Genomic DNA, 41,382 nt, shown 5'->3' with positions numbered 1-41,382 from the left:
TATCGACATCAAGAAGGTCGGAAGGATCCCCGACGGCGGTGGGTGGCGTGTCCATGGCAGAGGATCGGCCCAGGACAAAGCCGCACGCGCGGCGAACAAACGTTCCCGGCCTGGTTATGTATTCCTTCACACCGCCCTCGATGGCTACTCGAGGCTGGCCTACACCGAAGCCTTGCCTGACGAGAAGGCAGTCACGGCAATCGGTTTCGTGTTCCGGGCCCGGGCGTTCTCCGCTGCTCACGGCATCGCCGGCATCGCCGGCATCGAACGGATCGTCACTGACAACGGTGCCTGCTACAGGGCCCGCGACTTCGCGAAGGTGCTTCTCGGCGCCCGCCATCAGCGGATCACGCCCTACACGCCGCGCCACAACGGCAAGGTCGAGCGCTACAACCGGATACTCGCCGAGGAATTCCTCTATGCCCGTGAATGGACTTCAGATCTGCAGCGCCTGCAGGCGCTGCAGATCTGGAACATCCACTACAACTATCATCGACCACACTCGGCTGCCGGAAACCGGCCACCAGCCAGCCGACTCCACGCCGGCGTCACCAACGTCCAGGCCTCATAAATCTAGCCAGGCAACCACTCCGTATTCGGCCTGGATTCGCTAGTCTTCCTCGTACCTATCGACCAGAACTTTGCCCGGGCCATAGATTAGCGTTGCGCTCAACTCGCTATCCTCCCCGTACTCGTACTCCCGCCTTTCAATCAATTCCCCATCGTCAGAATGCCAATCTTCCGCAACAACCTCACCGCGCGGATCGAGATATTGGATTCTATTCTGCACCCAGGCGGGCTCGATACTGATATCGATACCGCGTCGGCAACAACCATCCCCACGCTTGTCGAACATGCGCCACACTACCGACCGCACATTCGGATAGTTGAGTTCATGCCATGCGACTACATGCTCAATGCAGTCAACCTCGAAATAACGAACGACAGCGAGACGATTGTCGACGATGTCGACGCGCTGGACGACTATTCCGGCTATACTCGCTGCAAGCGAGCGACGAGGATTCGCCTTAGGTTCATCGCGCCCCGCGCTCACGAAATCCAGCGTGGTGCGATCCCATACAAGCCATTCCAGATCATCGATACGGCTGGGCTCATAGATAGGGGCCAAAGTCAAAGGGTCCACCTTCTTCCACCATTGAGAGTTGAATCTTCTTATCCGCCCCAGGCAACGTATCGTGGAGAATCACACCGACTGGACGAGCGAGCGGCTCTCGTGGGGCCCAACGGTAATATGCAAACTTCCCTTTTGCAGCATCTTTCTTGATCGCCTTCTGGATACGCAATATATCCGAGTTGTCCAGAAACTGCGTCGCATACCTCTCGAAAGTTTCAGAGTCTACAACCAAGGCAATATCGACATCACCCGTATCCGGATTATGGACAGAGCCGCCCTGCACCCTGAATATCACATCGTTCGGATCAACGCCATATCGACGAGCCAACTCCAATACATCCACCTTCAGCGCTTCATACTGTTCCCTGGACTCGAACAGATAGGGATAACCACGGTATCGCACTTCGTCTAGGTTGTTCAAGCTCTCATATAGTCGATCAGCAACATTTTCTGTCCCAATGTATCCCTCAGTCTTCTTAACACCCTTCAGCCCGTACTGAGCGAGGAGCAATTGTGCGTCCTCGCCCCACTGTCCGATCAACGTCTGCACAGCCAACAGCTCTTCATCCGTTGCCAATGCTAGGGCCGCACGCATGTACGGCGTCAGATCAACCCTGGGCGCCGGTGGTGTCGAATCACCGCTAAACTTCACCAGTGTTTCAACTAGGATTTCACGCTCAGCCGCCTCGGAACCCTCGAAGGGTTCCGCGTCTGATCTTGTTACTGGCTCTTCCCCGCTCGATCCACCCGTATCGCTGACGCTGTTTCCGGCATCGGCGGCCGTCGGATTATTCGCTTCGGCGCTTGCGCCCGTTTGATCCGCCGCATATGGGGGGGTTTGCGTAACGGGTCCAACCGGCTCACGCTGTGGCGGTACGGGACTGATCTGTGTCGGGTCGGGGAGTGCCGTTGGATCGTCCACGCCGTCCGACCCAACATCGAAGGGATCGAGTGCAGGTGGGGCATGCGGTTCCCATGGAGTGGTGCTCGCTGTGGGATCAGCCACTCGACCAGGGATGGCTGGTAGCTCAGTAGATGGGAAGACCGGCTCCGGAATGGGTTCATCCGGTAACGCAGGGAGGGTGGGCGTCTCGGGGATGACCGGAGGAAAATACAGTTCCGGGACCGGCTTGGGAGGAGTTGGCGCCGGTGGTGGCTTAGGGACTGAGCCCGGCTGCGCTCCTTTTGAGCGTTCTTCCCCTTCGGGTGGATCCTGCGAGAAGAGCCAAACCGTCCCAGCCACGACGCCAACGCCCGCGATGCTGGCCAGTACCAACGGCCACGAAACTACTGTGGCCAAAGTTCCGCCAGTGATCAACAGCCCAGTCTCGGTGATTGTCAGAGTGCTGAACGCGGCGCCAGCGCCAACTAATGTGCCGCCTGTTACCAGCGCACCGGTCGAGTTCAACGGCGGGCCTTGCCACGCAAGGTTTTCTTCGTATGGACCGCTAGCAAGGATTCCTGAGCCTGCGGGCATCCCGTCAAATCCGGCCGTAGTCAGCCCTGGGCCTGTCGACTTTCCTGGCAACGTCGTGGTAAGGGTTGCCGAGCCGATCAACGGTTCGGTGACCACGGTCTCCGCCAGACCAGGCGTTTGGACGCTGGTCTGTATCGCCGGGACGCCGTCTACAACCGTCGGTTCCTGCTCAATTGTGCTGCTCGGAAACCAGACCATCGCCATCGTTGGATTGAATGGCCCCGCGGAACCGCCGCTTTGGTTGTCCAGCACCGCCCCGGGCACCTCTTGGCCCGTGGCCAGTTGTGCGACAAGCGGCAGTTTCGCTTTGAGTTCGGGGTCAGAGAGCCCATCCGGACGGCTGGGTTCCGATGACTTGGACTGGTCAGTTGGCGGGGGCCGGTCGACTGATCCGGTGATAGTGTCGCTTGTGATGGATTCGTTGCCGACGACTGTGATTGAGCGGGCGCCGGTTGTGATGTCTCGGGCGAGGTCGATCGAGGCGACGACGGACCCGGTTGTTCGGCGGGATCCGGTGTATCGGTGACCAGCTCTTGTGATGGGGTGCCCAGTTCGGCGTACGGTCCGAGGACTCCCGGAATGTTCGGTAGTTTGGTGTCCTTGACTCGGTCGTCTATTGGCTGCGCGGTGGAAATGTTCTGGTCTGCACGGGTTTCCATGCTTTTTGCGCGCAGCATTCGCTCGTACGCACGCGCTGATGCTGCTGCTGTCATTCCATTGAAGTCGACTACACGCGGTGCACGTCGATCCTGCTTTTCCGAACCCGCCGGCGTTAAAGTGCCGACCCACTGCTGAAATGATCGGGGGTCGTATGCTGGTATCGACACTGCGGTGCCTCCTGGAGAATGCGTATAGCCGCACCGCTAGAATGCGTTTGGCTGACTAGTGAATGGCCGTACTCAAATCAGGGACCCGCCCGAGGCATCGTCGATCCGGCGGCGCAGCTCCGCGACCATTGCCGCGTACGCCTCCGACTTCGTCTTCCCCTCACAAGCGATCCCGCGGGGATGCGTCGCGTACCACGCACTCCCCTCCACCTGTTTCACCGAGATCTCGTCGAAGTCGTAGAACTCCTCGGCATCAGGTGTGGGCCAATTGCCTTCGGCGTCGGGGGTGATGTGGGCGCCGGTGTCGAAGGCGCCGGGGGCGCCCGAGGGGGTCGGGACCCACCGGATCTCTTCGAGTTCCGGGTGCACGCGCACGCCACGCTTGATCAGGTACTCGGCGACGCGAGTTGCCTGTTTGATCGAGGTGACGGTCGGTTCGGCCAGCTTGCGGCCGACGGGGCTGGTCCACTCGGGGAGATGGATGACCGAAAGTTCCTCTGCCAGGCCGCGGACCTGCGGGTCGAGTTCGTCGTCGTGGTCGGGCTCGGCGAGCTGGCCGGACATGGCCTGCTTGAGGAATGCCAGAAAGTCGGGAGTGACCAGCTGTCCGGATTCGGTCTGGACATATTCCGGTGCCGGTGCTTCGTTGGTGCCGAAGTCGACCGAGCCGATGATTTCCTTGCCGGACATGTGGTGCAGCCTCCCGAGCTTTGGGCATGAAAAAAGCCCGTGCCTAGCCGGCCGGGCTTGTGTGGATTGCGGTTATGGAGTCAGGACAGGCCGAGCAGCGGCAGGATCACCGGGGCGAGCAGCATGGCCAGTTCGAGCAGTTCGAGGACGACGGGAAGCATGGAAGTCACCTCCCCTCGGGTTCGGGCGTTTCGAGGGCCTTCAGGCGGTCCAGTACGTCGGCCAGGGCGTCTACGACGGTCATGCCGTCGAGTTGTTCCCAGCCGCCGAACATGCCCGCATCGCGCTGCTGGCTGCCGCACAGCTGCTCACGAATGTCTTTGACATCGGTGCTGATGGGCCCACAGAAGGCGGCGATGAAATCTTGGATCTGGTTGACTTCGGCTGCGCTCATCGGCGCGTCCTTTCCGTCGATGAAGGCCTGTACGTCACGGCGGAATTCGTCCATGTCGATACCGGCGGGGTCGATTTTTCCTTCGTGCGAGTACTCACGGTGGGCCACGCAGTCCTCGGCGTCTCGGCCGATGCGGGCCAGGATGGCTGCGCAGCCGCGCTTGTAGGCGTCGAGTTGTGCTGTGGTCCAGTCGGTTCCGTCGCCGCGTGAGACGGCTTCGATGCCGATCACGTGGTAGTTGGCGTTGTTGGTAGGCCAGCCGGGCCAGGAGCCGCGGCCGGCGTGCCAGCAGACGCCCGCCGCGACCACCCGGAAGGTGCCGTCGCGTTCGAGGACCAGCTGGGCCAGGGGGCCGGGGAGGTCGGCGCGGCCGTTCTGGACGATGCGCCAGTCGTTCTTGCCGCCGCCCGCGGTGTGGTGGCACAGGACGCCGCGCAGGTCACGGAAGTCGCCGTGGCCTCGGTCGCGCCAGCCTTCGTGTTCGATGACGTTGAGCCCGGCGTCGCGCAGCACATCGGCCAGCCATACCGGGTCGCCTGTCCAACTCATGGCGAACTCCTTGGGTGAGTGAGGGTTTGGTGGTCCCGCCCTCGCGACGAGGGGAAGCGCCGAGGGCGGGACCTGCGCTCCTGACGCGGCGACGGCGTCTCGACCGCGTTCCACCTGCGGGAGACGGGCGCATCAGGGGCGCGGCATGCGGCGGGCTCGAAACCCGCACCGTATCGAGTGTTCTCCGGGGGCCGACCGCATGCGGTTCAGGAACGGCACCGCGTGGTGCCGTCAGATTTCTTCTTGGAGGGTGGGTGGGATCGCGTATCGCGCCACCGGGGGGTCCTGGCCGGGAACATGCAGGCGCAGGAAGCCGAGCAGTTCGTCGATGTGGCGCTGTAGTGCGCGGATCAGGCGGATCGCGTCACGGAATCGCTGCTGGTCGTTGACCGCCTGCTCTTCCAGCGCGACCACCCGCTCGCGCAGCTTGGCGACTTCGCGGGCCTGCCAGGCCGTCACCGCTCCGATCACGGTGGCTACGGCCACCCCGATGGCTTGGACGAATTCAGGACTCAGCCACGAGGCCATGCGATTCACCCACCGATCCCGATACCGGCGTCACCGCGGGTCTGATCACCGCCCCGGCGATCACGGGCGTGGCCAATCCGTACAGGGTGAGCAATGTTTCGACCCACGCGGCGTCGACGTCGCGGCCGATGAGGTACGCGATCACACCGGTGACGGCGACGAGAACGGACCGGATCAGCGCGGGCTCGGGCACCTTACTGATTCGCATGTAGGGACTCCTTTTCACAGGTCTCGCGGTGTCAGATGCGGCCTTCGGCGACATCGCGGTTCAGTGCCTGCGCCAGGGCGCGGGCGTAGCCGTAGCGGACGTAGTCTTCGGTGTGGCGGCCGTCGAAGAGGTAGCCGCGGGCATAGGCGATCGCGCCTGCCCAGTGCCGCCAGTTCGCGGGTGACCACCAACGCTGCAACTGCTTTCGCGTCGCGGTGTTGAGCATTTGCTGTGCCCAGGTGATCGCGGCGTTCGCGCCGGCGAAGCTGAAGAACGCGCTCAGGTCGGCGATTGTTCGCAGTGGGTTACCGGCTGGCAACGCGGTGATCGGGTCGCCGGGAGCTGCCGACCAGTAGGCCGGGATGCCGGGGATCGGCCGCTCGCCGACCACGCCGTAGCCGCCGGGATCGATGTCACCGAGGTACTTGCCCGCAGGTCGACGTGGGTCGGCGATGAGGGCGCAAGCGATCACTTCGCGCCCCGGGTGTTCACCGCGTCCGATCTCCGCGGCCAAGTCACCGGCGACCGCGGCGCCCTGCGAGTAGCCCGCCAGGACAACCGGGTTCGGCGACCGGTCGATCGCCGCGAGCAGGGCGCGCTTACCTTCGGCGACACTTTCGACGTAACTCACCGACGACCCGTAGTCGGCGGGGTACGGAACCATTCTGGTCGCGAACATCGACTTGTTCAGTGCCTCGGTGAACGCGCCGGTGACACCGTCACCACCGGGATTCCAGGTGCCGCCGACCACCAGTACGTCGATGGTGCGGGGGTCCCGGGCAGGCCGGGGCTGTCCTTTCGGAGACCACAACGACATGTGTCTACCTCTCTGCGATGTCGGTGGGTCCCGCTCCGGGCGAGTGCCGTCCGGAGCGGGACCGATTCGCCCCTGCGCTGCGTCGACGTCTGCGACCGCGGGTGTCCACGGGCGACGGGCGCGTCAGGGGCGGGCGGGCATGCGGCGGGCTCTGAACCCGCTGGATGTGGTGTTTTCGTCCGGGGGCCGGCCGCATGGTTCGGGGGGTCGGCGCTGGGTGCGCCAACGACGAAGCCCTCGTTCCGAGTCACGGAGCGAGGGCTTGCGGGGGTCTGTCGGTTATCGGTGTCGGCCGGGCGCCATTTGACGCAGCATTTCGCCGGAACTGCCCGTCGGCCACAAACACCGGTAGGGGTACTCGGTGGCCATCCCGGGTAGCCAACCCAGGCGGTTCAGCAGGTGTACGGGAATCACTGCGAACTCCTCGTTCTTCAGGTGCTGCAATCGCCATCCGAGCAGGAATTCGGTGACGCCGAGGATCGCCGCGACATCGGGCAGGTTGCTGCCGATCTCCAGTGCGTCGCGCAGGTTCTGCACCGGAATCAGCCGATGTGCGACAACGTCGTGAACCTGCATCTCGATCCGACCGCGCCACCGCTCACCGTCGAGTGCTGCTGCCAGCTCAGGTGATTCGGCCATCTCGATGTGGGCCACCGAGTGAGCGACGACCTCATTGCGTACGTGCCCGGACAGATCCGCCTGAATCAGGACGGCGCGATCGGCGACCGACCAGTAGGACACGAAGTCGTACACCACCGCCGCATCGACCTTGATTCCCAGCCTGAATGCCGCCTCTTGGGCGTTGAACCCATTACGCTGCACTGCGATATCATGCCGGTCGGGCATCGCCGCTTCCGACTCACCTTCAACACCCATGGGGAAACACAACTCTCAAAAATTGGTACTGACCACGATCCTTCGCACCATCACCACCAACGACGGTGTCAGATGCCAGATGTCAGATCACCGAGAGGTGTGACGTGCCACGACGAACGGCTGCCTCAGTGAACGCCAACGGTCCACGGCTCCGGCGACTGTCTGGAGATCTTCTACACAGATTTCGGAGAGGTCGACGTGGCCGGCGCGAGCACTTCCGGTCGGCACCAAGTTGTCGGTGCCGTGGAATGATCTGTCACCGTGATGGATTGGAAGCTCTTCCGTCGGCTTGCCCGAGTCGTCGGGAGTAAACGAGTCGTATGCACCTGACACAAGAAAACCTCACCCAGCAGCCGAAATGTACAGACTCTCGGTCGAGAGCACACGGTCCCATTCTAGCGCTGACGTGAACCTGAGCCTCGGTCAGGATCTACCGGGAGACACCGCGCCATCAGCGAAACCTGCTGCATCTAGCTGGTTTTGGGCATGCGAATTCCCGCTGCCACTAGTTTGCAGCAACGGTTGACGCATGTCAACCCCGCATCCAATAGTCGTCGAAATGGCTGGTCGGAGCGCGCATTTCGATTTTCGACCGCCGCTAGATGGCATCAACGAGCCGCTGGCGTAACCCATTTGGTGCGCTCGTCGACACCTTCGGTTGCGCTCGCCACAAAACACCGCGGGGCGCCGGCAACAATCTGCCGACGCCCCGCTGGGTCACTGCGATTCGCTATGCATCCTTCACCCGTTGCCGCGTTGGCAACGCCCGGTGCGCGTCCAGCACCTCACCCACAACGAAGAGCTCCGGCCAGTCCGGCGACCACGGCCCCGGCACCGGCCGGATCAGGCCGGTCGCGCGCAACGTACGCACACGCCGCACGGTCAGGTTCCGGTAGCCCTCACCCAACTGTTCCGCCAGCTTGCCGATGCCGGCCGCATTGAGACGCACGGCCCTGGCCCGCACGACCAGTTCGGCGTCAGCGGCGGCGATGTCGACCGGCGGGCAGACGATCACCTCCGCCGCTTCGATCGCGGCACCGATCTGCGCGGGCGCCTCCTCTACCCCCTCGGTCATCGCCAGCGCGATGATGTTGCGCTGCAACCACTCAGCCATTCCACCGATGCTCACCGCGCCGTCATACGCGACGCCACGCTGTTCACACACCAGCCGAACCCACGACACCAGGACCGCTTGCAGGTGGTCCTCCACCTGTGCTGCGGCGGGGTTGAAGGGAAGTCGTTGCTCTCGCGCACCATTGCGTGTCCGGTAGTCCACCGCGCCGAATCGCGTCTGGCGCGTCCGTGCGTCCGACAGGTCCTCGGCGAGATCGGGGATCTCGCCGAGCATCCGAGCCAAGTCCCGTGCGGCACTTCGCTCGAGGTACATGTGGGTGTCGTCAGCCCACCTGTCCAATGGGGTCACACCGCATGAATCCTCCCGCATGCGGTTCGACGCCGAAACGGCATCGCCTGTACCCATGTACTTGCTCCTTCAATCGATAACGGGCCGGAGCCCCGGTCGCCCCTGCCGCCGCGCAACCGGAAAGGCGCGCGCTTGGGAGCGGTGTCGAAGCGCGCCTCCTACTGGGATCCACAATTCGAACACTCATTGTATGCAACGTTGTTGAGTGCTCGCTGTCAAACCGAGCGCGGCCCACCGCTACCCGCTACCCGCCACCACAAACTCCCAAGGCCCAAACTGTTGAACCTCATAAGGCAGACCGGTCGAGCCGATGTGCGACCTTGCAAACCGCAGCTACATACACTTGGTGATTCAGTGCAAACAATCTGCTACCCTCGATGCATGGTGAGACAACGGAGCGCGGTGGTCCCGCCCGAGGTCAGCGCCACCCTGCGGCTTGCTCGCAAGGAGCGCGAGATGTCGATGGACCGCGCCGCGAAGGCAGCACAGATCAGCACCAGCCTGTGGACGCAGGTGGAGAACGGAACCCAGTACAAGCGCGGGCAGAAGGTCCCGGCCAGCACCACGGCCGAGACGCTGCAGGCGATGGCCGAGGCCGTCGGGCTCGAGGCCGAACCGCTGCTGACACAGGCGGGCCTCGAGCCGGTCGAGCTGAAGCCGGCCCGGGCCCAGCACGCCGACGGGATCGTTGATCTGTCCGGGCTGTCCGAGGGGGATCTGCGGATCGTCGCCGCGTATGTCAATGGGTTGCGGGCGGCCAGGCACAGCTGAGTCGTCCCGGCTACCGTCGTCAGCCGTAAGGACCCGCGCCCTCGAGTATTTGTAACTCAAGGAAGCGGATGCGACAGGCGAACATTCCACAAATTCCACGACGACCCGGATCGCCTGAGGGCTATGAGTGGATATGCCAGTTTCACGAGAAGTCCGGGATCGACTGGCTTGCGGAAGCACCGTTCTGCTATTTCTATCGCCGACGTCAGAGACGAGAGTCAAGCCCCTGTCGTTGACCTCCACGCCGCCCACGTTCTACCATTACGCATGCGTACCGTAGTCCAAGCGTATCGAACACCCAAAAATACGTATCGGCTATACCTGGTGGTAGTGGCTATATGCTTTCTAATGTATCCATTGATAGTCATCGCCGACCCAAGTTTCCTACACTTAACATTAGGAATATTAGTATGTTCCGTATGCTGCATCCCAGCCACCTTCTGCATTAGAGGTCTGCAGACCACCACTCCCGAGTTGGTAATCTACAAAGAGGGAATACAAACAGCAGATACCGGCTATATACCGTGGTCCAACATCAGGTACGCCGAGCGCAGGAGGATTAGCGCTTACGAGTTCGTTGAACTACACCTGTTCGACAATCACCATTATTTGAGTCAACTGTCGAGGGCGAGAAGATTTGCAGCGCACGCATACAAGCTCATGGGCCACGAGTACGCCCCTATATCCCTTCAATTCATTCATCGGATATCAGCGGAAGATCTCCTCAGAATCATCGAAAATATACAGCCGAACATACCGACCTCGCTGACCGAGAGAGATCGCTGAGCCTTACATCCTCGAGGTGTGGCTTGAAGCTCTCGTGCGTGGAGTAAGTGGATCGTTGAAATGCGCTCGCAGGGGATGGATTAATTGGGTGGATGCCACCCCGGCCAGTTCGCGACGTAGTCTTCGAGGCCAGCCTCACCGATGCAATCGCAACCGACTTCCTTGTATCCTGCTACTTCTTCGTCGTACCAGTAGTCGTAATCGCTGTAGACCTGGACACCGTGGTAGCCGTGCTCGGCAACAAATTCCACAGTACCGCCGAAATCAATTGATTGCCGGGGTTTTTGGTATTGCCGGGCCCGCCGACGTGAAAGTACAGGACGTGTCCGGACGGGTCTTTTATCGGCTTACCCAGATCGAGCTGGACATGGCATCTATCGCAGGCGATGCTCGCACTTTCGGACATTGCCGTTTCCTCGATCCTGAGTCACTGAATGAATTGTCATATGATGCCGGGTCCAGGGTTCCCATTGCGGCGGGGTCCGAGTAGGCGACTTCGGCAGCAGCAAGTGCTCCCGGCTGCGCTCAGAGCCGTAGGACGAAAAGTCTTACTATACAACGCTCTCGGGACCTCCATGCGCATACCTGGCCTCCATCAACCATCGACCATCCGCCTGCTTGATGTAGTCATACTCCGCTGAACTCAGCTGCCGCCCCTGACTCGAACGCATTGAAACAAGTTCGCCAACAACGGTCAATAGATCATCAGACGGCATGATCGGTCCTTGAGCCGAAGACGTAAGAGAAACACCAAACCTCCCCCTCTTTGACCCAATCGCCAATTTTGCCCATATATCGTCTTCGAACATCACTTTCAGTATCATTTCTCCGATGGCGGCGTTGATTCCTCCGAGAACGTCCAGCGGCTGGTTCGACAAGTTTCGCCTCTCTGATACGATGATCTTCTTGCGATTAACGGTAGCGCCGACATCACTCGTGGGGGGCCGATTTCCCTCGTTGGCAACCAATCACGACAGGGTTGCGCACGGCGAGCCAAAGTCTCGATGGCATCTGCGTAGCGTTGCACAGTGTTTCGGTTCAGTTTCCCAGTTGCTCGGGATCGTTGCGCAATTCGTCCAAGCCATTGCCACCTGCGACGTGCGCCGACAGGAATAGACGGACCGTGGCGCGGATCAGGGCAGATACCGAGGTGGCGATGCAGGGGGCGCAGTAGATGCGTTGCGCTGCGGCTACTGTGCTGTCACAGCGGCGCCGAACGCCACCAGTCCAGCACTTCCTCCGGGGTGCCGTACCCATCGGTGAACATCAAGAACCTAGATCGTTGGGGGTCGCCGAGGAAGACGGTCAGGATCTTGTTGCCGTTGTCGGTGTATTTGTAGTTCGTGTAGGTGCGGCCGTGGTTCAGGTCGGTGGAGACGGTGACCGGTGGCAGGCTTGCGATTACCGATTCGACGCCGGCGGCCGACTGGTAGGCGTAGATGCGGTAGAAGGGGTCGGCCTGGTTGGCGCCACCGCTGTAGCAACGCCACTGCCACACCCAGTTGCCGAATTCCGGGTCGCCGTCGTTGGGGCTGGGAATGTAGCCGCGGTCGGTCTCCCAGCAGGTGGCGTTGCGGTAGCCGACTTCGCCTTCCCTGTTTGCTGGGAGCAGGTGGGGGAATGCGGCGCTGATCGTTTCTGCGGTGGGAGCGCTTGATTGGGCGGATCCGGTGGGTGGGAGTTCGAGGGGGACGGCCGAGGCGGTGGCACCCAGTACGGACAGACTGATTGCCACTGCGACGGTTGCGCCGCCGGTGAGGAGCTTGTGCATAGTGGGACCCTTGAGGGAAGTCGGTCGGGAATGACGAATGCCCCGCCGGTCGGCGGGGCATTCGGGTCACTTCGGCAGTATCGGCTGTCTCAGTGTCTCGACAGCGATGCAACGGTGCCAGAGGCCTCCAGTAACGCAGCCGACCATCGGCCGAGCCTGGCTCAGGAGGGTATTACGAGGTGGTGCCGCCACCGGGCGCCGGAGTGGGAGCCGGCGTTTCGGTCTCAGCCGAACCGCTCGACAGCGCCTCGAGCACCGCAGCCAGGCTCTCCGAGGAGCCGGTCTCCGGATCAGCGATCGGCAGCACACCCGCAGTCGTGCCGGTGCCACCACCGGGCGCCGGAGTCGGAGCCGGGGTCTCGGTCTCAGCCGAACCGCTCGACAGCGCCTCGAGCACCGTAACCAGGCTCTCCGAGGAGCCGGTCTCCGGATCAGCGGCGTTGGCAGCACCGGTACCGAACATGGCCAGACCCGCTGCGAGGGCAATGCCGAAACCGAGTGTGCGAATCTTCTTCATGAAGTAAAACCCCTTGATATTTCGCGAGATTGCGATGTCTTCCCGACCTGCACATTTCTAACATGTTCCGTAACGGGAACCCAGCCAAAGGTTTTCGGGGCATTCACTCGGAGAACGCTGGGAAGTTGCGGAGCCCATGGCGAAACGGTGCGTTTCTGCGCGAGTATTTCACTTCGATCCCCCGGGAAGCATGCCCCCAACCAGTGACGCGATGTCGTCAATCTCGCGTTCTCGCTGAACAGTCGAGGTGAACATGGGCATCCGGCCGACATAACCCGCACTCCATCCGGACGGGCAGGTAGGGATACGTGCAACGTCTGATGACTACCCAGTCAACCGGTCAGCTACACCGATGACTGATGTCACATCGAATACCTGTAACGATCGTTCGGCGAAAACGATTAATGCGCAACATCATTCATTGACGCCGTAAACCTGCTGTGAAAACGGATGAGGCCGCACACCCATGGATGTGCGGCCTCATCGCCCCGAACTCAACGCAAAGTAGCAGTGAGGTGAGGGTAGCCCTTCTTGGGGTGCAGCATGGACAGATCCCAGCCGCTGGCGACCCGATCGGCATAGATGTTCACCGAGGACGGCAGGAAGATCGGCTTGCCGAATTTCACCATGTAGGTGATTTTTTCGGGAACACGACCCTCAATGGTGCTGAGAATCGCGGCGGCCGACCACATGCCGTGGGCGATGGTTTTGGGGAAACCCATTGCCTTGGCGCCGATTCCGGAGACGTGAATCGGGTTGCGGTCACCCGAGGCGGCGGCGTAGCGGTTGATCATTTTCTGATCGACGCGCTGCACGCGCAGCGGGGGCGGAGGCACCTCGTCCGGCGGCGGTGCCGACTTCGGGCCGCCCGACAGTGAGGTGCGCTGCTGGTGCAGCAGGGTGGAAATCTGGCGCCACACCAGTTCACGGCCCACCCGGACTTCGGTCACCGCGTCCACGAGCAGGCCCTTCGGGTGTTCCCGGAGGTTCTCGATATGGCCGGAGAAGTCGAGCGGTTCGGCGACCGAGATCTCGCGGGTGCGTTCGATGACGTTCTCGAAGTGCACCGCACCGACCGCGGTGAACGGGAAATCCCTGGCCACAACGAGTTCCATCATCAGCGGGAAGGCGAGGATGAACGGGTAGGTCAGTGGCAGGGTGTCGCTGAACCGCAGGCCGGTGGCGTGACAGTAGGCGGCGAGGTGGCCGGGGTCGACCTGGACGCCGTCGATGGTGACCCGGCGGTCCGGCAGCACCGGCTTGCGAGCCGACAGCGCACCGGGCAGCGGGACGGCGCCCAGCGCCGCCTTCGCGTACAGGCCGCCGTTGCCCGGGATCTCGGTGAGGGTGATCGTCTCGGTCATCAGGCGCCGATCAGGCTCTGCCCGCAGACGCGAACCACATTGCCGCTCACCGCGTTCGACGCCGGGCTGGCGAAGTAGGCGATGGTCTCGGCGACGTCGACGGTCTGGCCGCCCTGCAGCAGCGAGCTCATCAGGCGGCCCGCCTCGCGCGTGCCGACGGGAATGGCGGCGGTCATCGCGGTCTCGATGAAGCCGGGCGCCACGGCGTTGATGGTGATGCCGCGCTCGGCCAGCACCGGAGCTTCGGCGTCGACCATGCCGATCACGCCGGCCTTGGAGGCGCCGTAGTTGGTCTGGCCGCGGTTGCCCGCGATGCCGGCGATAGAGGACACGTCGATCACGCGGCCGCCTTCCTTGAGCACCCCCTTGGCGACGAGGCCGGAGGTGATGCGGTGCGGGGCAGCGAGGTTGACGCCGATCACCGAGTTCCAGCGACCCTCGTCCATGTTGGCGAGCAGCTTGTCGCGGGTGATGCCGGCGTTGTGCACGACGATGTCGATGCCGCCGAAACGCTCGGTGGCGAACTCGGCGAGCCGCTCGGCGGCGTCGGGGGCGGTGACGTCGAGGGCCAGCGCGGTGGCGCCGATCTTGTTGGCGGTCTCCGACAGTGCCTCGCCGGCGGCGGGGATGTCGGCCACGATCACGGTGGCGCCGTCGCGGGCGAACACCTCGGCGATGGTGGCGCCGATGCCGCGGGCGGCGCCGGTGACCACGGCTACCTTGCCGTCGAGGGGCTTGTCCCAGCTGGCGGGGGCCGTGGAGTCGTCCTTGCCGACGCGGATCACCTGGCCGTCGACGAAGGCGGACTTGGCCGAGAGCAGGAACCGCAGGGTGGACTCGACACCCGTTGCGGCGGTGCCCGATTCGGGGTGCACGTAGACGAGCTGGGCGGTGGCGCCGCGCAGCAGTTCCTTGGCGACCGAACGGCTGAAGCCCTCGAGCGCGCGCTGGGCGATCTGCTCGTCGACCGAACCGGCCAGTTCCGGGGTGGTGCCGAGGACCACGACGCGACCCGAGGGCGCGAGGCTGCGCATGGCGGGCTGGAAGAACTCGAACAGCTGCGCGAGCTTGTCGATGGAGTCGATGCCGGTGGCGTCGAACACCAGCGCGCCGTACTTGGTGCCCGATTCGAGCGAGTCGGCCACGGTGTAGTCCGAGAGCAGCGCGCGGACCGGCTCGGCGAGGCGGCCCTTGCCACCAAGCAGGACCGGGCCGGGCAGCGCGGGCTCGCCCGGGATGTAGCGGCGCAGCTCCGCCGGCTGGGGCAGGCCCAGCTTGCTCGCGAGGAACGCGCCGGGAGCGGAGTGGATGAAGGATCCGTAGAGGTTTGGTGCGCCCTTGCTCTTGGCTGCCACTGTTCCTACCTTCACATTTGCGGGTACGGTGTCGACAACGAACTTACTCCAGAGTAAGTTGGATGACAACCAGATCACCCGACGAGACCATGGAGAACTCGAGTGACAAGTAAAGCCCGCTCGGCGACGGCCAAGGCCAACTCTGCCAAGACCGCGAAGACCCAGCGTCCGGTCGCCATCGTTGGCGGCAACCGTATCCCGTTCGCTCGCTCCGACAAGGCCTACGCGCACGCGTCCAACCAGGACATGTTCACCGCCACCCTCGACGGGCTCATCAGCCGCTTCGGATTGCAGGGTGAGCGCCTCGGCATGGTCGTCGGCGGCACCGTGCTCAAGCGCGTGGGCGAGCACAGCCTGATCCGCGAGAGCGTGCTCGGTTCCAAACTCTCGCCCTACACCCCGGCACACGACCTGCAGCTCGCCTGCGGCACCGGCCTGCAGGCGATCGCCACCGTGGGTGACGCGATCGCCATGGGTCGCATCGAGTCCGGCATCGGCGGCGGCACCGACACCACCTCCGACGCGCCGATCGGCGTCAGCGAGGACATGCGCGAATGGATGCTCAACGCCAACCGCGCCAAGACCAACAAGGACCGGCTCAAGCTGGTCGGTCAGCTGCGCCCCTCGATGCTGGGCATCGAGATCCCGCGCAACGCCGAACCGCGCACCGGGCTGTCGATGGGTGAGCACGCCGCCATCACCGCCAAGGAGTTCGGCATCGCCCGCGAAGCGCAGGACGAACTGGCCTACCTCTCGCACAAGAACATGGCCGCCGCCTACGACCGCGGGTTCTTCGACGACCTGATCACCCCGTTCCTCGGCCTGACCCGCGACGACAACCTGCGTCCCGGCTCCACCGTGGAAAAGCTGGCCACCCTGAAGCCGGTGTTCGGCACCAAGCTGGGCGACGCCACGATGACCGCGGGCAACTCCACCCCGCTCACCGACGGTGCCTCGGCGGTGCTGCTGTCGAGCGAGGAGTGGGCCACCGAGCACAAGCTGCCGGTGCTCGCCCGCCTGGTCGACTCCGAGGTCGCCGCGGTGGACTACATCCACGGCCCCGACGGCCTGCTGATGGCGCCCACCTACGCGGTGCCGCGCATGCTGGCCCGCAACGGCCTGACCCTGCAGGACTTCGACTACTACGAGATTCACGAAGCCTTCGCCTCGGTGGTGCTGGCGACGCTGGCCGCCTGGGAATCCGACGCCTACTGCAAGGAGCGCCTCGGCCTCGACGGCGCACTGGGCTCGATCGACCGCAGCAAGCTCAACGTGAACGGCTCCTCGCTCGCCGCGGGCCACCCGTTCGCCGCCACCGGTGGCCGCATCGTGGCCTCGACCGCGAAGATGCTGGCGGAGAAGGGATCCGGGCGCGCCCTGATCTCCATCTGCGCCGCCGGCGGCCAGGGCGTGGTCGCGATCGTCGAGCGCTAGTCGACACCGCACACGCGAACGGCGGTGGTTCCCGGTTGCGCCGGAGAGACCACCGCCGTTTTGTCGTTCTCGGCGATCACAACGAATCCTCCAGCTCCGCCCGCCGCAACCGCAGCTCGCGCAGAGTCCGGTTCCGCGGCGACCCAGTGAACGGCAGGCCGTCGAAATCCACCGTTGCACAGGCACGTAACGCCAATCGCTGGGCCGAAATCGCAGCCTTGGCCGGTAGCCCGATTTCTGCGGCGAACTGAGCCCAGTGCTTCGCACGCAGCCCCTTGGTTCGTCCGGCGATCGGCAACGCCATCGAATCGTCACCGTAGATCAGCGTGCAGGGGATGTCATATATCGGCGCGACCACCCAACGACCCGTTCCATCCCGCAGGACCCCGGCATTCTTACCGTGCAGATCACCGTTGCCGCTCAACCATGCGAACAAGAACTGCAAGTACAGGTTTCGTGCGGCCAGCAGTGGCGTATCGACCCTTCCAGCGAGCGCTTCGACAACATCGATCGCATCGATGTTGTACTTCGCCGACGGTGGCAGCCCGAGAACCTGAGTGGCGTCCTCGAACGCGAGACGATGCCACGACCCGCCCTCGTGGACACGATCGAATCGACGAACGAGCAAACCCAGTTGGCCTGACCTATCGTGCACAAGGTCCGCGGTGGCAACAGGTAGCTTCAACGCCCGGGCCGCGGTCAAATGTGCGGCTTCGTTCTCGATCAGGTACGGATAACTCAGCTGTGAAAGTTTCAGGATGAAGCGGCCGGACACGCCCGACGCACGAGCGGTGGCTATCGATGCGCTCACCTTGTCCTGCGCCCCGGGAATTGCGTGGCGATCTATACTGTGAACGGTGTGATCGAATTCGAGCTCATCAACGACACTGCAATTCGCTAGCGCGCGGGCCTCGACAGGAGTGGTTCCTGCTGGGAAGACCTGGACGTCACCGGGTGTGTCACCGCCTACCGCGAGTAGGAGGCTGAGTTCGTCTTCGACACCTACACTCGCCGCACGGGCCAGCATCGTCAACCGGTTCCCCTCCGGGAGGAGCCCCGCGAAGAACGGCGGTACCGCGCCCTTATCACAGCGAACCCGCTCGCAGCTGAGCGGAAGTGTCGAGGCCAGCGGAGGACCGTCATACGATGGCGAATACCGGAATTCGGTACAGTTGCCCGGGCGGCGGGCGATCGAACCAGCGAGCCGACCAGCCTTGTAGATGTCAGCGCTATGCAGACTCGAGAGACTATCGAGATTCGGCCCTGGACAGTCGAGCACCGACTGATCTACAACCTGAACCTTGGTATCGTGGGGTACGGCGATGTCAGGCACCGACACGAAATCTGCAGCGGTAGCATTCTTTACGCTGATCTCTCCGTGCGGTTCGTAGATAAAAAGTGCAATCCGGTGGCGATCTGCGTACTCGACTGCATACGCCGAGTAGCCGGAGGCGGTGAAGAAGAGCAGGTGCTTACCTACATCGTCACCGCGTGCGCCGACGAGCTTCTGCACGTCTGATCTTGAAACGACTGCGCCACGCCACTTCACCTGTGCCAGAGCGGACGCAGTGCGGACGTCGACTCCACCATCCGCACCATTGGGGGTCACCTCCGCATCGCGAAAGCCCATGGCGCGCATGCGAGCGGCCGCATTCTGCTCAGCCTCCTGGGACGTCCGGATATACCGCATCGTGGCCTCCTTCCAGTCAAGGATATCGACCACTTGGCCCGATCGGGTATGGCCCTCGGCGTATCCACGGTAGAGGCCAGCTGGCACCGACCGACTGTGTGGGCCCTCGAGCGATACTCCACACCGTGCACGAGGCCGGCGTGTGGTTTCGACTTGCACCGAACCCACCCGCCGATTCTCGAAGCTCAGCGACACATCGGGATGTAGTGGGGTTCCGGGGAGGCCCAGGGGCCGCAGATGATCACCTTGAGGAAGCCCAGGGGGAAGTCGATGAGGGCGGAGCCGGTGCCCGAGGAGCCGGATTCGGCGATGACAGCCGGTTGGGCGGGCTCGGCGACGGCGGGCGAAGTCGCGCCCGCCGCGATGCCCGCGACGGCTGCGGTGGTGACCAGGATTCGGATCATTCGACGGTGCATGAAGGGCCTTTCGGAAAGAGCTGAGCAACGCTTACTGGCAAATCGAGGATTCGGATGGGATTGTTATCCACAGCTTTTCGGGGCTTGCGCAACCGAATTCGGTGATATATCTGGTCATTCGGCACCGATGGCGGCTGCGAACAGGGGCCAGGAGTTGTGCAGGTCCTGCTGCCAGTAGTGCCAGGTGTGGCTGCCCGCGGGACGGAATTCGGTGTGAGCGGGGATCTCCAGTTCGGCCAAGCGCGTGGCCAGACGATGGGTGCACAGGTTGGCCGCGGCTTCGATTGCGCCACCGAGCAGAATCTGGTTGGCCACACTGACCACCTTGCCGGGGGTGGCTGTGGGAGTGAGAGTTTCGGCGGGCCCGGGTAGTCCGGTGGCGCTGGACAGGTAGATCGTCTTGCCGCGCAGGCGGTCCGCGTTCAGATGGGCGTCGTGGGCCCGCCAGGCGGGGTCGCCCGGAGGGCCCCACATGTTGGCGGAGTCGGCGCCGGCGCGGGCCAGGACCAGGTTGATGTAGGTGCGGCTGATCGGGTCCTCGACCGAAGCGCAACCGCTGTAGGCGCCGACAGCGCGGTAACGGTCGGGTGCGGCGATGGCCAGGTTCAGGGCCGCGGTGGCCGACATCGACAGGCCCGCAATCGCATTCACGCCGGTGGTGTTCAGGGTGCGGTCGATGATCGGTGGGAGTTCTTCGGTGAGGAAGGTCTGCCACTTGTTGCGGCCCAGCCGTGGGTCGTCGCGTTGCCAGTCGGTGTAATAGGAGAACGCGCCCGCGGCGGGGGTGACGACATTGACGTTCTTGTCGGCGAAGAACCCGACGATATCGGTCTGGTTGTACCAGTTCGCCAGGTCCTCGCCGCCGCCCGCGCCGTTGAGCAGGTACAGCGTGGGGCGGGGTGCGCTGGTGTCGTACGGGGTGATGACCTGCAACGGGATCACCCGGTCCATCGCCGCGGAGTAGACGTGCAGCATCTGCTGGCGCTGCCCCGGCCGGTCGACGCGGTCGAGCCGGGACACCTCGGCCCCGGCGGTGCCGATCGAGAGCATGACCAGCGTCGAGACCGCTACCGCGATGGCACGCAGGCGGGTGAACACGAAGTGACTCCTTACAAGCCGGAAGAATCAACCCCGGTGCGCCGGGACGTCAGCGCGTACCGTCCCGGCGTCGGGGCGCCGCGCGATCAGCTACCGATCAGATTGCGCAGCACGTCGGAGAGGATGTCGGTGACCGAGCCGGTGGAGCTGAGCTGACCGTCCGAGGAGCCGAGCCCGTTGTCGCCGAGGCTGCCGATCACGGTTTCGCCCGCATTGGCGCCGCGCGCGGTGAAACATGCGGTGAGGTTGGGCATTTCGTTGCTCACGCCCACGGTGCCCGCCACGCCGACACCACCGCTGGTGACCTGCTGACCCGCCTGGACCCCCGCGGGCAACGGGTAGGTGATGGTCAGGGTGACGGGGTTGCCCGAGTTGACGAACCAGCCGGTGCTGGTGACCTTCCAGCCGCCCGCGTTGGGGGTGGGGGTCACGTCTTCGGTGACCTGCCCGCCGACCGCGTGATAGGCCGTGACGGTGGCCTTGGTCGGAGCGCCGAAGCCGGTGGGCGGGAAGTCGGTGATGGTGTTGACGTACGGGTTGCCGATGCCGGTGGTGCCCACGATCACCTTGTAGGTGACCGAGGTCCCCACTCCGATCTCCTCGGCGCCGGCCACCTTGTCGTAGACGTGGGTGACGCCGACGGTACTGGCGTCCCTCTTGGTGGCGTGGCTGCTGACCGAGCAGGTGGAGTCGGCGGCGGCGACGCCGGAACCGAGGCCGGCACCGGCACCGGCGACGACGAGCGCGGCGGTGGCGATGCCGGCGGCGAGACGCGAAGTCCGAAACATGAATGTCCTCCAGAATCCCGGCGGTGCTGGCCGGGATGAATCCTCATCGAGTGGTCTATCCCCCTCTGACCACAACGTATAGCCGGGACTGGACAGTTGTCCTGGAAAACGAGAACACGTTCTGATATTTGTGGAACATCACCGTTTTACTATTTGGGCGGCGTTTGCCGAGGTAACATTCGAGCTTTTCGGGCAGCCGGAACTCAGCCCGAAAATGCGGCGACCGGTCCCCCGCCCAGCGGCAGGAGACCGGTCGCGAACGGGCCGGACTACTTCGGCAGCTCGTTGTGCCCGCCGAACGCCTTGCGCATCGCCGAGAGCATCTTGTCGGCGTAGAGCGCCTCACCGCGCGAGGAGAACCGCTGGAACAGCGCCGCCGAGAGCACCGGCACCGGCACCGCGGTGTCGATCGCGGCATCGATGGTCCAGCGACCCTCACCGGAATCGGAGACGCGACCGCTGAACGAATCGAGATTCGGGTCGGCCAGCAGCGCGCCCGCGGTGAGATCGAGCAGCCACGACGCCACCACCGAACCACGCCGCCACACCTCGGTGATGTCGGGAATGTCCAGGTCGTACTGGTAGTACTCGGGGTGCTCGAGCGGGGTCTCCTCGGCCGAGTGCTCGCCGCCGTGCCCGGCACCCATGTCGGCGTGCTCGAGGATGTTGAGGCCCTCGGCGTAGGCGGCCATCGCGCCGTACTCGATGCCGTTGTGCACCATCTTCACGAAGTGGCCGGCACCGGCGGGGCCGCAGTGCAGCCAGCCCTGCTCGGCCGGAGTCGGCTCCCCGGTACGGCCGGGCGTGCGCGGGGCCGCGTCCACACCGGGGGCGATCGACTGGAACAGCGGCTCGAGGTAACGCACCTGCTCGCCCTCGCCGCCGATCATCAGGCAGTAACCGCGGTCCAGGCCGAACACGCCACCCGAGGTGCCGATGTCGAGGTAATGAATACCCTTGGGGGCCAGCGTCTTCGCGCGCTTGATGTCCTCGTGGTAGCGGCTGTTACCGCCGTCGATGATGATGTCGCCGGGCTCGAGCAGCTCGGAAAGCTCGTCGATCGCGGCACCGGTGGCGCCCGCGGGGATCATCACCCACACCACACGGGGGGTGTCGAGCATGCCGACGAATTCCCGCAGATCGGTGCTGCCCCGGAAGCTGTCACCGAGCTCGGCGGCCAGCTCGTCGATGTGGCCCTGATGGCGTTCGTGACCGACGGCGGTGTTCCCGTCCCGCACGATGCGCCGCACGATATTGGCGCCCATCCGGCCGAGGCCGATCATTCCCAGCTGCATCAGTTCTCCCTCGTTGTCCGGTCCCTGGTGTCGAGTCTCACCCCCGATTGTCGCGTGCCGCCCGACGAGCCCGTCCGGCGGCGTCACCCAGGTGCGGAAAACTCGTCGGAATCGGGCTGTAACGCCCCGCTCAGGACCGCGATAAACAGATCGGCTCCGTGTAGTTGCCAGACCCCCGACCCGGCAACTACACGGGGCCTTTCTGCTGTCGGCCGCCCTCCGCAGGGGCTGCCGAGACCGCCGAAGCCATCTACCCTTGGCGCAGGCCCGGTAAACAAACGGGCGGGCGTCCCTGATCCAGGACCACGCCACGACACCCCCCAACGGAAGGACCTCCGTGCCCAGCGAGTCGACCGCCGGACCACCGGACGACCGGCAGAGGGGCGAGGTCGGACTACGCAAGCTGCTCGAAGCAAATCGCACTTTCGATGCCGACACCGCCATCCTGCCCACCCAGCCCCTCAGCACCCTCACCCGTGATCGCGGGGCCCCGGCGGGCGGGCAACCGCCCACCCCGCCCGGCAACCAGCAGCTGGTGAAGCGGATCGGGATCGCGGTCGGCGCCGTGTTCGCCGTCGGTACCGCCGCCTACCTGGCCGACCTCGCGCTGACCTCGGGTGAGGTGCCGCGCGGCGTCGTCGTCGCCGGAGTGGAGGTCGGCGGCATGGACCAGGCCGCGGCCGACGCGCTACTGCGGGCCGAACTCGGCCCGCGCGCCGAACAGCCGCTACCCGTGCAGATCGGCACGGCCCAGGAGACCCTGGTGCCCGCCGACGCCGGTCTGGCAGTCGACTGGGACCGCACCTGGGACGCCGTGGGCGGTCAGCCGCTCAACCCCGTGGGCCGGCTGGTCTCGCTGTTCGGGACGCGTGAGGTGCCGGTGACGAGCACCGTCGACGCCGCCGCGCTCGATCAGCAGCTCGACGCCTACCGGGTGCACGACAACCCGACCGTCGAGGGCACCGTCCGATTCGAGAACGGCACGCCCGTCGCGGTCGCACCCGTACCGGGCCGGGTACTCGACACCGAGGCCGCCCGCACCACCATCACCGAGCGCTGGGCCGAAGGCGAGCAACTGCTGTTGCCGGTGGCCGACGCACCGGTCTCGGTGCGGATCGACGCCGTGCAGACCGCGTTGCGTGATATCGCCACCCCCGCCGTCGCCTCGCCGATCACGTTGACCGGCAAGGACGTTCGCGCCGAACTCACCACCGAACAGATCGCCGGTGCCCTCGGCTTCGTGCCCGACGGCAACGGCGGACTGGCCCCGAAGATCGACCACGACGCCGTGATCGCCGCGCTCGCACCGCAACTCGCACCGACCGAGGTGGAACCCGAGGACGCCACCTTCGCCGTCGGCGCGGGCAAGCCGACCGTGGTCCCGGCCGTGGTGGGCGAGAAGGTCGACTGGCCGAAGGTGCTCGAGAAGCTACCCGCACTGCTCGTGCAGCCGGGTGAGCGCACCGCCGCCGCCGACTATCAGCGCATCGAACCGAAGCTCACCACCGAGGCCGCGCACGCGCTCGGCGTGAACGAGATGATCGGCGAATTCACCACCGGCGGCTTCAGCGGCCCCTCCGGGGTGAACATTCGCACCGTCGCCGCCGAGGTGGACGGCGCCGTCGTGAAACCGGGAGATACGTTCTCGCTCAACGAGCACACCGGTCAGCGCACCGCCGCGGAAGGCTATGTCGAGTCCGGCATCATCGACCACGGCAGGCCGAGCACCGCGGTCGGCGGCGGCATCAGCCAGTTCGCCACCACGCTCTACAACGCCGCCTACTTCGCCGGCATGGCAGACGCGGGCCACACCGAGCACAGCTACTACATCTCGCGGTACCCGGCGGCACGCGAGGCGACCGTGTTCGACGGCGCCATCGACCTGGCGTTCCGCAACAACAGCCCGCACGGTGTGTACATCCAGGCCGTGGCCACCGGCTCCGACATCACCGTGCGCCTGTGGGGCACGAAAACCGTTTCGGTGGAGTCGATCACCGGTGAGAAGTCGAAGCCGACCGAACCGACCGAGATCACCCTGCCCAAGGGCGACGACTGCATCGCCTCCGAGGGGGCACCCGGTTTCACCATCTCCGACACCCGGGTGATCACCGATATCAACACCGGAGCGCAGGTTTCGCGCCACACCCGCACCGTGAAGTACGACCCGATTCCGGTGGTGAAGTGCGAGTGAGGGTTTCCTAACAGTCGCAGCAGCAGCTGTCGCCACAGCAATCGCACCCGTTGCCGCAGCAGTCGCACCATTCGCCACACTTCTTGCGCCAGGCCTTCTTTCGCCTGCCGGAGCAAGGATTGGTGTGGTCGACACAGCAGGCGGCGCCGGTGCAGTAGACGCCGAGGAACTGCCCGGTCGCCCGCAACGGGCCGGGCCGTTCGGTGGGCTTGTCGAATCCGGGCAGTGGCGAGTGCTCGGACCTACAGGTGTGAGCCGCCACCAGCCCCAGCCCTCGGCCCAGGGAGCGCAGTAGACCCGCCAGCGGGTCGAGGAGGGCCCAGCGCACCGCCGGCAGCTGGTCGAGTGCGGTCGCGGCCGCGGCTCGGCGGATCTCGGACTCGCTCTCGCGCACCAGTTCATAGGCTCGCGGGAGATCGGTGCCGGTGGCGTCGAGCGGGTTGAAACGGCCGCGGGCGCGATCGTGTTCCAGGTCTTCGATGGCATCGGCCAGGTGCGCGATACGACCGACGTGCCGGCCGATCTCTTGGAGGGCCGCGACGTTCTCCGGGCGGCCCGCCAGGGTGGCGGTGTGGCCGAACAGCGTGGCGGCGCACAGTTGTGTGGGGCCGGTGAGTACGTCGAGAGCTTCGCCGGGCCGCGCCGAGTCGGCCTGACGCCGGCCGGGCAACGTCGGGCTCTGCAGCAGCCGTTCAGCGGAATCGGCGCCGTTCCGACCCGGTTCCGCCCCAGCGCTTTCCGTATCGGCTGCCCTTCGTTCGAGGGTCGCTTGACTCGCGATCGCGGCCAGCATCGGCCGCACGTCCAGGCCGATCCGCGCGCCTTGCCGCTGTGCCCGCGCCGCCCAGTTCCCCGACACCTTGCGCATCGGCCCACGGGCGAATCCGGCGGCGTCACCGTCATCGACGTGATCACCGATCTTGGCCGCCCCCAGCAGCAGTGACGCAGTCGCTGCCAGCTGCACCCCCGGCGCGTTCGCATCCACCACCGAGGCCCGGCGCATCCCGCGCAACGGGCAGGGCCCGGCCGTGGTGCGCGAGCCGGGACCGTCGGCCTGCGCCTCGGTGAGCACACTGAGCACGATGGCGTCGGTATTGGTCGCCGCGCGCGCGAGCTGACCGTGCCCGTCGCGCAACCCCAGGCACAACCCGCACATGTGCGCCTGCCACTGCCCCGGGTCGATGCCGTACTTCTCCGCACCGTGCGCACACGGCCGCAACACACCGAACACTTCCCACCCCCGTCAGACGCGAAACTCTAACGGTGCAGAATCGCAGGTCGTCGCGATGGGGGCAACAGGTGGCGGACTATTCGGCCTTCTTGCGACCGGCCAGACCGCGCCAGGCCAGGTCGTCGAGCAGGTCGACCGCCTCGGCGACGTCGATGCGCCCGCCCGCGACCCGGTCGGCGATCGCCTCACCCGCACCGATCACCGCGGCCGCCACCACCTCGAAATTGGTACCGGGATCGGCGTGCTTGGCACTGGATTCCAGCAGTTTCGCGGTGAGCTCGATGACGCGCTCACGAGCGTTGTCGATCTCGGAGGCGAAGGCTTGCTGACCGATTGCCTGCCGGTAGAGGACCTGCCAGGACTGCCGGTTGCGGTCGACGAAGTCGAGGAAGCCCTCCAGCGCCGTGCGCACCTGCTCGTGCGGGGTGAGTTGCGGGTTGCCCGCGGGCACAACGGACTCGATGAAACGCAGGCCCTCGCGCTGGATGCAGGCGCGGAAGAGTTCGTCCTTGGAGCCGTAGTACAGGTAGAGCATGGGTTTGGAGATCTTCGCCTCGGCGGCGATGGCATCCATCGACGTGTCGTGGAAGCCCTTGCGTGCGAACACCTCGACGGCGGCGTCGAGCATCTGTTGCTCGCGAACCGCTCTGGGAAGTCGCTTCGTCCCGCCTGCCATCCACTCTCCTACCGCAGGGTGAGACCCTATCTTACTGCAAGGTAAGTTCACCCGGACCCATTTGCCACACCGTCGCCACGTCGCCTCAGCAGCCCAGATCGACGCCCTTGTAGCGGGCCATCCGCAGCACCGAGGTGTCGACGCGATCAGCAGGCAGTGTGCCACCAGCCACCGACTGCTCCAAGCGGTCGAGCACCTGGGGCACCGCATCGGTGCTGATCCACAGCGCATTGTCGGCGCCGGCCACGAGCGCGGCCTCCACGGCCTCGGGGATCGACATGCGGTCGGTGATGGCAGCCATCCCACCGAGATCGTCGGTGAAGATCGGGCCGTCGAACGGGGGCGCGCCGTAGCCGGTGCCCTCGCGCAGCAGCGACATCGCCGCTGGACTGATGCTGGCCGGCACGTCGGGTTCGGTGAGTCCGGGCACATCCAGGTGACCGACCATCACGGCCGCACCGGAGTCGACCAGATTGCGGAAGGGCACCAGATCGGAGTCCTGCAACTGCTCGAGCGGCGGCGTGCGCACGGCGCCGGTGTGCGAGTCGCCGGAACCGGAACCGTGCCCGGGGAAGTGCTTGATCACCGAACCCAGACCCACCTCGGTGGAGGCGCGGATATAAGCCTCGGCGTATTCGGTGACCACCTGCGGGTCGTCGCTGTAGGACCGGTCACCGATCACGCTGTTGTCGGGCTGGCTGCTCACATCGGTGTCGGGGGCGAAATCTACGGTGATACCCAGGTCGACGAGGGCCTTCGACCTGGTCAGCGTGTTCTGGTAGTGCTGCTCGGGCGTCTGGGTCTGCGCGACGACCCGGGCGGAGGGAGCGGAGCCGATCTTGTTCGCCGCGCGCGAGACACGCCCGCCCTCTTCGTCGATCGTCACCATCAGCGGCGACTTCGCCAGGGCTTTCACCGCGTCGAGCTGAGTTTTGTCGAGCAGCCCCGGATCGGTCCAGCTGCCGACGAAGATGCCACCGACCTGCTCGGAACTCACCACGTTCGACGCGTCCGCCGAGCCGGTGATGCCGACGGTGAGCAGCTGCGCGAGCTTCTCACGTTGCGTGAACTTGCCGAGATAGTCCGCGCCACAAGCAGTTCGGCTCGGCGTGGGCGAGGCGGTCGCGCTGGACTCACCCGCCGACGTCGGCGCACCGGTGCTCGCCGCGGTACCTGTCTCGGTCGAGGAACCTCCCGAACAGGCGGTGGCGACCGCGGCGAGGACAGCGAACACGACCACAGGCGATTTCCGCATGCCCTCCACGGTAGCCCCGTCGCGCGCACCACGGCGGCGCGAGGTTCGGATTGAAGCGTCGAATGCGAGGGTAACCTGGGAGAACAGTCGTTCGACCAGCGCAGGAGGTCGTCATGGGTTGCGATCGGATGCTCATCGCCTACGACGGATCCGAACACGCCAAGCGGGCCATCGAGTACGCGGGCCGGTTCCTGTCGGCCGAACGTGCGATCGTGCTCACCGCCTGGGAACCGATGGTCCGCCAGGCCGCCCGGATCTCCGGGCTCGCCGGAGTGATGCAACCCGAATGGGTGCCCGACGAGGAAATCGAGGACATCGCCTACACCGACGCCCGCCGGATCAACGCCGAAGGCGTGCGACTGGCGCAACTGTCGGGCATCGACGTCGAAGCGCGCACTGCCGAGTGCACCACCACCATCTGGAACGCGATCGTCGACTGCGCCGACGAACTCGACGCCGACATCATCGTCGCCGGCACCAGGGGCAACACCGGGCTGCGCGCCCTGCTGCACAGCAGCGTGGCCGAAGCGGTCCTCAAGCACGGGCACCGGCCGGTGTTCCTGGTGCCGCCAGCGGAGTGAGAGTTCGATCGCTCTCCCGTTTGCGCGGGTGGTCACGGCGTTATGGTCGAACTCATCATGAACCGATTCCTGCTCGCCCGGCCCGACGCGGTACTACGTGCGGAGGGGGTGCGCGCGAGTTACCCGGATCCGAGTGCGGCCGTCGCGGTGCTGCGCGAATGGACAGCGAGCTCGGGGCCCGTAGCGGACGCGTCGCCCGCCGACCCCGGTAGGGCACAAACGCCCGGCGGCCCACCTCGGGACACCTCCAGCGCAAAGCAAGCAGGCTCGGCGCGCGACGAACCAGCACCTCACGACCGGCAGGCCGGATCGATGCGCGCCGACCGGGGCGCGCACGGCCGGGCACCCGCGAGCACGCGGGCTCCGAAGTTGATCGTGGGCGCCCTGCCGTTCGACCCGCACGAACCAGCGGCGCTGTGGCAGCCCGAGACCGCGCTGCACACCGCCGGACCGTGGCGCCCGGCCGCACTGCCCGAACTGCCCGCGGTGCGGGTGGTGGCCGAACTGCCCAGTGCCGCTGAACATGTCGCGCGGGTGACGAAACTGGTCGAGCAACTCGGTGACCCCGTGAATCCGCTCGGCAAGGTGGTGGCCGCGCGTTCGATGCTGATCGAAGCCGATGCGCCGCTGGAACCGGAGACAGTGGCCGCACACCTGCTGACCAGGCATCCGAATGCGGCCGTGTACTCGGTCGACCTGTCCGCGGCGGGCCGGTCGGGTGAGACGCTGATCGGTGCCACGCCCGAGGTGCTGGTCGCGCGCCACGGCACGCGCGTGAGCCTGCACCCGCTGGCCGGCACCCTGCCCCGACTCACCGACCCCGACGCCGATGCCGCCCAGGCGCGGGAACTGTTGTCCAGCACCAAGAATCACGCCGAACACGCCTTCGTGATCGACTGGATCCGCGAGCGGCTGGGCCCGGTCTGCACCGAACTGCACGTCCCGGCCGCACCCGAACTGATGAGCACCGAACAGGTCTGGCACCTGGCCACCCCGATCCACGGCGTGCTGCGCGACCCGTCGACCACCGCGCTGGAGCTGGCACTACTGCTGCACCCGACCCCCGCCGTCAACGGCACGCCGTTCGCGGCGGCGCTGGCGGCGATCACCACCGACGAGCCCCGGCGCGGTTTCTACGGCGGCGCCGTCGGCTGGTGCGACGGCCACGGCGACGGCGAATGGGTGGTGGCCATCCGAGGCGCCGAACTGTCGGCCGACCGGCGCAGTCTGCGGGCGAGCGCGGGGGGCGGGATCGTCGCGGCCTCGGACCCGGCGGCCGAACTGGCCGAGACCACCGCCAAATTCCGGACCCTGCTCGGCGCCCTGCGTTGCGCGGTCCCCGAAGACTGACCAACCGCCCCGCACCTGCTAGGTTGGCCCAGACAGGCCCCGACGTTCGAGCGTATTGGAGTGCGCGATGAAGTTTGCTGTTCCGGCTGTTGCCAGCGCGGCCGGCGGCGCCCTGCTGAGCGCGATCGCCGTCTTCGCCATCACGGCGGCGGTGCAGCAGAACACCGCACCCTCGATCGACCGCAGCGGTGACCAGGACTCCTCGCTGCTCAACGCTCCTGAATACGGCAGCCGCTGAGCCCGACGCCCGCGCGTCGCGCCCCGGATCGGGGCACCCGGACAAGGCGCCATTGGGTTGGCGCTGGTTCGTCGGCTCGGTAGTAGCCGCCTTCGTACTGACCTTCGCGCAGGCGCCCGGACTCACCGTGGCCGACACCAAGTACGACCTCGCGCAGAACCCCCTCGGTTTCCTCGCGCGCGCCGCACACCTGTGGAGCAGCCAGGCCCCGATGGGTCAGGTGCAGAACCAGGCCTACGGCTATTTCTTCCCACACGGGGCGTTCTTCTCCGCCGGCCACCTGCTGCACATCCCCGCCTGGATGACTCAGCGCATCTGGTGGGCGCTGCTGCTGCTCGCCGGGTTCTGGGGCATCGTCAAACTCTGCGAAACCCTCGGCATCGGTGCGCGCGGATCGCGAGTGATCGCCGGCATCGCGTTCGCCTTGTCGCCGCGAGTGCTCACCACGCTCGGCTCGATCTCCTCCGAAACGCTGCCGATGATGCTGGCACCGTGGGTGTTGCTCGCGCCCGCCGCCCTCGGGGTCGCGATGCGAGAACGGGCCGGCCGTTGGCCGTTATCGGGAGGCTCCCGTAGTCCGGCTGCAGGTGCGAAAGCGGCCGGCGTCGGACGCGGGGGCGCGCTCTCACCTGCCGCAGGTGCGACAGCGGCCGGTGTCGGGCGCGGGGGTGCGCTCTCGCCGGCCGGGAGTGCGCTGGCGCTGGCGCTGATGGGGTCGGTGAACGCGGTCGCGACGGTGGCGGCGTTCCTGCCCGCCGCATTGTGGTGGGCCTCCTACCGGCCGAATCGGCGGTGGTGGCGGTTCACCCGGGCCTGGATTCCACTGCTGGTGCTGGCCACGTTCTGGTGGGTGGTGCCGCTGCTGCTGCTCGGCAAGGTGAGTCCGCCGTTCCTCGACTTCATCGAATCGTCGGGCGTCACCACGCAGTGGGCGGCGCTGAGCGAAGTGCTGCGCGGCACCGACAGCTGGACACCGTTCGTGTCCCCGGAACGCATCGCGGGCGCGGTCCTGGTGACCCAGCCCGCCGCGGTGCTGGCCACCGGACTGCTCGCGGCGGCGGGAATGGCCGGATTGGCGCGTTCGTCCATGCCCTACCGGGGCCGGTTCGCGCTGATCCTGTCTGTCGGACTGGCCGGGATCTGCGCCGGGTACGTGGGCACGCTCGGCGGGCCGTTCGCCGACTCGGTGCGGATCTTCCTGGATTCCGGCGGCGCGCCGCTGCGCAATGTGCACAAACTCGAGCCGCTGATCCGGTTGCCACTGGTGGTGGGGCTCGCGCATCTGCTCGGCCGGGTGCCGCTGCCCGCGTCGGTGCCGGCACCGGTGTGGCGCAACGCTTTCGCCCATCCCGAACGCGACCGGTTCGTCCCGGTCGCCGCACTGATCCTGGCGGCACTCACCCTGGCGACCTCGCTGGCCTGGACCGGGCGGCTCGCCCCGCGCGGCGCCTACGATCGTGTGCCCGCGTACTGGACCGACACCGCGCAATGGCTCGCCGACAATGCCGCCGACACCCGCGCCCTGGTGGTGCCCGGCGCACCGTTCGGCAGCCAGATCTGGGGACTCACCCGCGACGAACCGCTGCAAGCTCTGGCGAGTACGCCCTGGGCAGTGCGCGATTCGGTGCCGCTCAACCCGCCCGGCACCATCCGCGCCATGGACTCGGTGCAGCGTTTGATCGCCGACGGCAGACCCTCGACCGGACTCGCCGCCACCCTGGCCGACCAGGGCATCGGCGTGGTGGTGCTGCGCAACGACCTCGACCCCGAGACCTCGCGCTCCACCCGGCCCATGCTGGCGCATCAGGCCATCGAGGGGTCCCCCGGTTTGACGAAGGTCGCCGAATTCGGCGCGCCGATCGGGCCGCGCGCCGCCGACGCCGGACTGGTGGTCGACAACGATCTGCTGCCCGCCTATCCGGCCATCGAGATCTACCGGGTCGGGGTGTCGCCGCCCGGCACACCCGTCGAGGTGCGCAGCGGGACCGGCGCGCCCGCGGAGTTCCCCGGCGCCTACACCGTGGGACTCGACGCGGTCCCCGTCGTACAGGGCGGCCCGGAAGTGCTCGAACGACTTCGACGCGACACCGAGAACCCCACCGCACCGGTGCTGCTCGATGCCGACGCGCGGCGGGCCGGTCTGCCGCCGAAACCCGTGTTGCTCACCGACACCCCGATGGACCGCGAAGCCGATTTCGGCCGGGTCGACAACCACAACTCCGCGGTCCGCGCACCCGGCGACGCCCGGCGCACCCACAACCTCGTACCCGACTACCCCGTCGCCGACACCCCGCTGGTGCGCGGCGAGTGGTCCGGTGCGAAGGTCACCGCCTCGAGTTCGGCCGCCGATGCCACCCAGATCGGTGGCGCGGCCCCCGGCAGTTCCACCGCGGCCGCCGTGGACGGTGACCCGAGCACCGCCTGGATCAGCAACGGCGCGGAATCCGCACTCGGACAATGGCTCCGGCTCGACCTCGAGCAGCCGATCACCAGCGGGTCGCTGCGGTTCACCACCACCGCGGCGGCGCTGGGCGACAAGGTGAAATGGGTCGAGATCCGCACGGCGCGCGGCACGGTGTCGGCGCGGATCACCGAACCCGGTGAGCCCGTGACGGTCGCGCTGCCCGCGGGCAGCACCGACTGGGTGACCATCACCGCAGCCCGCACCGCAACCGGCACCCGTGGTGGGCAGTTCGGGATCAGCGAGCTCACCCTGGACGACTATTCCGTGCGCGACGTCCCGGTGCGCGTCGATATCCGCCATCGCGTGGTGCTACCCGAACCGGCCGCAGGCACCAAGGTGCGTGGCTGGGATCTCGGGCAGGAATTACCCGGTCGCAGCGCGTGTTTCGACGGTCCGGACCGCGTGCACTGCAGCAAGGGACTCGGTCTGCCCGCCGAGGAACCCGGCATCTTCGGGCGCACCCTCGCGGTTCCCGAACCGATGACCGTCGGCACCGACCTCACCGTCCGCACCCGGCCCGGCCCAGCGCTCGAAGCCCTGCTCACCGACCCCGGCCGGCCCATCGCCCGCGGCAAAGCCGATGTCGCCGACCTGCGCGGGGCCGCGTTCGCCGCCACCGACGGCGACCCGCAAACCACCTGGACCGCGCCCGAATCGACCGTCCGCGACCTCGCCGGTGCGAAACCCACACTGGTGCTGGAACTTCCCGAACCCGCCCTGGTCGACGGGCTCGGCATCACCACCGCACTCGGCGGCCTACCCGCCACCGCCACCGCCGTCGCGGTGAACCTCGGCAACGGCCCCCAGGTGCGCGAACTTCCCGAACGCGAACACGGCGAGCCCGCGCGAATCTCATTGCACCCCACGGTCACCGACCGGGTGGAGATCAGCATCCACCGCTGGAACGAGGTCCTCGACCGCACCGCCCTCGGCTTCGTCCTGCCCCAACCCGCCGGCCTGGCCGAGGTCGAAGTCCTCGGACCGGACTACCCCCCGCGCGCACCCGGCGACCGGCTCGTCACCATCGGCTGTGAAACCGGACCGGTGATCGCCATCGGCGGCCGCGCGGTACACACCACCATCACCGCCACCGCAGACGAACTACGCTCCGGCGCACCGGTATCGGCGCGCCCCTGCGCCGCCGACGCAGCCGACATCGAACTCCTCCCCGGCCACCCCGACCTCACCGTCGCCCCCACCGAACTGTTCACCGTCGACCGCATCCGTCTACCACGCACCGACCCCTACGCGGTGCTGCCCGGCACCGGACCCGCCGAGCCCGCACCTGCGAACCCCACGGAACCCACCGATCCAGCGGCATCCACGGCCCCAGCGAACCCGGTGGAACCCACAGAACCGGCAGCACCTGAGCTAGCGCAACAACCGCGCTCACCTGCGCCTGACTCCGGCACCGCTGGGACCCAGCTGCTCGTACTCCCGCTGAGCACCAACGTCGGTTGGGAGGCGTACACCGCCGACGGCCGGGAGTTGGCACCCGTGGTGGTCAACGGTTGGCAACAGGCGTGGCTCGTCCCGCCGGGAACCGATGGGGAGATCACCGTGTCGTTCCCGGCCGATCGCTGGTACCGGCTCGCCATCTTCGGTGGGCTACTGCTCCTCATCCCTCTTGCGCTGCTCGCCATCCCTCGCTGGCGCAAGGCCGAGGATCCGGGGCCCGCGCCGGTCACCTGGGGTACGCGCCTGCCGGCCGCCGTGGGTCTCACCGGCGTGGTCACCGTTGTCTCCGGGCCGTTCGGGGCCGTGTGCACACTGCTGGCGCTGGGATGCGCTCACCTGCGGCCCGCCGTGACCAGCCGGGTGCTGCCGTGGCTGGCCGGGGTCGGGACGCTGATCTCGGCGGCGGCGCTGTCGACGGGGACCTGGCGGTCGGGCACCGCCTACATGGGCGGGTCGGTCTGGGCGCAGGCACCCGCGGTGATCGCGGTGGTCGCGGTGGGGGTCGCGGCGCTACCGCGTCGACGCTGAGCCATCGCCGACCGGCTGACGGCTCGGGGAGACCCGGCTCGCCCAGCGGCGGCACGGTTCCTCGATCAGGGCGAAGCTGGCGGCGGCCAGCGGCAGCGTCAGCCCGACGGTGAGGAGCAGCACGTAGCCGAAGTTCCCGCTGAACGGCAGCAGGCTGAACACCGGGAACACCATCGTGAGCACCACCAGATGCCAGAGGAAGATGCCGTAGGACCAGCGGCCGACCACTCCGGCGGTGCGCGATTCCAGCCAGCGGTGCGGTGGTGCGTCGGCGGGGCGCATCACCAACGGTGCCAGCAGCGCGAAACCGAGGATCGCCCCGAGCAGCATCTTCACCGCGTATTGCCACGGTTCGGCGCGTTCCAGACCGGCGGGCCCGCCGTACTCGGTGGCCGAGATCAGGAACGCCACCAGCGCCACCGCCCACATCAGCGGCTGATTCGCCAGCAGCACCCCCCACCGGGCGCCCGGGCGCAGCCAGTAGATCAACTCGGCCAGCACCATGCCCGCCACGAACCACGGCAGATAGGCAGGCAGCCAGTTGTCGGCGTGGATCGCGTCGGGCGTGGGCACCGGAATGAGATTCCAGGTCGAACTCACTGCGGCCAGCGCGCACAGGACCGGCACCCGCCAGCGCGCCGCCGGCCCGCGCAGACGGACGAACATCCAGGCCAGCACCGGCAGCAACAGGTAGAACGCCACCTCCACCGACAGACTCCACATCTGCGTGAGCCCATCGGTGAGGGTGAGCGGCACGAAAACCTGTAGCAACAGCAGATTCGACCCCCACACCCGCAGGTTCGCCGACTGCGCCGCGCTCGGCAGCAACACCAGCACGAACACCACCACAGCCCAGTACGCGGGCACGATCCGGGTGAACCGGTGCAGCAGATAGCGACGGGTGCCGGGTGCGGAGCCGCGCCCGTGCGCCAGCGCCGCGTGCGGTCGCCACAGCAGGAAACCCGACAGCGCGAAGAAGATCGCCACCGCCATGTCGAAGCGTTCCAGCAGCGGCCCCACCACCGCGATCCCCGACGCCCCGGTCTGGAACGCCACATGCGTGACGAGCACGCCGAGCGCGGCCATTCCACGCATGCCCTCGAGCGCGGGAATGAAGGCGCGCGGCGCCGGAACGGGAGTGGTCGCGGTCGTCATCGGACTCCAGTCTGCCGTGTCGGCGTTTTCCCCGGCGCAGCGCCACACTCTGCGAACATGGGCTGTTAGTGTCGGCTCAGGCGTGCCTGTGGTGCAATACCAGACCACCGGACCATTCGTGTTCGAACGACGAGGAGAGTTTGCATGGCACTGAGTGCCGGTACCAGAAGGACGGTCGCCTGCGTGCTCGTGGGTCTGGGCGCGGCATTACTCGTCGCCGCGCTGATGATCCCCACCTACACGGTGAGCAAAGTCGCCAAGACTCCACTCGATCTCGAGATCACCACGATCGCCGAGAGTCAGCCCGACGAAGAGAGTCTCGTCCTCGACTCCAAGTCGCTCACCTCCGGCGACGGCCCCGCGGTGGTGGACGAGAACGTTCCGCTGATCTCGCAGCGATTCGTCACCGTCGAGGAGCCCTCCGACGCCGACGTGATGACCTTGCAGGCAGGCAGCACCCTGCGCCGCACCGACGTACAGGGCGACACCGGTCTGCTCACCGCCAACATCGACCGCGTCACCATCTCGCGCACCACGGGCATGCCGGTGGACGAGGAGCCCAACGGCTCGATCGCGGTGACCGTCGACAAGGACGGCAGCGTGATGGAACCGGTGCAGCACACCGGCATCGGCTACCGCTTCCCGATCGGCACCGAGAAGAAGACCTACCCGTACTTCGACATCAACGTGCGAAAGTCCTTCGACGCCAACTTCATCGAAGAGACCGAGATCAACAGCACCAAGGTCTACCGCTTCCAGATGATCGCGCCGCCCACCAGCACCTGGGATGTGGTGAAGGCACCGGCCAACCGGCTCACCCTGCCCGCGTCGAAGTGGGGCGTCGACGAACGTGACGACACGCCGGTCACCATGACCCGGTACTACACCAACGTGCGCGACCTGTGGGTGGAGCCCGAGACCGGCACCGTCATCAAGGGCGGCGAGTCGATCCACCTGTACTACGCGCGGGCGGCCGACAAGCCGGAAGTGACCGCACTCAAGTCGCACATCGTGTTCGACGAGGCCACCGTCGAATCGCAGCTGGCGATCGCCGAGGAGAACACCGACAAGCTGTCGCTGTTCGGCCGGATCGTGCCGATCGTATTCGGTGTGCTCGGTGTGATCGCGCTGCTCGCCGGCCTGTTCCTCGGCCTGCGTGGCGGCAGCGCACCCGCGCACGCCAGTCCGCGCGGCACCCGCCCGACACCCGGGCCCGCCGCCGACGACACCGCGGCCACCCGCTGGGACGGCGACGACACACCGACCACGCAGTTCACCAGCGGAGACGACACGCCTACCACCCAGTTCCCCCGCGGTGACTACGACGGGCCGACCGAACAGATCGACACGAACAAACGCCCCTGATCCACACCAGCGGAAGGCCCCGGTCACCACCGGGGCCTTTTTCGTTCGTGGACAACTACGGCGTTGCGGCGCCGGGCCCGGGCCGGCACCCGAAAAGGGGCTGTGCCAGCAGCTCGGCAACTCCCCTCGTGCGACGATGAAGCGTGTCTTCGGTCCGTCGCCCACCTGTTGTTGCTGATCTGACCTGGGTGACGGCTGGCGCGATGACCGCCAACGTCGCCGGATACCTGCTGCAGTTGTTGGCGGGTCGCTGGCTCGGCGTGACCGGATACAGCGAATTCGCGAGCCTGCTGGCCGTGCAGCTGCTGTGCGCGGTACCCGCCCTGGCCATGCAGAACGTGGTGGCCCGCGAGGTGGTGCGCGGGGCGCCGGCACGGGCACTGCGGGCGATGCAGTGGCGGTGCGCCGCGCTGGTCGCGGCGGTCGCGGTGGTGCTGGTGCCCGTGGTGGCCGAGGTGCTGCATGTAGGTGTGTGGGCCGCCGCAGCCGCGCTCGGAGCGGCGCCCGCACTGGTTGTGCTCTCCGGTGAGCAAGGAATGCTGCAAGGCGGCAGACGGTTTCGGGCCTTGGCCGCCGTACTGGCGATGGCCGGGACCGCGCGCGTGGTGCCCGCGCTGGCGGCGTTGACGCTCGGCGGCGGCGCGGCCGGTGCGCTGTGGGCTGGTGCCGCCGGCATTTTCGGGGCGGCGTTCATCGCAGGACGGATCGCCGCGAACACGGTTACCGGCGTGGACGATTTCGCGGCGAGCCGGGCGCCAAGGGGCGGCGGCTTCACAGCGAATCGAGTCTCCGGCGGAAAAGACGGCACAGCCGATCAGGTGCCGGGTGCGGGCGCATCTTCGACGAAATCAGGTGCCGGGTTCGGTGTGCTGCCGGTGCTGCGGGCCGTGCAGGTGCAGGCCGCGCTGATGGCGTTGTCGTCGGTGGACCTGATCGTGGTGCGCATCGTGCTCGACGACGTGGACGCGAGTCGCTATTCACTGGGCACCATCGCGACGAAGATCGCATTCTGGTTGCCGCAGGCCGTGGGGGTGGTGCTGTATCCGCGGATGGCGCAGCCGACCCACTCGGCCCGCGCCATCCGCGACGCGCTGTCGGTGCTGTCGGTGATCGGCATCGTCGCTGTGCTCGGGGCGGCGGTGGCCGCGCCGCTGGCACCACTGTTCGCGGGTGAGGACTACGCCCCCATCCAGTCGATGCTGTGGGTGTTCGCCCTGCACGGCGCGATTTTGGCGGTGCTCCAAGGTGCGCTGCTCTCGGCGATCGCGGTCGAGCGCACCGCGCTGGCCATGGTCACCTGGGTGGGGTTGGCCGTCGAAGTGGCACTGATGCTCGTGTTCGCCCGCAGTATCGAATCCCTGATCGTCACCGCCGTTTCGGTCGCCGCCGTGACCACCGCGATCGTCGGGGTCGTCGTCCTGCTCACGGCGGCCCGCATGCCGGTCGACTCGGCTGCTGCCTCGACCCGGCGGTGACAGCGGCACCATCCAGGACGGCGCCAGTCCACACCGCCCAGCTCGTCGGGGCCGTGCTCGGCCGGACGTGGACCGAGCCGGCGGGCGCCCGCGCCTGTTCGCCACCCCTGTGCAGGACTGTGGACAGTTTCGAGGATGTCACTTTCCGAGCTGCCGTTCAGCGCCGACCGCGACGGCCGAGTGCGCGGGCGAAACCTTCGGTCCCACTGCGACGTGCCGGGACGTAAGGTGCGATGACGTGACGGGTAGCGGTGTGCGGGCGAGGGCGTGGGTAGCCGGCTATTGCGCGCTGCTCACGCTGATCATCGTCGGACCACTCACCGGCTCGGGCTACCTGCTGCTCCGCGATGCGGTGAGCACGCCCCGCTCCTACCTCACCGATTCGGCCCTCGGCCTCGGCGCCGCCGCACCGCGCGCGGTCCCCCAGGACACCCTGCTCGCCGTGCTGTCACCCCTGATCGACGGCGGGGTCCTGGTCAAAGCGATTCTCATCGTCGCGCTCTGGTCTGCCGCGTACGGCGCCGCCGTCCTGGCCCGCCGCCTCCTGGACGCATCCACCGGCGCACAGCTCGTCGCCGCCACCGTCGCACTGTGGAATCCTTTTGTCGCCGAACGGCTGCTACAGGGCCACTGGAGTCTGCTGGCCGGGTACGCGGCGCTGCCCTGGACCGTCCTGGCCGCCGTGCGTATTCGGTCGGTGAGCGAGGCTGTCGAAGACGCGACGGAACGCCCGAGAGCCGACGACGCACGCCCGCCCGCCGACGACGCACGCCCGGGAACCGACGGCGGCCGCCCGGGAACCGACGACGCACGGGCGAGAGCTGTCGGCGCACGCCCGGGAACCGACGACGGCCGCCCGCGAACCGACGACGCACGGGCGAGAGCTGTCGGCGCACGGGCGAGAGCTGTCGGCGGGCGAGCGGGAGCTGTCGGCGGATGGGCTGCGCTGACGGCGAGCTTCGCGGCGGCCGGGTTGACGCCGACCGGATCCCTCCTGGCCGCCATAGTCGGACTCGCACTGGTCGGGCGGCGCGCACTGCTCCCCGCTCTCGTGCTGTGGGTCGCCACCTGCGCGCCCTGGTTGACCGCGACCGCGCTCGGATCCGGTGCCGAACCCTCCGACCCCGCCGGTGTCTCCGCCTTCGCCGCCCGCGCCGAACCGTGGCTCGGCACCTTGGGCAGCCTCGCGGGGCTGGGCGGGATCTGGAATTCCGAGGCGGTACCCGCGAGCCGGACGACACCGTTGGCGCTGGTCGGCACGGTTTTGTTGCTCGGGATCGTCGCGCTGGGGGTGCGCGCGGTGTGGGCGCGGGGACAGGTCGGGCGGGTGCTGTTGGTGATCGCGGCGGTGTCGATCGTGCTGCCGGCGCTCGGCGCGACCGACGCGGGGATCGCGGCCGGGGAGTGGTTGATGGTGCATGTTCCCGGGGCCGGGCTGCTGCGGGACACCCAGAAGTATGTGGCCCTGGCGATGCCCGCCTACGCCTTGTGCGCCGCGGCGGCATGCCGAACGCTGGCCGCCCGGCTACACCGGTTCACCAGGCAACCCGACGAAGCGGCCAGCACCGAACGCACACCCGCGCAAGCCGCAATCGCCACCGCCTTCCTCGCGCTGCTGATCCTCCCGCTGGCCGACCTGGCCTGGGGCGTCGGCGGCGCACTGCGCCCCGTCCACTACCCGGCGGGCTGGGCCGAGGTCGTCGAACGCGTCGACGCCCCCGGCGATGTCGCCGTCCTCCCAGCGGGCATGTTCCGCCGCTTTCCCTACAGTGGACCAGCTCCTGTCCTGGACCCCGCCCCCCGCATCCTGCCCAACGACGTACTGCAAACCGGTGAACTCCGAGTCCGCGGCTACGCGGTGAACGGCGAAGGAAACCGCGCCCGCACCGTCGAAACCGCCCTCCTCAACGGCGCCCCACCCACCGACCTGGCCGCCCTCGGCGTCGGCTGGATCCTGGTGGAACGCACCACCCCCGGCTCCCTGGGCGACTCCGAAGCCACCCTCACCGCAGCGGAACTCCGCTACGAAGACCCCCACCTGGCCCTCTACCGAATCCCCTCCCCCACCCCCACCGACATCGCCACCCCCACCCAACGCCACACCTCAACCGCCGCCCACACCCTCTGGGCCCTCCTCCTCACAACCGGCCTGACCACCGCCGCCCTCCGCCCCACCCGCCACTGACGGAGGGCGACCCACGCGTGTCGCACAACATGCCACCCAAATAGCACCTCAGCCCCATCAGCGATCTATGTCTTCCAGCTATGGTCAGCGGTACTGGAATCGCTGGCCGCCGCTCTGCGCCTCACCGGCGACAGTGATGATGCTCAGATCTACGCCGAACTCGTCGAACTGGGCCTCGGTCGTACTCGAGGTGCCCGAATCTGGAGGAAGTTGATGTCTGTACCTCTGTCGTTCTTCCGTTCCGAGACATCGCAGCGGATGCGCCGAGAAGCCCGCGAGGAAGGGCGCGAAGAAGGTGTTTCGGAGAGCATTGTGCGGATTCTGCGGCGACGGGGCATTGATGTCCCGGTAGCGGCCGAACGCAAGATCACGTCCTGTCATAACCGTGCTCAGCTGGGAGAATGGTTGGATCGGGCGATCAGTGCGCGGACCGTGGACGACGTTTTCAGCGACTGAGCGGGTCGGCCTGGGCCGACGGGGCGACCAGGCCGGTGACGAAGGTGCCTCGGGCGGCGGCGCTGAGGACTTCGTAAACGCCGGCGCCGGTCTGTTCCCAGGAGAACTCGTGGGCGCGGGTGCGAGCTTTTTCGCCCATCATCTGGCGGGTGTCGGCGTCGGACAGTAGTTCGGCCGCCGCGACGGCGAGGGCGGGGGCGTCGTCGACGAGCAGGCCGGTGACGCCGTCGACGATGGAGTCGGTGAGGCCACGGGAGCTGCGGTAGCCGATGGTGGGGACGCCGTGCTGGGCGGCTTCGATGACGGCCAATCCCCAGCCTTCCTTGCGTGAGGGCATCACATGAACCCACGCGGTGGCCAGGATTTCGTGCTTGCGGCGTTCGTCGACGTGACCGTGGAAGGTGACCGCGTCGGCGATGCCGAGGGAGTCGGCGCAGGCACGCAGGTTGGGCGCCCACCAGCCGTCGCCGATGACGTCGAGGTGCACGTCGGGGAAGCGCTCACGCAGTTGTGCGACGGCGGTGAGCGCGTCTTCGATCTGTTTGTGCGGAACCAGACGCGACAG

At 66.7% G+C, this 41,382-nt stretch carries 35 protein-coding genes (1 of these 35 only partly in view); 11 read left to right on the top strand and 24 right to left on the bottom strand.

Annotated elements, in window-relative coordinates:
• Nucleotides 1–571, top strand: a 571-nt coding sequence (locus ACFO5K_RS08175; protein WP_378558270.1) for an integrase core domain-containing protein, incomplete at its 5' end; no start/stop codon positions are given.
• A 39-nt stretch (nucleotides 572–610) separates the two neighbouring features.
• Here ACFO5K_RS08175 and ACFO5K_RS08170 read toward each other — a convergent pair.
• The 9 genes from ACFO5K_RS08170 to ACFO5K_RS08130 all read right to left on the bottom strand — a co-directional run bounded on the left by ACFO5K_RS08170 (nucleotide 611) and on the right by ACFO5K_RS08130 (nucleotide 8,849).
• Nucleotides 611–1,135, bottom strand: coding sequence for a hypothetical protein (locus ACFO5K_RS08170; protein ID WP_378558267.1), 525 nt, complete (start codon nucleotides 1,133–1,135; stop codon nucleotides 611–613).
• Nucleotides 1,113–2,864, bottom strand: a complete 1,752-nt coding sequence (locus tag ACFO5K_RS08165; RefSeq protein WP_378558264.1) for a hypothetical protein — start codon at nucleotides 2,862–2,864, stop codon at nucleotides 1,113–1,115. Before ACFO5K_RS08165 ends, ACFO5K_RS08170 begins: the two co-directional genes overlap by 23 nt.
• Before the next feature lie 647 nt (nucleotides 2,865–3,511).
• Nucleotides 3,512–4,129, bottom strand: a complete 618-nt coding sequence (locus ACFO5K_RS08160) for a hypothetical protein (RefSeq protein ID WP_378558261.1) — start codon at nucleotides 4,127–4,129, stop codon at nucleotides 3,512–3,514.
• A gap of 166 nt (nucleotides 4,130–4,295) precedes the next feature.
• Complete coding sequence (locus tag ACFO5K_RS08155; protein WP_378558258.1) at nucleotides 4,296–5,072, bottom strand: peptidoglycan recognition protein family protein; 777 nt, start codon at nucleotides 5,070–5,072, stop codon at nucleotides 4,296–4,298.
• A 231-nt stretch (nucleotides 5,073–5,303) separates the two neighbouring features.
• Nucleotides 5,304–5,600: a hypothetical protein gene (locus tag ACFO5K_RS08150; protein WP_378558255.1), complete on the bottom strand. Its 297-nt coding sequence runs from the start codon at nucleotides 5,598–5,600 to the stop codon at nucleotides 5,304–5,306.
• On the bottom strand, nucleotides 5,578–5,808 hold the full coding sequence (locus ACFO5K_RS08145; RefSeq protein WP_378558252.1) for a hypothetical protein: 231 nt from the start codon (nucleotides 5,806–5,808) through the stop codon (nucleotides 5,578–5,580). Before ACFO5K_RS08145 ends, ACFO5K_RS08150 begins: the two co-directional genes overlap by 23 nt.
• A 31-nt stretch (nucleotides 5,809–5,839) precedes the next feature.
• Nucleotides 5,840–6,625, bottom strand: a complete 786-nt coding sequence (locus ACFO5K_RS08140; protein WP_378558249.1) for an alpha/beta fold hydrolase — start codon at nucleotides 6,623–6,625, stop codon at nucleotides 5,840–5,842.
• 279 nt (nucleotides 6,626–6,904) lie between these two features.
• Nucleotides 6,905–7,501 carry an ImmA/IrrE family metallo-endopeptidase gene (locus ACFO5K_RS08135; protein ID WP_378558246.1) on the bottom strand — a complete coding sequence of 199 codons (597 nt, stop codon included), beginning with the start codon at nucleotides 7,499–7,501 and terminating at the stop codon, nucleotides 6,905–6,907.
• A gap of 730 nt (nucleotides 7,502–8,231) precedes the next feature.
• Nucleotides 8,232–8,849 carry a hypothetical protein gene (locus tag ACFO5K_RS08130; protein ID WP_378558243.1) on the bottom strand — a complete coding sequence of 206 codons (618 nt, stop codon included), beginning with the start codon at nucleotides 8,847–8,849 and terminating at the stop codon, nucleotides 8,232–8,234.
• Nucleotides 8,850–9,305: 456 nt separating this feature from the next.
• Here ACFO5K_RS08130 and ACFO5K_RS08125 point away from each other — a divergent pair, with 456 nt between their 5' ends.
• Entirely contained in the window at nucleotides 9,306–9,695 is a 390-nt protein-coding gene (locus tag ACFO5K_RS08125) for a helix-turn-helix domain-containing protein (protein WP_378558240.1), read from the top strand.
• A gap of 1,987 nt (nucleotides 9,696–11,682) precedes the next feature.
• On the opposite strand, the gene ACFO5K_RS08120 is transcribed toward ACFO5K_RS08125, so the two are convergent.
• The 4 genes from ACFO5K_RS08120 to ACFO5K_RS08105 form a co-directional block, all read right to left on the bottom strand.
• Nucleotides 11,683–12,252: a hypothetical protein gene (locus ACFO5K_RS08120; protein ID WP_378558237.1), complete on the bottom strand. Its 570-nt coding sequence runs from the start codon at nucleotides 12,250–12,252 to the stop codon at nucleotides 11,683–11,685.
• Between the two features lie 172 nt (nucleotides 12,253–12,424).
• On the bottom strand, nucleotides 12,425–12,769 hold the full coding sequence (locus ACFO5K_RS08115) for a hypothetical protein (RefSeq protein WP_378558234.1): 345 nt from the start codon (nucleotides 12,767–12,769) through the stop codon (nucleotides 12,425–12,427).
• A gap of 494 nt (nucleotides 12,770–13,263) precedes the next feature.
• Nucleotides 13,264–14,133, bottom strand: a complete 870-nt coding sequence (locus ACFO5K_RS08110) for a MaoC family dehydratase (protein WP_378558231.1) — start codon at nucleotides 14,131–14,133, stop codon at nucleotides 13,264–13,266.
• Nucleotides 14,133–15,488, bottom strand: coding sequence for a 3-oxoacyl-ACP reductase (locus ACFO5K_RS08105; protein ID WP_378558228.1), 1,356 nt, complete (start codon nucleotides 15,486–15,488; stop codon nucleotides 14,133–14,135). Before ACFO5K_RS08105 ends, ACFO5K_RS08110 begins: the two co-directional genes overlap by 1 nt.
• Nucleotides 15,489–15,590: 102 nt before the next feature.
• Here ACFO5K_RS08105 and ACFO5K_RS08100 point away from each other — a divergent pair, with 102 nt between their 5' ends.
• The gene (locus tag ACFO5K_RS08100; RefSeq protein WP_378558225.1) at nucleotides 15,591–16,922 is read left to right on the top strand and encodes an acetyl-CoA C-acetyltransferase; all 1,332 of its coding nucleotides are present in this window, start codon (nucleotides 15,591–15,593) and stop codon (nucleotides 16,920–16,922) included.
• A 76-nt stretch (nucleotides 16,923–16,998) separates the two neighbouring features.
• Here ACFO5K_RS08100 and ACFO5K_RS08095 read toward each other — a convergent pair whose 3' ends face one another.
• The 5 genes from ACFO5K_RS08095 to gnd all read right to left on the bottom strand — a co-directional run bounded on the left by ACFO5K_RS08095 (nucleotide 16,999) and on the right by gnd (nucleotide 22,209).
• On the bottom strand, nucleotides 16,999–18,612 hold the full coding sequence (locus ACFO5K_RS08095; RefSeq protein ID WP_378558222.1) for a HipA domain-containing protein: 1,614 nt from the start codon (nucleotides 18,610–18,612) through the stop codon (nucleotides 16,999–17,001).
• Nucleotides 18,613–18,797: 185 nt separating this feature from the next.
• The gene (locus ACFO5K_RS08090; RefSeq protein WP_378558219.1) at nucleotides 18,798–19,016 is read right to left on the bottom strand and encodes a hypothetical protein; all 219 of its coding nucleotides are present in this window, start codon (nucleotides 19,014–19,016) and stop codon (nucleotides 18,798–18,800) included.
• Nucleotides 19,017–19,142: 126 nt separating this feature from the next.
• On the bottom strand, nucleotides 19,143–20,078 hold the full coding sequence (locus tag ACFO5K_RS08085) for an alpha/beta hydrolase (protein WP_378558588.1): 936 nt from the start codon (nucleotides 20,076–20,078) through the stop codon (nucleotides 19,143–19,145).
• 134 nt (nucleotides 20,079–20,212) lie between these two features.
• Complete coding sequence (locus ACFO5K_RS08080) at nucleotides 20,213–20,914, bottom strand: hypothetical protein (RefSeq protein ID WP_378558216.1); 702 nt, start codon at nucleotides 20,912–20,914, stop codon at nucleotides 20,213–20,215.
• Between the two features lie 269 nt (nucleotides 20,915–21,183).
• A complete protein-coding gene (gene gnd / locus ACFO5K_RS08075) occupies nucleotides 21,184–22,209 on the bottom strand; it encodes a phosphogluconate dehydrogenase (NAD(+)-dependent, decarboxylating) (protein ID WP_378558213.1) in 1,026 nt (341 codons plus the stop codon).
• Between the two features lie 337 nt (nucleotides 22,210–22,546).
• Between gnd and ACFO5K_RS08070 the strand changes: the two genes are divergently transcribed.
• Nucleotides 22,547–24,400: a VanW family protein gene (locus tag ACFO5K_RS08070; RefSeq protein WP_378558211.1), complete on the top strand. Its 1,854-nt coding sequence runs from the start codon at nucleotides 22,547–22,549 to the stop codon at nucleotides 24,398–24,400.
• A 7-nt stretch (nucleotides 24,401–24,407) separates the two neighbouring features.
• Here ACFO5K_RS08070 and ACFO5K_RS08065 read toward each other — a convergent pair whose 3' ends face one another.
• The 3 genes from ACFO5K_RS08065 to ACFO5K_RS08055 form a co-directional block, all read right to left on the bottom strand.
• Nucleotides 24,408–25,622, bottom strand: a complete 1,215-nt coding sequence (locus ACFO5K_RS08065) for a DUF5685 family protein (protein WP_378558208.1) — start codon at nucleotides 25,620–25,622, stop codon at nucleotides 24,408–24,410.
• 85 nt (nucleotides 25,623–25,707) lie between these two features.
• Entirely contained in the window at nucleotides 25,708–26,307 is a 600-nt protein-coding gene (locus ACFO5K_RS08060; RefSeq protein WP_378558205.1) for a TetR/AcrR family transcriptional regulator, read from the bottom strand.
• Between the two features lie 85 nt (nucleotides 26,308–26,392).
• Complete coding sequence (locus ACFO5K_RS08055; RefSeq protein WP_378558202.1) at nucleotides 26,393–27,562, bottom strand: glycoside hydrolase family 3 N-terminal domain-containing protein; 1,170 nt, start codon at nucleotides 27,560–27,562, stop codon at nucleotides 26,393–26,395.
• A gap of 113 nt (nucleotides 27,563–27,675) precedes the next feature.
• On the opposite strand from ACFO5K_RS08055, the gene ACFO5K_RS08050 reads away from it, so the two are divergent.
• The 4 genes from ACFO5K_RS08050 to ACFO5K_RS08035 all read left to right on the top strand — a co-directional run bounded on the left by ACFO5K_RS08050 (nucleotide 27,676) and on the right by ACFO5K_RS08035 (nucleotide 34,181).
• Complete coding sequence (locus ACFO5K_RS08050; RefSeq protein ID WP_378558199.1) at nucleotides 27,676–28,143, top strand: universal stress protein; 468 nt, start codon at nucleotides 27,676–27,678, stop codon at nucleotides 28,141–28,143.
• Between the two features lie 57 nt (nucleotides 28,144–28,200).
• Complete coding sequence (locus tag ACFO5K_RS08045; RefSeq protein WP_378558196.1) at nucleotides 28,201–29,493, top strand: isochorismate synthase; 1,293 nt, start codon at nucleotides 28,201–28,203, stop codon at nucleotides 29,491–29,493.
• Between the two features lie 67 nt (nucleotides 29,494–29,560).
• A complete protein-coding gene (locus ACFO5K_RS08040) occupies nucleotides 29,561–29,731 on the top strand; it encodes a DUF2613 domain-containing protein (protein WP_378558193.1) in 171 nt (56 codons plus the stop codon).
• Nucleotides 29,712–34,181 carry an alpha-(1->3)-arabinofuranosyltransferase domain-containing protein gene (locus tag ACFO5K_RS08035; protein WP_378558584.1) on the top strand — a complete coding sequence of 1,490 codons (4,470 nt, stop codon included), beginning with the start codon at nucleotides 29,712–29,714 and terminating at the stop codon, nucleotides 34,179–34,181. The genes ACFO5K_RS08040 and ACFO5K_RS08035 overlap by 20 nt, the downstream gene beginning before the upstream one ends.
• On the opposite strand, the gene ACFO5K_RS08030 is transcribed toward ACFO5K_RS08035, so the two are convergent.
• The gene (locus ACFO5K_RS08030; RefSeq protein ID WP_378558191.1) at nucleotides 34,164–35,336 is read right to left on the bottom strand and encodes an acyltransferase family protein; all 1,173 of its coding nucleotides are present in this window, start codon (nucleotides 35,334–35,336) and stop codon (nucleotides 34,164–34,166) included. The genes ACFO5K_RS08035 and ACFO5K_RS08030 overlap by 18 nt on opposite strands.
• A 144-nt stretch (nucleotides 35,337–35,480) precedes the next feature.
• Between ACFO5K_RS08030 and ACFO5K_RS08025 the strand changes: the two genes are divergently transcribed.
• From ACFO5K_RS08025 to ACFO5K_RS08015, 3 genes are all read left to right on the top strand, one after another.
• The gene (locus ACFO5K_RS08025; protein ID WP_378558188.1) at nucleotides 35,481–36,701 is read left to right on the top strand and encodes a DUF3068 domain-containing protein; all 1,221 of its coding nucleotides are present in this window, start codon (nucleotides 35,481–35,483) and stop codon (nucleotides 36,699–36,701) included.
• A 203-nt stretch (nucleotides 36,702–36,904) separates the two neighbouring features.
• On the top strand, nucleotides 36,905–38,176 hold the full coding sequence (locus ACFO5K_RS08020) for a polysaccharide biosynthesis protein (RefSeq protein ID WP_378558185.1): 1,272 nt from the start codon (nucleotides 36,905–36,907) through the stop codon (nucleotides 38,174–38,176).
• 238 nt (nucleotides 38,177–38,414) lie between these two features.
• The gene (locus tag ACFO5K_RS08015) at nucleotides 38,415–40,361 is read left to right on the top strand and encodes a hypothetical protein (protein ID WP_378558182.1); all 1,947 of its coding nucleotides are present in this window, start codon (nucleotides 38,415–38,417) and stop codon (nucleotides 40,359–40,361) included.
• Between the two features lie 84 nt (nucleotides 40,362–40,445).
• Here ACFO5K_RS08015 and ACFO5K_RS08010 read toward each other — a convergent pair whose 3' ends face one another.
• Both ACFO5K_RS08010 and ACFO5K_RS08005 read right to left on the bottom strand, forming a co-directional pair.
• Nucleotides 40,446–40,742 (bottom strand): hypothetical protein, encoded by a 297-nt coding sequence (locus ACFO5K_RS08010; protein ID WP_378558179.1) that lies wholly within the window; start codon nucleotides 40,740–40,742, stop codon nucleotides 40,446–40,448.
• A gap of 64 nt (nucleotides 40,743–40,806) precedes the next feature.
• Nucleotides 40,807–41,382: the final stretch of a glycosyltransferase family 4 protein gene (locus ACFO5K_RS08005; protein ID WP_378558176.1), read on the bottom strand. The gene runs 609 nt beyond the window's last position; only the last 576 of its 1,185 coding nucleotides appear in the window; its start codon lies off the right edge, out of view; it ends in the stop codon at nucleotides 40,807–40,809.

The sequence above is a fragment of the Nocardia halotolerans genome (assembly GCF_042650145.1).
Lineage (GTDB): Bacteria > Actinomycetota > Actinomycetes > Mycobacteriales > Mycobacteriaceae > Nocardia > Nocardia halotolerans.
This window is presented reverse-complemented; position numbering and strand designations above follow the sequence as displayed.

What these genes read in the sequence shown, in the direction of transcription:
- ACFO5K_RS08160 (WP_378558261.1), bottom strand. Translation starts at nt 4,129, where the DNA reads ATGTCCGGCAAGGAAATCATCGGCTCGGTCGACTTCGGCACCAACGAA.
- ACFO5K_RS08155 (WP_378558258.1), bottom strand. Translation starts at nt 5,072, where the DNA reads ATGAGTTGGACAGGCGACCCGGTATGGCTGGCCGATGTGCTGCGCGAC.
- ACFO5K_RS08150 (WP_378558255.1), bottom strand. Translation starts at nt 5,600, where the DNA reads ATGGCCTCGTGGCTGAGTCCTGAATTCGTCCAAGCCATCGGGGTGGCC.
- ACFO5K_RS08145 (WP_378558252.1), bottom strand. Translation starts at nt 5,808, where the DNA reads ATGCGAATCAGTAAGGTGCCCGAGCCCGCGCTGATCCGGTCCGTTCTC.
- ACFO5K_RS08140 (WP_378558249.1), bottom strand. Translation starts at nt 6,625, where the DNA reads ATGTCGTTGTGGTCTCCGAAAGGACAGCCCCGGCCTGCCCGGGACCCC.
- ACFO5K_RS08135 (WP_378558246.1), bottom strand. Translation starts at nt 7,501, where the DNA reads ATGGGTGTTGAAGGTGAGTCGGAAGCGGCGATGCCCGACCGGCATGAT.
- ACFO5K_RS08130 (WP_378558243.1), bottom strand. Translation starts at nt 8,849, where the DNA reads ATGCTCGGCGAGATCCCCGATCTCGCCGAGGACCTGTCGGACGCACGG.
- ACFO5K_RS08125 (WP_378558240.1), top strand. Translation starts at nt 9,306, where the DNA reads ATGGTGAGACAACGGAGCGCGGTGGTCCCGCCCGAGGTCAGCGCCACC.
- ACFO5K_RS08120 (WP_378558237.1), bottom strand. Translation starts at nt 12,252, where the DNA reads ATGCACAAGCTCCTCACCGGCGGCGCAACCGTCGCAGTGGCAATCAGT.
- ACFO5K_RS08115 (WP_378558234.1), bottom strand. Translation starts at nt 12,769, where the DNA reads ATGAAGAAGATTCGCACACTCGGTTTCGGCATTGCCCTCGCAGCGGGT.
- ACFO5K_RS08110 (WP_378558231.1), bottom strand. Translation starts at nt 14,133, where the DNA reads ATGACCGAGACGATCACCCTCACCGAGATCCCGGGCAACGGCGGCCTG.
- ACFO5K_RS08095 (WP_378558222.1), bottom strand. Translation starts at nt 18,612, where the DNA reads ATGCGGTATATCCGGACGTCCCAGGAGGCTGAGCAGAATGCGGCCGCT.
- ACFO5K_RS08090 (WP_378558219.1), bottom strand. Translation starts at nt 19,016, where the DNA reads ATGATCCGAATCCTGGTCACCACCGCAGCCGTCGCGGGCATCGCGGCG.
- ACFO5K_RS08085 (WP_378558588.1), bottom strand. Translation starts at nt 20,078, where the DNA reads ATGCTCTCGATCGGCACCGCCGGGGCCGAGGTGTCCCGGCTCGACCGC.
- ACFO5K_RS08080 (WP_378558216.1), bottom strand. Translation starts at nt 20,914, where the DNA reads ATGTTTCGGACTTCGCGTCTCGCCGCCGGCATCGCCACCGCCGCGCTC.
- gnd (WP_378558213.1), bottom strand. Translation starts at nt 22,209, where the DNA reads ATGCAGCTGGGAATGATCGGCCTCGGCCGGATGGGCGCCAATATCGTG.
- ACFO5K_RS08060 (WP_378558205.1), bottom strand. Translation starts at nt 26,307, where the DNA reads ATGGCAGGCGGGACGAAGCGACTTCCCAGAGCGGTTCGCGAGCAACAG.
- ACFO5K_RS08055 (WP_378558202.1), bottom strand. Translation starts at nt 27,562, where the DNA reads ATGCGGAAATCGCCTGTGGTCGTGTTCGCTGTCCTCGCCGCGGTCGCC.
- ACFO5K_RS08050 (WP_378558199.1), top strand. Translation starts at nt 27,676, where the DNA reads ATGGGTTGCGATCGGATGCTCATCGCCTACGACGGATCCGAACACGCC.
- ACFO5K_RS08045 (WP_378558196.1), top strand. Translation starts at nt 28,201, where the DNA reads ATGAACCGATTCCTGCTCGCCCGGCCCGACGCGGTACTACGTGCGGAG.
- ACFO5K_RS08040 (WP_378558193.1), top strand. Translation starts at nt 29,561, where the DNA reads ATGAAGTTTGCTGTTCCGGCTGTTGCCAGCGCGGCCGGCGGCGCCCTG.
- ACFO5K_RS08030 (WP_378558191.1), bottom strand. Translation starts at nt 35,336, where the DNA reads ATGACGACCGCGACCACTCCCGTTCCGGCGCCGCGCGCCTTCATTCCC.
- ACFO5K_RS08025 (WP_378558188.1), top strand. Translation starts at nt 35,481, where the DNA reads ATGGCACTGAGTGCCGGTACCAGAAGGACGGTCGCCTGCGTGCTCGTG.
- ACFO5K_RS08020 (WP_378558185.1), top strand. Translation starts at nt 36,905, where the DNA reads ATGACCGCCAACGTCGCCGGATACCTGCTGCAGTTGTTGGCGGGTCGC.
- ACFO5K_RS08010 (WP_378558179.1), bottom strand. Translation starts at nt 40,742, where the DNA reads ATGACAGGACGTGATCTTGCGTTCGGCCGCTACCGGGACATCAATGCC.